Genomic DNA, 45,033 nt, shown 5'->3' on the forward strand with positions numbered 1-45,033 from the left:
TTTTAGTAACCTATGTTATTGCAAAGGTCTCAGTTTGCCTAAGCTTTAAAACCATAAACAAAGGCCGTCTGAAAATCTTTCAGACGGCCTTTGATTCTTTAAATATTAAAATTTGCTTTTAATATCATTAATTAAGCTTTCAGCTTTTTCTTTGGCTTCATCAACCAAATGCCCGGCTTCTTCTTTGCCTTTTTGCAAAACATCGCCGACTTTTTCTTCAATGTCGCCGACCACTTCTTTTACTTTGCCAACGCCTTGTTGAACCAAGCCCTCAGCTTCAAGTTTGGTATTGTCGGATACATCTCCTGCCACTTCTTTTACTTTACCGCTGATTTTATCTAATTCGCCGCTCATGGTCATACTCCTGGATTAAATGTTGATAAGATTAGTGCTGCATTAGTCTATATCGGGGGCTTCGCTTTACCTTTAAAGGCCGTCTGAAAGCTAAAACATGACAAAACGAGTTAAGTCAGGTTAATCCATCTGTTTCAATATCGCCTCTGCTACTGCCTTGCCTATCATCTTACTGCCGAACTCATTGAAATGAAGCCCGTCGCATAGCATCACATCAGTCAAGTCCTGCTCAAACATCAAACTGTATAAATCATTGACGGCAAAACCATATTGCCTTGCCAAATCCTCCGCCACACGGTTATAGGCCTTCAAGTCAGCCAGATAACGACGCGAGGGTTTGACGATATTGTGTACGCTTTCCAAAAAGGGCGTGCTGCTCGCCCAAATAATTTTTGCACCCGTCCGTTTCAGATAATCGAAAATTCGGGTCAGGTTGTTGCGGTAGGTTTCTATATCGGCCACCGGCTCATTACAGCCTTGATTGTGGCGGATGTCGTGCAAACCGCAGTTGATGTGGATAATGTCTCCCACTGTCGCGCCCTCTGTCCATTGCTCGATATGTTCTAACACATCATGCGACGAACGGCAGTTTTCCGATGGAGAAACAATATCCGCCTCAGGCAAAGCGGCGCGTGTGTAAGGCTCCGATGCAAGCCGAACGGAATCGCCGATTAAGTAAACGGTCATTTTTGTTCCCCTCCCTTTATTTGAACAAACAGCAAGGCCGTCTGAAATATCACTTATATTATTATAAGAGTGCTATTTCAGACGGCCTTAACTTCAGTCAAGTTCTATTGTGAAATCATAAATTAATGCTGACTGTTTTTATAAAAATCAATTAATTGCTTGGCCTGCAACATGGGCAGCCCAAAACGGTCGCTCACAACTTTCAAATCCTTCCACTCCTGACCGGTCAGATTTTGCCCAACCCATTTGAGGTTTTCCGGGTTGCTTTTGATTTTCTCAAAATACGCCTGCTTGCGTTTCCAGTTGCGCGACCACACCAGCAACATGGTAAAAATACATAAAACAATCAATACAATATTGGTAAACAACATCATGTCCATACGACATACTCCCGCTTGGGTCTCAAAATCAGAAAAGATATGGATTAAAGGCCGTCTGAAAAAAAGTCTTCAGACGGCCTCCGCGTGACGCTCAACGTTGCATTTCCAGCATCAATGCCTGACAAGCAGCTTCGTTTTCCAAAGCACAAGATTCGCTCAGTTGGTTTAACCGGTTGTCGCGGGCTGATGTATTGCCTTGCGCCATCTCTGCTTTAGTGTCTTCAAGATTGGTACAGGCATTTTCATAACCACCTTTACAGGCTCGTTCGTAGAGCTTGACCGCGGCGGCATAATCCATGCCCAAACCGCTGGACGGATTAAGATACAGATTACCCAAAACATTGCAGCCGCGTATATTGCCGCCATCGCAGGCTTTTTTCAGAAACGGATAAGCATTAGCAGGCGCTTCAAGATAGTCGCGCGTCCAAATGGCCGCAGTGACGCAACTTTCCAGATTGTTCCGATTGCATTCCCGTATCAGCTTATCGTGCTGCTTCTCGCTGTAATCCTCAGCCTGCACGCTAAACGCAGTGGTAACCAATGCCAAGCCAAACAATAAACGAAGTGTTTTCATCTGATTATTCCTTCAAAAATACTTGATGACAGGCCGTCTGAAAAAACAATGTTTCAGACGGCCTTTATATTATCACTCAATATTCACCCGTTTCAGGCGCAAGGCATTGCTCAACACGGAAACCGAGCTTGCCGCCATTGCCGCACCTGCGATAACGGGATTTAAAAAGCCGAGTGCGGCGAGCGGAATACCCAAGATATTGTAGAAGAAGGCGAAAAACAGGTTTTGCTTGATGTTTTTCAAAGTTGCCTGAGATACCAGCAGGGCATCGGCGAGTTGGTTGACCGAATGCTGCATCAGTGTGGCAGATGCGGTGTGTTCGGCAACGTCCGCACCGCCTTTCATGGCGAAGCTGACGTTGGCGGCGGCGAGCGCGGGTGCGTCGTTGATACCGTCGCCGACCATCGCCACGGTTTTGCCGGCGGCTTTGAGTTTCTGCACTTCGGTGGCTTTGTCTCGCGGACTCATGTTGCCGAAGGCGTGTGTGATGCCCAACTGTTTGGCGACATATTCGACCGTGCCTTGATTGTCGCCGCTCATGATGTAAACATCGATATTGTGTTTTTTCAGACGGCCTATGGCTTCGGCGGTATCGGCTTTCAGCGCGTCGGCGAGTGCGAATGCGCCGATAGGTTTGTTATCGACTGAGACTGCAACAATGCTTGCAATGTCCCAAACGCCGTCTGAAAACTTCGGCAAGGTCAGTTCGGCAAATTCGGCTTTGCCCGCTTTCACCAAACCCACGCCTTCCACTTCGGCGGTAATGCCTGCGCCGACAACGGTTTGGGCGTTTTGTGCGGCATGAATCTCCAAACCGCGCGCTTGGGCGGCGGAGACGATTGCTCGGGCAAGCGGATGAGCGGCGTTTTGTTCGACAGCGGCGGCGATGCGGTACAAAGCGTCTTCGTCAAAGCCGCTGTCGGGTACGCAATAGACGGCGGCAACCTGCGGCCTGCCTTCGGTCAGCGTGCCGGTTTTGTCCAACACGACGGCATCGACGTGGGCAGCTTCTTCCATTGCCGCCGCGTCTTTAAACCAAATGCCGTGTTTCACCGCCTTGCCCATGCCGACCATAATCGCGGCAGGGGTTGCCAAACCGAGTGCGCACGGACAAGCAATCACCAAAACAGCAACGGCGTGCATCAGTGCAACCGTCCAATCGCTTTTAATCAGCCAAGTAACGATAAAAGTCAAAAGCGCGATGCCCACGACAGTTGGCACAAACACCGCCGCCGCTTTATCGGCCACGCGCGCAATCGGTGCCTTGCTGCCCTGCGCTTCGGACAGCGCATTCATCATGTCGCCGAGCAGGGTTTGGCTGCCGAGCTGCGTGGCGCGGTACACCACGCTGCCTTCGGTTATCAGTGCGCCCGCCAACACTTTGCCGCCCGCTTTTTTCTCTTCAGGATTGGATTCGCCGGTGAGATGGCTCTCGTCTGCCCAACCGCTGCCGCTTTCGATAATGCCGTCGGCGGCAATTCGTTCGCCGTGATTGGCGCGGATAAGGTCGCCGATTTGCACTTGGTCGATAGGCAGTTGTTTCCATTCGCCATCGCGTTGCACGTTGACTTGGGTCGGCGTGAGTTTGAGCAGCAGGCCCAAGCTGTTTAGGCTGGATTTTTTGGTGCGGTGTTCCAAAAATTTGCCCAGCGACACAAAACCAATCACCATCACGCCCACTTCAAAATACACATGATAATACACATGCTCCATACCGTGCGCCGCGTGCGGGCTGAAAAAAAACGTATAAATGGGATAAAACAGCATATAAACGGAATACAAATAAACCGACACCGTACCGATGGTAACGAGTACGTCCATATTCGCCAGTCCGCCCTTTATACTCGCCCACGCGCTTTTGTAAAACGGTACTGCCAGCCAAAGCTGTACCACGCTTGCCAGCACAAACTGCCACAACGGCGGAATCATCCAATCGTGCCGCCCGATCATCATGCCTGCCATGCCAATTAAAAACGGAATATTGATGGCCAACAAAAGCCACAGCCTCCAGCCAATATGATGTTCTGCTTCAGGTTGCGGCAATGTATCTTCCGTCTTTTCCTTCGCGCCGTAACCGGTTTTCTCAATGATTTTGGCAATGTCGGCTGCGGAGGTTTTGCTGTCGTCAAACGTAACCTGCGCTTCCTCGCTGGCAAAGTTCACCCCTGCCGATTCGACAAAATCTTTTTTGTTCAACACTTTTTCAATACGCGAAGCACAGGCCTGACAAGTCATGCCTTCGATTTGGAAACGGACTTTTTGTTGCACGGCAAAGCCTCCTATTGATTGTTTGGCGGATGTTTTTCGTGTTTATATATTATCAAACGAAAACAACATAATGGCAAAAAGTAAGTGATCAAGAGACAAAGGCCGTCTGAAGCGTTTCAGACGGCCTTTTCATATTCGGATCAATAGAAATGAATATTTTATTACGATTTTTCTATATAAAACAAAAACTACCGTTTCCACCAACCTCAAACGGCAGGCGGTTTTAATTCAATTTGATTTTTCGAGTCCCCACCAATTTCGTTATCTATAAAATCATTGAATTGTTGGCGGAACTCCATTGGTCGGGCGATATAAGGAATCGGAGCATGACTGCCGCCCGTTCCTCTGACCACTATGGAGCCATAATTGAAAATCCTGCCCCAAAAACCTTGATTTACCGAAATACTTTCGATACGGTTGATATTTATCTCAATTGTTTGTCGGCGGATAAAGCCAAACTTAGCGATAACCCTTTTGTTGGTTAACGCAAGCTCAGTTGTCATTACATTCAATACCGCAAACACTATAAATACGATACCGATTACCCACATCAACAGCAGAATACCGAAAAAAATCCTCCAGAATTGAGAAAACCACGATACTTGCGCTTTATAAACAATACGTTCACCTCGCCCTAAAGAGCTTTCAATATAACTTGCCATTTGACGTTCTCCACATTAATATTTTCCAAAAAAAACGGATTATAATCCGTGGATAAATAAGTGTCAAAATTGGATATTTTGAGATTTGTGAAGACAAATCTCATGAGTAAAATCAGTATATTGATAGGTATAAAAATCCGAGAAATCCGCAAACAGTCCAATATCAACCAAGAAAACTTAGCCTTACTTGCCGATATAGACAGAAGCTATATGGGTAGAGTAGAAAGGGGGGAAGTCAACATAACTGTCGATAAACTGTATCAACTGTCTTCTGCTTTAAACTGTTCTATACACGACTTACTGCCAGATGATTCAGAAATTAAGAATACCTGAACCGTTAAAGTGATCTGCCAAAATCACCAATCCTCTAAAAAAAGGTCGTCTGAAACCCCAAAACCTAAGGTTTCAGACGACCTTTGCTATAATACCGCTCATCTGGTTTCCGATACGGGCCAGTCATGCCCGCATCCCACCTCGCCATCGCCTCGGTTACAAAGCCACGTCGTAGCCGCCGTCTTCTACGGCATCAATCAGCGCGTCGGCATCTGTTTTGCCCTCATCGAAAGTAATCACTGCATTTTTGTTTTCCAAGCTGACTTCTGCTTTTTCCACGCCTTCTACGCCTTCCAAAAGACGGGTTACGCTTTTCACGCAGCCGCCGCAGGTCATGCCGTCGATGTTGAGGGTAACAGTTTGCATTTGTATTTCCTTTCATTCAAACAAATATGGTTGCCAAATACTTTACTCCTTACACAAACAGCTTGCAAATTCTTCATTAAAGGCCGTCTGAAAAATGCAGATAGGCGTACAATAACGCCCTTTGCTTCATCAAACGGACATAATAATGACTTCAACATTCAAACAATGGGTTAGCGTATGCGCGCTGGCGGTGGGAGCGTTTATTTTCAATACCACCGAATACATTCCGATTGCGCTTTTGAGCGACATCGGTCAGAGCTTTGGCAAACCGGCAACGGAAGTGGGCATGATGATTACGGTGTATGCGTGGATTGTTGCGCTCCTATCGCTGCCGTTGATGCTGATGACGAAAAACATCGAACGGCGCAAATTATTGCTGATGCTGTTCGCACTGTTTGCGCTGTTTCACGCGCTGTCGTTCTTTTCTTGGAACTTCAACATCCTCTTAGTCAGCCGTATCGGGATTGCGCTGACACACGCGGTCTTTTGGTCGATTACGGCTTCTTTGGCGGTACGGCTTGCGCCCACCGGCAAAACCAATCAGGCTTTGGGCTTGCTCAGTACGGGTACGGTTTTGGCGATGGTTTTGGGCATTCCGCTGGGGCGCGTGGTCGGGCAATACTTCGGTTGGCAGCTCAGCTTCCTGCTGATCGGGGTCTGCGCTGCCGGCGTAATGCTGGTGTTGGCTAAAAATCTGCCTGCTTTACCCAGCCAAAATACCGGCTCTTTAAGCAGCCTGCCGAGTTTGTTTAAACGCCGCAACCTGATGCTGCTTTATGCCATGACGGTGTTGATTATTACGGCACATTTCACGGCATACAGCTATATCGAGCCTTTTGTGTTACAAGTTGGCGGATTTAAGGCTGAACAAGTTACCATCGTTTTGAGCCTGTACGGTTTGGCAGGCTTCGCCGCTTCTTATCTGTTTGGCAAATGGTTTGCCAAATCGCAACGCCTGTTTATGCTTGGCGCGGTGGTGGTCATCCTGCTCTCCGCCCTGCTGCTTCTGCCGTTTGCCTCTTTCCCTTATGCGGTGTACGCGCTGGTGTTTATTTGGGGCGTGGCCATCGTCATCGTCAGCTTGGGCATGGTGTCGAAAGTCTTGGCATTTGCCTCGGATGCAACAGATGTGGCCAACTCGATTTATTCAGGTTTGTACAATGTCGGCATCGGCGGCGGTGCGCTTTTGGGGCATTATGTAACCGTTTGGTTCGGCCTTTCCAATATCGGCATTGCCGGAGCCTTGCTGGCAGCGGCAGGTCTGGCCGTTTGCGGTTTGTTGTTTAAGGAACAAGACAATCTGGCGCAAAACGTTTAAATCCATATAAATCAGGATGGTATGACTGACTCGGCCGTAATTTTGGCAGTTTTACCGATTCGTCCTGATTCTTATTAACTCACGATGGGTCTTTATTCCGCCGGATAAGCAGTTTTCTTGCTGCTTATCCGGCTTTCATTTCATTTTTAAAAAATAATTTACAATTTGTTTACACTACATTAAATTACAAATATACTGTCGTCTATTAGGCCGTCTGAACGTACGGCTGAAAAGAAAAACCGATCATGTTTCAGAGGAATACATCATGGACTTAAACGCCAAGGATAAGACTCAGCATCCTGAGAACGTCGAGCTTCTCAGTGCGCAGAAGCCGATTACCGACTTTAAAGGACTGCTGACGACCATTATCTCTGCTGTTGTCTGCTTCGGCATTTATTACATTCTTCCCTACAGTACCGATGCCAACAAAGGTATCGCGCTGTTGCTTTTCGTTGCGGCACTTTGGTTTACCGAAGCCGTACACATTACCGTTACCGCGCTGATGATCCCTATCCTTGCCGTTGTACTCGGCTTCCCGGATATGGACATCAAAAAAGCAATGGCCGGTTTCTCCGACCCGACGATTTATATCTTCTTCGGCGGCTTTGCGCTTGCAACCGCCCTGCACATGCAGCGTCTCGACCGTAAAATCGCCGTCAGCCTGTTGCGCCTGTCTCGCGGCAATATGAAAGTTGCCGTGTTGATGCTGTTTGCCGTTACCGCCTTCCTGTCTATGTGGATCAGTAACACTGCGACTGCCGCGATGATGCTGCCTTTGGCAATGGGTATGATGAGCCACCTCGATCAAGAAAAAGAACGCAAAACCTACGTTTTCGTCCTGCTCGGTATCGCCTACTGCGCCAGTATCGGCGGCTTGGGTACCGTGGTCGGTTCTCCGCCGAACATGATTGCCGCCAAAGCGCTGAACTTGGACTTCGTCGGCTGGATGAAGCTCGGCTTGCCGATGATGCTTTTGATTCTGCCGCTGATGCTGTTCTCCATGTACGTCATCCTCAAACCTAATTTGAACGAGCGCGTGGAAGTTAAAGCCGAATCTATCCCTTGGACTTTGCACCGCGTTATCGCGCTGTTGATTTTCTTGGCAGCTGCCGTTGCTTGGGTATTCAGCTCCAAAATCAAAGCTGCATTCGGTATTTCCAACCCTGATACCGTTATCGCCCTGATTGCCGCCGTTGCCGTCGTCGTATTCGGCGTGGCACAATGGAAAGAAGTTGCCCGCAATACCGACTGGGGTGTATTGATGCTCTTCGGTGGCGGTATCAGCTTGAGCGCGTTGCTGCAATCCTCCGGCGCATCTGAAGCATTGGGTCAGCAAGTTGCTTCCACGTTCTCCCATTCTCCTGCATTGCTGGTGATTTTCGTGGTTGCCACCTTCATCATCTTCCTGACCGAGTTCACCAGTAACACGGCTTCCGCCGCCCTGCTTGTGCCTATTTTCGCCAGCATCGCCGCGCAAATGGGTCTGCCCGAACAAGTCTTGGTATTCGTCATCGGTGTCGGCGCATCTTGTGCCTTCATGTTGCCGGTTGCCACACCGCCTAACGCGATTGTGTTCGGTACAGGCTTGATTAAGCAACGCGAAATGATGAATGTCGGCTTATTGCTGAACATCCTCTGCGTAGTACTGGTTGCTCTGTGGGCTTATGCTGTACTGATGTAAACCATCGACCTAAACAACAAGGCCGAGACCTTTGCAAAAATAGTCTGTTAACGAAATTTGACGCATAAAAATGCGCCAAAAAATTTTCAATTGACTAAAACCCTCCTAATATTGAGCAAAAAGTAGGAAAAATCAGAAAGGTTTTGCATTTTGAAAATGAGATTGAGCATAAAATTTTAGTAACCTATGTTATTGCAAAGGTCTCAGGCCGTCTGAAAGAATATTTTTCAGACGGCCTTGAAGTTTGTCGTTCAGACACAATTTAACGAATGATTCAAAACCGGATTCTAACGAAAGGAAACCCATGATTATCCTGCACACCAACAAAGGCGACATCAAAATCGAACTGGATTTCGACAAAGCCCCCGTTACTGCTAAAAACTTCGAGCAATACGTTAAAGACGGCTTCTACGACGGCGTAATCTTCCACCGCGTCATCAAAGGCTTCATGATTCAAGGCGGCGGCATGGATGAAAACATGAACGAAAAAGAAACCCGCGATCCGATTCAAAACGAAGCGTCCAACGGTTTGCCTAACGAAAAATACACCATCGCCATGGCGCGTACTTCCGATCCTCATTCTGCCAGCGCGCAATTCTTCATCAACACTGCCGACAACGCCTTCCTGAACTTCCGTTCTAAAGAGCTGTACGGCAAAACCGTAGTCCAAGACTGGGGCTATGCCGTATTCGGTAAAGTCGTTGACGGTTTTGACGTTGTCGATGCCATCGAAGGCGTTTCTACCAAACGTCACGGCTACCACGACGACGTACCGAGCGAACCTGTCATCATCACTAAAGCCGAAGTGGTTTAATTGATTTGATTTCCCATAAAAACAGCCTGTCCGAATTAAAACCGGACAGGCTGTTTTTCAATAATGACACATACCGTCACACATCATAAGTACCGACCACGCATGCCGAATCCAACACATGGCCCTGCATGGCAAAATGTAGCTCATTAAAGCGGAAACCGCGCGGCAAATCCAAAACAGTGTCCAGCGCGTACACAATCAATTCATAACGATGGCGGTTGTTCGGTGGCGCCATGCCGCCGTAAAACGAGGCCTCTTCGATTTCAAATTTACCCAACGCGCTCGCCCAAGTATTCGCGCCCTGTGTGAAATCTGTTGCAGAAATACTCTCATTTTCTGCCACGGAAGTGCGTTTCAAATCCGAAATCAACCAATGCGTCCATACAAAACCCGATGCTGAAATAGCATCTTTGTCTTCCAACACCACGGCAAACGATTTTGTTCCTTCAGGCGCATCTTCAATCTCAAAAGGAATCGAATAAGAAGGCATACCGCTCGGGCTGAACTGGCTGCCGCGCTTGCCGTATTTGTCTTCAAATTCGCCGTTGACAATAGCTTTACTGCTGACTTTCATCTTATATCTCCCAATAGTAGGTTTGTTCATTCTAACAAACACCAAGGCCGTCTGAAAGATACTGCCGTTTTCACTTTCCCGATGCTGCATTTTCAGGCGGCCTCAAGCAATATTCACAATTCGATCAAACACATTTGACATTCCATAGTATAATCCGCCGCATGAAAACTACACAGGATACACATTATGGATTGGAAAGGCCGTGAACAAAGCCAAAACGTCGAAGATCGCCGCGGAAGCCGTGGCGGCGGTGGCGGCAAAACGCCGGGCATACTCGGCATTATCGTGGTTTTGGTCGGCGCATATTACGGCGTGGATTTGAGCGGTTTGGTTGGCGGCTCATCTTCGATGGGCATTCCTACCCAACAAGCTTCCCGACTCGACAGCCAACAAGAAGCCGAGTTGAACGAGCTGTCCCGCGTCGTCCTTGCCGAGACGGAAAAAGCATGGAGTAAATATTTCCAGCAACACGGCCAACACTACACACCGACAACCATGGTGTTGTATGAAGGCAGTACGTCCACCGCCTGCGGTACGGGCCAATCTGCCATGGGCCCGTTTTACTGTCCGGGCGACCAAAGAGTTTATTTGGATTTGAGTTTCTACGAAGACATGCGCACCAAGCTCGAATCCGCCAGCGATGCCGCGTTTGCCTACGTTATTGCCCATGAAGTCGGCCATCACGTTCAAAACCTGCTCGGCATTCTGCCTAAAGTCCACAAAATGCAACAGCAAGTCGGCAAAAAAGAGGCCAATGCCCTTTCCGTCAAACTCGAATTGCAGGCCGACTGTTTCGCCGGCATTTGGGGACACTACGCCGTCAACAAAAATATCTTCAAAACAGAAGACATTCAAAAAGCGATGCTTGCCGCCGAATCTGTCGGCGATGACCGCTTGCAGAAACAGGCACAGGGCTATGTCGTTCCCGACAGCTTTACCCACGGCTCGTCCGAAGAACGCATGACTTGGCTCAAGCGCGGCTTGGAAAGCGGCGATATCAACCAATGCAACACTTTCAACAATTGATTCGTCCAAACAACACTGTTCTTTGATGTAATGATAAAAGGCCGTCTGAATTCTTCAGACGGCCTTTTAGCCGTGTTAGAATAACGCCTATTATTTTCCCTTAAATTCAAAGGAAATCCACATGGCAAATATCGCCCGCGACATTTTCAAAGCCTACGACATCCGAGGCATCGTCGGTAAAACCCTGACCGACGAAGCTGCCTACTTAATCGGTAAAGCTATTGCTACCAAAGCCTCCGAAAAAGGCATTACCCGCATCGCACTCGGTCGAGACGGCCGTTTGAGCGGCCCCGGCCTGATGGCGCAGATTCAACGCGGTTTTACAGACAGCGGCATCAACGTCCTCAACGTCGGCATGGTTGCCACCCCTATGCTCTACTTCGCAGCCATCAATGAATGTGGCGGCAGCGGCGTAATGATTACCGGCAGCCACAATCCGCCCGATTACAACGGTTTCAAAATGATGCTCGGCGGCGACACGCTCGCAGGCGAAGCCATTCAAGAACTTTTAGCTATTGTTGAAAAAGATGGTTTTGTTGCTGCCGACAAACAAGGCAGCGTAACCGAAAAAGACATCTCCGGCGAATACCACAACAACATCGTCGGCCACATCAAGCTCAAACGCCCGATGAAAATCGCCATCGACGCGGGCAACGGTGTCGGCGGCGCATTTGCAGGCAAACTCTACAAAGGTTTGGGCAATGAAGTTACCGAACTTTTCTGCGAAGTGGACGGCAATTTCCCTAATCACCACCCTGATCCTTCCAAACCGAAAAACCTGCAAGACCTCATCGTCGAGCTTAAAAACAGCGATGCCGAAATCGGCTTGGCATTTGACGGCGATGCCGACCGCTTGGGCGTAGTCACCAAAGACGGTAACATCATCTATCCAGACCGCCAACTGATGCTTTTCGCGCAAGACGTGTTGAGCCGCAATCCTAAAGCCAAAGTGATTTTCGACGTCAAATCCACCCGTCTGCTCGCGCCTTGGATTAAAGAACACGGCGGTGAACCTGTGATGGAAAAAACTGGCCACAGCTTCATCAAATCCACCATGAAAAAAAACGGCGCACTGGTTGCCGGCGAAATGAGCGGTCACGTTTTCTTTAAAGAACGCTGGTACGGCTTCGACGACGGTATGTATGCCGGCGCACGCCTCTTGGAAATCCTGTCTGCCTTCGACAATCCGTCCGAAGTGTTGAACAAGCTGCCGCAAAGCATTTCCACTCCGGAACTCAACATCGACCTGCCGGAAGGCAGCAACGGCCACAAAGTGATTGAAGAGCTGGCTGCCAATGCCAAGTTTGAAGGTGCGACCGAAATCATCACCATCGACGGCTTGCGCGTTGAATTCCCTGACGGCTTCGGACTGATGCGTGCGTCCAATACCACGCCGATTTTGGTATTGCGTTTTGAAGCGGATACGCAAGAAGCGATTGAGCGTATTCAAAACCAATTCAAAGCAGTCATTGAAAGCAATCCAGCATTGAAATGGCCGCTGTAAGGGTTTAGGCTAAAACAAAAGGCCGTCTGAAAATCATTTCAGACGGCCTTTAATATTAAACATTGATTATTTAAAGTTTTAAAACCAAGAATATCCCGGCTTAATTATCCAACTTGCGCCAACTGTTGACGCATTTCATCGATAACGGCTTTGTAATCCGGTTTGCCAAAAATCGCCGAACCGGCCACAAACGTATCCGCACCTGCCGCCGCAATTTCAGCAATATTGTCTGTCTTCACGCCGCCATCGACTTCCAATGCGATATGGCGGCCGCTTTGCCGTTCATACTCGTCCAACATCTCGCGCACTTTGCGGATTTTCACCAGCGTATTCGGGATAAAGCTTTGTCCGCCAAAGCCCGGGTTGACCGACATCAGCAACACCATATCCAGTTTGTCCAAAACGTTTTCCAGAATATTGACCGGCGTAGCAGGATTCAATACCAAACCTGCCTGACAGCCGTATTCTTTAATCAAACCCAAGCTGCGATCGACATGGCGGCTGGCTTCGGGATGGAAAGTAATGATATTGGCACCAGCTTTGGCAAACGCATGAATCAAATCGTCCACCGGCTCAACCATCAAATGTACATCGACCGGCACGGTTGCATACGGTTTCAAAGCCGCGCAAACCATAGGGCCGAAAGTCAGATTCGGCACATAATGATTGTCCATCACGTCAAAATGAATCAAATCCGCACCAGCGCGGATAACTTCAGCAACCTCTTCGCCCAAACGGGCAAAATCGGCAGACAAAATACTGGGTGCAATACGGTAGTCGGTCATGTTTATTCTCCTAAAGTGTGTTCCTTTGTCATTATCGCATTTTTAACCCTATGTTGTATGCTGCCGACAACATCTCTGCCGTCATTTTTATGAATTTACATTTCATATACATTAATGAAACTTATAATCACATAGTAAGGCTTTGAAAATAAATTATTAGATTACATACATCTGCAAAAAAATCTAACATCATTAACAAAAGTTAACTGCATTGATACTGCCTTTCACACGCTTATCGGTTATATTTCCAAACCTGATGAAACATTAGGAAAACACCGTGTCTGTTGCACTTTCCCGCTATCCGACTTTTATTTTCTTAGCACTCGCCCTACTCTGTTCCAGTCTGCCTGCACATGCCGGTCCGTTTCTGGCCACTTTGGACGACTTCCACCCGAATTGCGACATTCGACAGCTCAATTTATCCGCCGACCAACACGCCGCCCTGCGCCGCCTGCGTACCGACTTCAAACAAATCAACGATAAAGCCTACCGTAAAACCGTACGCTCCGACCGCAACCGCCGCCAAACCATCATCAAAATCCTCTCCGGCGACTCATTCGACTCAAACGCCGCCCGCGATTATGTTGAAAACCGCTACCTCTCCAGCATGGACTATGCGGTGGATGAAATGGAAATCCAATACCGCTTCTATCATCTGCTCAATCCGCGCCAACGCCAGCAATGGTTGTCTTCATGCTTGCGCTGATGAATCAATAAAAATACAAAAAGGCCGTCTGAAACCATATTCAGACGGCCTTTGCTTTTTCTGCCTTAATCCAGCACTCTTTCTTCCGGCAACCGTCCTGCCCAGTCACAGGCAAACTGCCATGCCGAGCGGCCTGAACGGCTGCCGCGCATTTGCGCCCATTGCAACGCGGCTTGTCGCGCCGTATCGTCAAAAGGCACATTGAAATCGTCCAACCAGTTGGCAACAGCGGTCAGATAATCGTTTTGATCGAAAGGATAAAAACTCAGCCATAAGCCGAAGCGGTCGGAAAGGGAGATTTTTTCCTCGACGGCCTCTTTCTGATGGATTTCACCGCGAATGCCCGTAGTACCGCCGTTTTCATCCATGTATTCAGGAATTAAATGACGGCGGTTGGAAGTGGCATAAACCAAAACATTGGTGCAACGTTGCGACAGTCCGCCGTCTAAAGCCGTTTTCAAGGCTTTATAGGTTTCATCGCCGGTTTCAAACGACAAATCATCGCAGAAAACGATAAATTTCTCAGGGCGCTCGGACAACAACGTCAACAAAGCCGGCAGACTGATCAAATCGCTTTTGTCCACTTCAATCAGTCGCAGGCCACGCTCGGCGTATTCGTGCAACAACGCTTTAACCAAGGAGGATTTCCCCGTACCGCGCGCGCCGGTCATCAAGACATTATTTGCCGGACGGCCTGCCAAAAATTGCTCTGTATTGCGTTTCAGCCTGTCGGTTTGCGAACCGACAGCCGCCAATCTGCTCAAAGGAAACGTATGCGGACGCGGCAGGCTTTCCAAAATACCTTTTTTGCCCACGCTGTGCCAACGGTAGGCCAAAGCGCGCCAGTCGGTTTTACCGGCTTCATCAGGCAGGATTAAATCCAGACGGTTTAAAACGGAATTAGCTTTTTTCAAAAAATTGGATAATTTCATTTCGGCTTTCTTTTTTTTCAGACGGCCTTTTGTGCCAATACTCGCATCACGGTATCGACAACGGCTTGGGTTTGCGGATCGATTTCAATATTGATGAGGTCGCCTTCTTTGCGGCTGCCAAACAGGGTACGCTCCAAAGTCTCCGGAATCAGGTGTACGCAAAATTCGCTATCGCTGACTTCGCCTATGGTCAGGCTGCAACCATCCAAACCGACAAAGCCTTTGGTCAGGATGTAGGGCTTGAGGTTTTCCGGCAGCTCAAACCAAACGGTACGGTTGAACTCGCTGGATTCGATACGGGAAATTCGGGTAACCGCCATCACATGGCCGCTCATCACATGGCCGCCGATTTCGTCGCCAAACCGCGCCGCGCGTTCCAAATTGACACTGTCGCCGACTTTCAAGCTGCCGAGATTGGTTTTGCGTAAGGTTTCGTCCATCAAATCAAAGCTGACTTTGTTGCCGTCGATTCGGGTGATGGTCAGGCAGCAGCCATTGTTGGCGACAGAGGCGCCGATTTGCAGATTGTCGGCGATTTCGGGGGGCAGCTCGACAGTGTGGGTACGAAAGTCGGGCGAAGGTTGGGCGATGTCTGTAATTTTGCCCATGCCTTGTACGATGCCTGTAAACATGATGTCTTCTTTCCGATGGTACGATAAGGCGGATATTGTAGCATTTTCCAGGCACAAAGGCCGTCTGAAAGCAGTGATGGCGATGGTTTGGGGTATAATCGGATTTTTATTTCCGCAGCCCGATCATGCTCAGCTACCGCCACGCCTTCCATGCCGGCAATCATGCCGATATGCTCAAGCACTTTACCCTCTTCCTCGTCCTCGAATATTTCAACCGCAAAGACAAACCTTATTGGTATATCGATACGCACAGCGGTGCCGGTTTGTATGATTTGAGCGGCGATGAAGCGCAAAAAGTCGGCGAATACAAACAAGGCATTGCGCTCTTGGAACAAGCTGACAAGCTGCCTGTCGAATTGGCCGAATTTGTAGGCCGTCTGAAACAAATACTGCCGCAAGACAACCTTTACTGCGGCTCACCTTGGCTGGCACAGGCGCTCACGCGCGACAGCGACAAAATGCGCCTCTTTGAGCTGCACCCTGCCGATTTTGTCCATTTGCAAAACAATATGCGCGAAATCCGTCCTACGCGTAAAGCACAGGTCAGCCAAGCGGACGGGTATCAGGGCCTGATTTCACTCTTGCCTCCTCCGCCCCGCCGCGCCGCGGTCTTGATTGATCCGCCCTACGAAGAAAAACAAGACTACCGCCGTGTCGTCCAAGCTTTGAAAGATGCCTTGAAACGCTTTGAAACCGGCTGCTACATGGTTTGGTATCCCTGCCTGAGCCGTGAAGAAAGCCGCAAACTACCGGACGAACTCAAAAAAATCGCTCCCGACAATTATCTGCACGCCGAGCTTCATGTCCATACGCCGCGCAGCGACGGCTTCGGTATGCACGGCAGCGGTATGTTCATCATCAACCCGCCCTATATGCTTGCCGAACAGTTGCAAAACAATCTGCCCGAACTTGCCAAAATTTTGGCGCAAGATGTCGGCGCGCATTATGTATTGGAAAGCAAAACGAAATAAACACTGCCGTCTGAACGTATACCCAAACGCTTTGATTTTGCCGCCATACCTGTTCAGACGGCCTTAACCCTTTATACTTAAGCCTTTTTCCACTACAATTCACAACATAACAATTAACGACCGTCCCTCATGAATATACGCACACCCCTAGCCTGCACGCTCCTGCTTTGCGCGTGCAGCGAATCTGTAAAAAACGAATTTAAAGAAGAATTTACCCAAAGTTTCCGCACCGAATTTGTCCGCTCGGCAACCGAAGCCTGCGTAGAAAAAGCTTCCGGAAAAAGCCCGTTTGATTCCGTGACTACTGAAAAAATCTGCCACTGCATCGGCGAAAAAACAGTCGATCAAATCAATCCTGAAGAAGCGACATCGCTTTTGGGCGGCAGCGACTCCATGAGTGACGAGCTGAAAAAACGCATCAAAGACACCAGCATCGCCTGCACTAAAGAAGTTTTAGGCATGGCCGACAGCAAAACCAAATGAACACGCCGTTTTTAGACGGCCTGAAATTGAAAAATATTCGATTCAAACTTAGGAAAAGAGTGAAACCATGAAGACACTGAACCAATTCTTAGCCCAACACCTGCCCGAACACAAACTGCCGCAAGAGCTGGCCAGCGTATTGGAATCCGTAGTCGCCGCCTGTTTGGATATCAACGCCAAAGTCCGCCTTGGCGCGCTTTCCGGCGTTTTGGGCATGGCAGGTACCGGCAACATCCAAGGCGAAGACCAAAAGAAACTTGACGTCATCGCCAACAATATCATGATTGATGTTTTAAAAGCCAATGCCAACATCGCAGGCCTTGCCAGCGAAGAAGAAGACACCTATGTCGCCACACACGAAAACGGCGGCTATTTGGTATTGTTTGACCCGCTGGACGGCTCTTCCAATATCGACGTCAACATCTCCGTCGGCACCATTTTCTCCATTTTGGCGAAACCTGAAGGCGCATTGACTACCGAGTCTTTCCTGCAAAAAGGCCGCGACCAAGTGGCCGCAGGTTATGTTTTATACGGTCCGCAAACCCAACTGGTCCTGACTGTCGGTCACGGCGTGTTCGTCTTCACTCTGGACGATGCCAACCAATTCCTACTGACCAAAGAAAATCCGCGCGTTCCCGAATCTACTAAAGAATTCGCCATCAATATGTCCAACCAAAGACATTGGTTCGCCCCTGTTCAACAATACATTGACGAATTGCTGGCAGGCGAAACCGGCGTACGCGGCAAAAACTACAATATGCGCTGGGTAGCCAGCATGGTTGCCGAAATCCACCGCATCCTGATGCGCGGCGGCGTATTCATGTATCCGCAAGACAAACGCGACCCATCCAAACCGGGCAAACTGCGCCTGATGTACGAAGCCAACCCGATGAGCCTGCTTATGGAACAAGCCGGCGGCGCATCAAACAACGCCATCGAAGCCATGCTCGACATCCAACCTACCGGCCTGCACCAACGTGTTGCCGTATTCATGGGCAGCCGCGAAGAAGTCGAATACGTTTACAATCTGCATCAAAAATAATCAGATGTATTGATTTAAAACCAAAAAAAGGCCGTCTGAAATATGATTTTCAGACGGCCTTTTGTTAAAAAATAAAAGAAACGAAAAATCAAAAGGGTAGATTCAAATCCGCCCTTTGCTGTTTTTCATCTAATCTTTATTGGATTACGCCGAACGAGCCAGCTCTTCCGCCGCTTTTTGCACAATATCCGGCGTCAGTTTGTTCAAACAATCCGTATGCCCCAACGGGCATTCGCGTTTGAAACAAGGCGAGCAATCCAAATTCAAGCTGACGATTTTTGCCTTTTGGCTTAGAGGCGGCGTATGGTCAGGGCTGGATGAGCCGTAAACCGCAACCAATTTCCGATCAAGCGCGGCCGCAAGGTGCATCAGACCGCTGTCGTTGCACACGACCGTATCGGCGCAAGACAACAGATCAATCGCCTCCGGAAGATTGGTTTTACCGCAAAGATTGGTACACAGGCCGTCTGAAAGCCGGTTGATTTCATCTGCAATATCAAAATCTTTTTGCGAACCAAACAGCCAAACCTGCCAACCTTCAGCCAAATATCGGCGGCCGAGTTCGGCAAAATGACGCGCAGGCCAACGCTTGGCCGGACCATATTCCGCACCGGGACAAAATGCCAAAATCGGTTTATCCGTCGCCAAACCATGTTTTGCCAAAGCGGCTTGACGGCTTTCGGGATCAATCGTGAAACACGGATTATCAGAATGCCCGTTAAAATCCGCTTGGGTCGGATGCGCCAGCGCAGTATAGCGGTCGACCATCAACGGCAACGCGGCCTTGTCCAACTTGCGGATATCGTTCAGCAAAAAATAGCGCGACTCGCCAACGTAGCCCGTACGCTGTTTAATGCCCGTAGCCAAGGCAATGATGGCGGATTTGAGCGAACCGGGCAAAACAATCACTTGATCATAGCCTTCTTTTCCCAATTCACGCCCGATACGCCAGCGTTTTTTCAATTCCAACGCACCATGTCCAAACGGATTTTCCATCACACGGTTGATTTCAGGCATACGCTCAAATACGGCCATCGACCATTTGGGTGCAAAAGCATCAATGGTGCAGCCGGGATACAGCTCATGCAAACGGCGATAAAGCGGTTGGGTCATGACGCAGTCCCCAATCCAGCTTGGGGTAATAATCAGGATTTTTTTGGACATAATGGAATGTGTTTTTAATTTTGGCTTATTGTAATACGATTTTTAAAAGGCCGTCTGAAACTCGGTTTAATCGCTCAGTTCAAAACGTACTGGTTGATACATATCATTTCAGCGCGTGAAGCGTTTGTCTTCCCAATTTATCCGGCAAGTTCTGAAAATACCCAACCTGAAACACCAGACCAAACAGCGGTAAGCAATATTCTCTTCATTTTTAAAACCTTATAAAAACAGAAAGGCCGTCTGAAATATTTTCAGACGACCTTTTTATAGTGGTTTAACGATGGTAGTTAGGCGCTTCTTTGGTGATTTGTACGTCGTGAACGTGAGATTCGCTCATACCGGCAGAAGTGATTTCCACAAATTCTGCTTTCTCGTGCATTTCAGCAATATTGGCGCAACCCAAATAACCCATGCTGGAGCGCAGACCGCCGGTCAGCTGGTGGATGATGTTCACAATCGGGCCTTTGTAAGGAACGCGGCCTTCGATGCCTTCAGGAACATATTTGTCTGTGCTGTCGGTTTTGTCTTGGAAGTAGCGGTCGGCAGAGCCTTGGCTCATCGCACCCAACGAACCCATGCCGCGGTAAGACTTGTAAGAGCGGCCTTGGTAAAGTTCGATTTCGCCCGGTGCTTCTTCCGTACCGGCAAACATACCGCCGAGCATGACGCTGTATGCACCTGCTGCCAGAGCTTTGGCAATATCGCCGGAGAAGCGGATACCGCCGTCGGCAATCAGGGGAACGCCTGTACCTTTTAGGGCTTCGGAAACATTGTGAATCGCAGTCAGTTGAGGCACGCCCACGCCGGCCACGATACGGGTCGTACAAATCGAGCCCGGGCCGATACCGACTTTAACGGCATCCGCACCGGCAGCCACCAAATCCAAAGCGGCTTTGGCAGTCGCGATGTTGCCGCCGATGACTTGAATGTGCGGATAAGTTTCTTTGACCCAGCGCACACGATCGATAACGCCTTGGCTATGGCCGTGGGCAGTATCGACCACAATCACGTCCACGCCTGCTTCTACCAATGCTTTGACGCGCTCTTCGGTATCGCCGCCGGTACCTACCGCGGCACCGACGCGCAGGCGGCCTTCGGCATCTTTGTTGGCATTAGGGAATTCGGTTGTTTTCAGAATATCTTTAACTGTAATCAGACCTTTGAGTTCGTCTTGGTCGTTCAATACCAAAACGCGCTCAACTTTGTGCGCATGCATGATTTCACGGGCTTCGTCGATGCTGGTACCTTCAGGAACGGTAACCAAACGGTCGCGGGGGGTCATGATAGCAGAAACCGGCAGATCGACACGGTTTTCAAAACGCAGGTCGCGGTTGGTCACGATACCGACCACTTTTCCGTTTTCAACAACAGGCAGACCGGACATTTTGCGTTTGCGTTGTGCGCGCATTTCCAAGACTTCGCGGATCAATGCGGTCGGCGCAACAGTAACGGGATCTTTCACCACGCCGCTCTCATGGCGCTTCACTTTGGAAACGGCACGCGCTTGCAACTCCGGCGTCATGTTTTTATGGATAATGCCGATGCCGCCTTCTTGAGCCATTGAGATGGCCAGACGCGCTTCGGTAACGGTATCCATTGCAGCAGAAAGTAGAGGGAGGTTGAGCGTGATATCGCGGGTGAGTTTGGTTTGAAGTTTGACATCTCGAGGCAGCACGTTTGAGTGCGCTGGAACCAACAAAACGTCGTCGAAAGTATAGGCTTTTTCTACAATACGCATGATGCTCGGTCTTTCAGTTTGTGCAAGATGCACGGCATTATATCACACCGGCTTGATGCTAACATTGGCAATACATGTTTTAACGTTATTTTTTTACATGATTTGATCTGCAGTACAAAAATATGCCAACGCATTGCAGTTTCAAGTAAAATAGGTTGGATGAGAACATCATTTACATAAGGGAAACCCATGAAATCTTCCGTACTCAAAACCTGTCTGACAGCAGCCCTTCTCTCTTCCACCGCTCTGACCGGCGCGGCCGAGGTTTACACTTGGAAAGGCACGTCGGGCAACAGCTATTCCGATACGCCAAACCGTCTGCAACCGAAACGTTCCGGCGTGGTCAACATCCGCACGCACAACGTCAAACCTGCCGTTGCGCCTGCTGTTGCGGCATCTGAGCCGGTTGCCGAGCAGCCCAACGAACAGGTTGCGGAACAAAACAAACAAATCGAAGAGCGCAATAAAAAAATCGAAGAGCAAAACCGCCAAAACAAACTGGAAAACTGCAAAATCGCCAAAATCAACCGCCAAGTTGCCGAAAGCGCACGCTTGGCCAATCGCGACAGCCTGATTAAGCAATACCAAAACGACGTCAACAAATACTGCAATTAAGCTCTCAAATAACAATATCAAAAAGGCCGTCTGAAATTTAATTTCAGACGGCCTTCATTTTTCAGTCCATCAATAATACACCTGAACCAACAATAAGCCGATGGCCAAGCTGAATGCCATGCTCAACAAGCCCGGAATCATGAAGCTGTGGTTGAAGATGAATTTGCCGATTTTGGTCGAGCCGGTTGTATCGAAGTCAATAGCGGCAATAATCGGACCGTAGTTTGGTATAAAGAAATAGCCGTTTACCGCAACGAATGTGCCGATAATGATGGGCGCTGGAATCCCCAGTTTGATGGCGATTGGGAACAGCGTCGCCACTGTCGCGCCTTGACTATTAACCAATACCGACAAGACAAACAGGGCAAAGGCAAAAGTCCATGGTGCAGATTCAACCAAATGGCTGACGGTCGATTCCACTTCTGTTAAGTGGCCACTCATCAAGGTATCGCCCAACCAAGCCACGCCAAATACCGCAATTACGGCACGCATCCCGGCATGGAATACCGAACCTCGGGTAATCGCATCGCCATTGGGTTTACACGCCAAAATAATCAGCGCAGAAGCAGACAACATCACGATTTCAATCGTATGCGCCATGCCCATAGGCTTGACCGCGCCATCGTGTTCAAAAGCCGGACGCAGCTCAGGCAACGCCCCCATTACTACCACCAGCAATGCCGCAGTCAAGAAAATACCGACCGACAATTTGGCTTTCGGAGAAATAGTGACGTCGGTTTTTTGCTCCTCCACATCGATGTATTCTTTCACATAGTTCGGGTCTTTCAGCAAAGCCTGATAATGCGGATCGTCTTTCAACTCTTTGCCCAGTTTGTTTACGAACACGCAAGCCAAACCGATACCCAAAATCGTGGAGGGAACGGTAACTTTCAACACATCCGCCATTGTAATGTGTTGCGGCTCAAGCATGGTGACGCAGGCAACAACGGCTGCAGCAATCGGGCTGGCGACAATCGCAAATTGGGAAGCGATAACCGCCATCGTCAGCGGACGGGAAGGACGGATGCCATTGCGACGGCTGACTTCGGCAATCACGGGCAAGACCGAGTAAGCCACATGGCCTGTACCTGCCAAGACGGTGAAGGTGTAAGTTACCGCCGGCGCGATAAAGGTGATGTATTTCGGATTGCGGTGCAACACACGCGTGGCAATCTTAATCATATAGTCCAAACCGCCGCTGGCCTGCATGGCCGCTGCCGCAGACACTACTGCCATAATCATCAGCATCACATCAATCGGCGGGCTGGTCGGTTGAAGATGGAAACCAAAAGACAATACGGCCAAGCCAATACCGCCGAGCACGCCCAAACCAATACCGCCAACCTGCGCACCAATCAGGATACACAGCAGCACAATGGCAAACTGGATAAAAAACATAGTTGACATCACAACTCCCAAAATCCGGCCTTAACCGAAATAAAATTACAAACGCTCGAATTATAGAGCAAACCCTCTTTCCTAACCATACTTTACCGAACTATACATACTGATTTACATCAAATAAATAATATTCTCATTTAACTGCCAAGTTTTTAAAAATACAAAAAAGGCCGTCTGAAGATTTTCAGACGGCCTCTATGATTTAAAAAGATGATAAGGCTATTTTCCGGCTACTTCTTCATCTTTTATAAAATCCGATACGCCATGAACACAGCGGATTTTGCGTTCCGACAAAGTTGCCTCCAACAAGGCATCATTTTGCGGCAAGGAGTCGCGTTCTGCCTCATTGTGCCAAAGGTGGTACGCAATGCCGGCAAATTTCAAATTATGGCGTTTCATCCCGTTATGATAGCAACGGGCGACAAATTCGCTGTCTTCCCTGCCCCAACCGACAAAGCTATTGTCAAACCCATTGACGGCAAGCGCATCGCTGCGGAAAAAGCCCATATTGCAAGTTTTGATGCCTTTATGTTTACGGTTGCCTTTTCGGCCTGCCAATTTGGCCAAACAACGGCAGCGCAGGGCGGAAAGCCGCTTTTCTATTCCCGAACTGAACATGGACAAAGCAGGCAAATCTCCCTCGTCTAAAATATCCTGCGTTTTATCCTCAGTCAAAATCACGCGGGAACCCTGTATCAGACGGCCTTTGCGGGCAATCTTCAAATGATCGGCGATAAAAGACGGATCCAAAACCATATCGCCGTCAATCAACACAATATAATCGCTTTGCGCCTGCGCCAACGCACGGTTGCGCGATTCGGCGGCACGAAAGCCCCTATCCGGCTGCCATGAATGCTTAACAGGAATGCTTGTCCTGCGGCGGATAAAATCAACCACTTCGGCGGTTTCCTGCCTTGAGCCGTCATCCGCGACAATAATCTCATCCGGCAGACGGGTTTGCGATAAAGCCGATTTCAACACCAGCTCCAAAGCATCGGGGCGGTTGTAGGTGGTGATGATGAGGGAGACGGTTATCGTGCGGTTGCGCTCGTAGAGTTTGACATATTTGTAATACGAACCTTGCGCGTTGGATACCGAAATCGTCAGCCCGTCCGCCCCATAGGCAAAACCGCGCTTGAGCAGGTAATTTTTCACAAACGATACGCCGCCATGCAGCAAAGCCTTAAATGGCGAACTGTCTTTCTTAAAGCGGTTTTCTTCCGCATACAGCGAGCTGTACTGCTGCATTTTCTGAATCAGCCCTTCGGCGTTTTCAAAAGAATAATGTTTCAGACGGCCATCAAGTTGTTTAACCTTGGCTTCCTGCGGCAACACCAAAGACTCATGCACCTGACGGTCGGAAAAACGGGTAAATCTGCGATGATAAAGGCGCGGAATAATATCCGGATACCAGCCGCAGCCTTTAATCAGTCTGCCGTGGTAATGGTTCAGACGGGAAAGCGAAAAAATATGTTCCTTCTCATTTTCCAAAACGGCCGCACGAATGGATTCGATTAAAGCCTCATCCGCTACTTCATCGCTGTCTATGCTGAAAATCCAATCGTTTTGCGCCAGTCTGGCTGCCAGATTTTTCATCGGGCCAAACCCGATAAAGTCATGTTTGTAATAGCTGACATTCGGAAAGCCCTTGGCAATTTCAAAAGTACGGTCGGTCGAGCCGTTGTCCAACAACAGAACCTCGTCAAAGTCTTTCAGCGCATTCAAAACTTCTGAAAGATAACGTTCTGAATTTTTTACCAACATGGCGGCGGTTGCCGGAATTGTGTGCATCATAAAAAGGCCGTCTGAAAAAGGAAGCTGTATTTTAACCGATATACCGCTACAATATGTCCTCCTTTTTTCAGACGGCCTGACTCATGCAGCTTATTCTTGCCCCCATGCAGGGGCTGGTGGACGATGTGATGCGCGACCTGTTGACGCGTATCGGCGGATTTGACGAATGCGTCAGCGAATTTGTCCGCATTACGCACACGGTCCACTCGCGCGCCACTTGGCTTAAATATGTTCCCGAAATCGCCCATGCCAACCGCACGCCGGCCGGCACGCCCTGTACTGTCCAGCTTTTGGGCAGCGATGCGGAAAACATGGCCGTCAATGCTTTGGAAGCCGTACGTTTCGGTGCGGACAAAATCGACCTCAACTTCGGCTGCCCCGCACCGACGGTCAATAAACACAAAGGCGGTGCGGTCTTGCTCAAAGAGCCGGACTTGATTTACCACATCGTCCACACCCTGCGCCAACGCCTGCCGCAACACATTCCGTTGACTGCCAAGATGCGGCTCGGTTATGAAGACAAAAATCTGGCATTGGAATGCGCCTCCGCGATTGAAAACGGCGGCGCATGCGCGTTGACCGTCCATGCACGCACCAAAGTTGAAGGCTACGAACCGCCGGCACATTGGGAATGGGTGCGCAAAATCCGCGATGCAGTCAGTATTCCCGTTACCGCCAACGGCGATGTGTTCAGCCTTCAAGACTATCTCGACATTAAAACCGTCAGCGGCTGCGACAGCGTGATGCTCGGGCGCGGCGCAGTTATCCGCCCCGACTTGGCGCGGCAAATCAAGCAATATGAAAACGGCGAAACAGTAAAAGACACCGACTTTGCCGAAGTTTCCTCATGGATAGTCCAATTCTTCGACTTGTGCCTTGCCAAAGAAGCCAACAACAAATATCCGGTTGCCCGTTTGAAACAATGGCTGGGCATGATGAAAAAAGAGTTTGAACAGGCGCAGGTATTGTTCGACCGCATCCGCGCCGTCAAAGAAGCGGATGAAGTGAAACAGATTCTGCTGTCGTTTGAACAAGAGATGCATTCATGATTCAAAAAGGCCGTCTGAATTTCAGACGGCCTTTGATTTCATCACCTACATACATAATCAGCCAACAATCTGCCTTTTTCCGCACTGGCTGCATTAGCCATATTTACCTGTCTGGTCTCAGGGCCATTCTTAGATTTCAGGGCTTCGCCATATTTTCTGGCAAATTCTTTATTGGCACTGGTCACCCTTGACTCGGTAGAATCCAATATAAAGCCGTCTTGCTCATATTTGCCTTGCGCAGTAATAATCAAGATATTTTCAGGCGAAGGATAATCCGGAAAATCAATATAGTTGGTAACCAGCTTGTAGGAAACGCCTTTGCCGTGTTTCATATCCTGACAGATGCCGTTAGGCGCGGTAAAGACAGCATGACCGATCCGGCTACGTCCGAAATCGTAAAAATCGATTCTCTTAGCAGCAGCCAACAGTTTTCTATCGTTGCCGTCATTGATATTTAATGACTTGCCGTTTACCAAAAACAGGGTTGGCAACAAGGGGGTGCCATGATAGGCTTCCAAATTATATGCTTCGCCCAACAGCTTGCCCTGACGATACACCGTCAAGACAGGCTTTTTCAGACCATTTTCCGGATTACCGGTTTTCTTAAAAGAAATCTCCTGAAGTACATTGCCAAATTCATAATAAGGCCGCGACTGCACGCCTGTTTTCGCATCCTGCAGGGCGCTCCAGTCACCGCCCGTCGTTTGGGCGCACGCAGTCACAGCAGCAAACAGAATACCCGATAGTAAAACTTTAGAATGTTTCATTCATAAACTCCTTCTTAAGTAAACAAAAGAACGGATGTGTGCCTTTACTGCCTAATTTTATTTCTTTATTAAAATTTTAGAACTATTGTACTAACTTAGCAAGGGATTAAAGAACAGGCCGTCTGAACATTCAGACGGCCTTGATTAAGCTCAAATTTTAAGAAGCCAAAACGCGGGGGAAGAAAATTTCATTTTCCAAGTGGATATGATCTTTCAAATCGTCCACCATCTCTTTGGCCAATGTGTACAAACGGGTCCAGCTGCCGCAAGCGCCTTCAGGAAGCTCAAAATTGTTGGTTAACTCTTCCAGACGCGCGATGGCTTGATCGTGTTCTTCATGCTCGTGCATCATCACGCTGATTGGCATTGCCGCGCCGCGGCCCACGCCCTGATTAATCATTGGGAACAACATGCGCTCCTCTTTCATCATGTGCATCAACAGCTCATTTTGCATATAGGCCAACAAATCGGCCACTTCGGCAGGGAAAGTGTCGGCATGAACCTGCGCCACTTTTTGCGCCAGCGGAACCAACTCTTCAAACTGGGCGCGGTGAACATTGTGATAACGTTGCAGGATATGGTCAATCGTAGAATTGAAAGGCGCGGTTTCCCAAAGGGTAAAGTCGGTCATGGCTGTGTTCCTTTAAAGATTTATATTGAATGAATGTTAGGCGTAAGGATACACGCAGCAATCAGCTTTGTATAGTTTTTTAATTGTTTAATTAATTGATAATAAAAGTTATTTTCAACTTTAAAATAACAAACAGGCCGTCTGAAACATAAGGCTAAAGTTTCAGACGGCCTGCCCTTTTCTTAAATAATCCAACGATATAACGCAATCATTACCGGCATAGTTACCACACAAAGCAAGGTTGTCAACCCATAAATCGCGCTGGCTTTTTGGGCATTTTTACCGTAAACAACCGCCATTTGGGTAACTGTCGAGGCGGCAGGCGAAGTTGTTGCCAAAAAGCTGATTAAAACAACCGTATCCGCATGCGCATCATGATGGGCAAAACCGCAGACTTTAACGGCAAAAAGCAATAATACTGGAATCAAAATCAGCCTTAAAAAAGCAACAAGATAAAGCCTCGGCGTCCACATAATCGAGCGTAGCGGCAAAGAAGCCAAAAGCATGCCCGCCACCAACATGGCAACCGGGCCAATCATGCTGCCTACCGTCGCCAAAGTATTATCAATAATATGTGGCAGCTTGATTTGAAAGGTAAACATCAGCAGCCCGACCAGCATGGATAAAATGTTGATATTAGTAAAAATGGTTTTCCAAGCCACATTGCCGCGGCCGCAAATCAACAGGCGCAGATGCGTCCAAAATAAAAACGTCTGCACCATAATAAAACCGCTGGTGTAAATCACCCATTCCGCACCAAAGACCGACATCACCAAAGGGATAATCAGGTTGCCCGAATTGCTGTACACCGTCGCCGCGTGTTCGAGCGCATCGAGTTTGAACAAGTGTTTAAACAACCTGCCCAAAACAATCAACACTACATGGAAAAACACCGCCAGCATGACGGAAAGCTTCAGCCCTTCGATAATCTGCGGCGTATTGTCCATCTGAAAGGCGTGAATCATGACGGACGGGCTGATCAGGTAAAGCGCGATAACGGAGAGCGTGTAGCTGTTTTCCGATTTCAACAGCCCTGCCTTAACCAAGGCCACGCCCATCAAAACAATCAACGTCAGCTCGGTAATTTTTCCGGCAAGCAGAAAAGAGGTTTCCATAATAAAAAAAGCGGCAAAAACGTTGATTTTACGCTTCTACCGCTTGGCATGCCAAATTCAGACGGCCTGAAGCCTTTTTCCAACAACCCGACATAATTTGCCCTACCGCAAAGCAAATCAATATAAATCTGTCCGTATATCCGCTATAATCAGCCATTTTCTTCAAACAGGAAACATCATGTCCCCCAGCCGTTTCAATCAAACGGGCCCCAAAATCGGCCTGAGCGTACGCCTTGCAGAAACCCAAGCTGAAATCGAAGCCGCCCAAAGATTGCGCTATCAGGTTTTTGCCCAAGAATTGGGTGCGGAAATCGAAAGCGATGACGGCCGCGATGTCGATCCTTATGATGAGCATTGCCACCACCTGCTCGCCTTCGACGATGCAACCGGCGAAGTTATCGGCTGCTACCGCCTGATTACCGAAGAAACCGCAAAAAAAGTCGGTGGCTGGTACAGCGAGCATGAATTTGACCTTGAACCTTTGAAAGACATCCTACCGCAAACCGTCGAACTCGGCCGCGCCTGTACCCACCCGGACTACCGCAACGGCGGCTTGGTCATGCTGTTGTGGACCGGTTTGGTCAAATTCATGAAAGACGAAAACCTGCGCTTTATGATTGGCTGCGGCAGTATTGAAATGCGCGACGGCGGCAACGATGCGGCGGGCTTGTATCATGCTTTGAAAGACAAATACCTCGCTCCGGCACAATGGCGCGTCAAACCGCTCAACCCGCTCAAATGGGACAGCATCACGCCGTCTGAAAATCCGCCTGTACCCGCACTGATCAAAGGCTATCTCAAAGCAGGCGCGTGGTTCTGCGGCGAGCCTTGCGTCGATGAAGCATTCAACTGCGCGGATGTGCTGATCATGATGGACATCAGCCACCTTTCCGACCGCTACTTGCAGCGTTTTGCCCCTAAAACCGATTCATAATAAAAGGCCGTCTGAAACTTCAGACGGCCTGCCTAATCTTTATAAAAAAACACACACAATGACCGCCAAAATCCGTTTTATCTTCCGTCTCCTCTGCATTGCCGGCTGCCTTTTGTACGGCATGGCCGAAATGTTTTTTCTGTTTCCCTTTTACAGCAGCAAACGCAAACTGCGCGCGATTCAATTATGGTCGCTGCGCGTGCTTGCTTCCTGCGGCATGAAACTGCAAACCTTCGGCACGCCGCCGCAAGAAGATCGCGGTCAGCTGATTATCAGCAACCATATTTCATGGTTGGACATTATGGCGGTCAACGGCGCATTTCCCGGCCGTTTTGTAGCTAAAGACGATGTGGCCAAATGGCCGGTGGTCGGTTATCTCGCCACACAGGCGCAAACAGTTTACGTCTCGCGCAACCGCGGCATCAAAGGTAACACCGCCAAAATTGCAGGCGTGACCAAAGCACTGAAAACTGGCGATACCGTCACCATTTTCCCCGAAGGCACCAGTACCGAAGGCCGTGAAATCCTGCCGTTCAAACCCAGCTTTTTTCAGACGGCCTATGATGCAGGCGTACCGATTATTCCAGCACTCTGCCGCTACCCGAATCCGGACGGCAGCAGCCCCAATCCGCACACTGCCTACTACGGCGACATCAGCCTCTGGCAATCCATCTGCATGGTCATCAGCCAGCCTTCCAGCACGGTCGAGCTGCATTTCCTCGATCCGATTGAAGCGGGAGAAGACCGCTATGCTACCGCGCTTCACGTACACGCCCTGTTGAGCGAAAAGCAAAAACAGTTGGGATGATCAAAAAAGGCCGTCTGAATGTTCAGACGGCCTTTTTCATTATCTCATGTCTTAAGATGAATATTGAACCGAATCGCTACCGCTTTTCTTTTGAATAAATTCAATTTTGTAGCCGTCCGGATCTTCGACAAACGCAATCACAGTCGTGCCGTGTTTCATCGGACCGGCTTCGCGTACCACTTTACCGCCCATTTCTTTGACACGTTCGCACGCGGCGTAAGCATCATCGACTTCAATCGCGATATGGCCGTAAGCCTCGCCCAAGTCGTAAGACTCGGTATCCCAGTTGTGGGTCAGTTCCAAAACAGTATGGTCCGCCTCATCGCCATAACCGACAAAAGCCAAAGTAAAACGGCCTTCAGGATAATCGCGGCGGCGCAGCAGTTGCATATTCAATACGTTTTGATAGAAATCCAAAGAGCGTTCGAGATTGCCGACACGCAGCATAGTATGAAGTAAGCGCATGATTTTGTTCCTTTCTGAATTATGTTTGGTCATGGATTATAACACATCGGGCATTTACCCTCCTCAACTTAGAAAATGCCGATACTTAAACCGTATAGAAATGAAGCGTATCCCTATCGCCAGTTGAATTTAATTTATTAACAAGCACACCGACTGACTAAATTGCTATAATCGCCACACTTACAACACAACACTTCAAACCGTCATGAAAACCTTTGTTCTTCCAGATACCCGCCCTTATCCGCAGAGCCCTATCAAAAACTACCTTCTGCTCAATGCCTATCAGCTGGCACACAACTCCTCCTCCGCATCACGCAAACTTTCGGCCGGCCAACTGCAAACCGAAATCCGCACCATGCTCAGCCAAAACCATTACATCAACCTTTCATTGGCGATGACCATGGCACCCGATGTCGGCACTTACACCAGCCTGATTCAAAGCGTAGGCGAAGTCCTGAAGGCAGAAAACGATAACGAAGCCCAATGGTTTGCCCTGCCTGTCGTTTTGGTCGCCGGTTGCAAAAAAGAACAAACCCTGCCGCTCACTCTGCCTACCGAAGCCCTCTTCGCCTGCCTGCAAAACTACCCGAACCTGCGCACCCTCACGCAAAACACGCAATGGCTGCCTTACCTCGTCCAATCTACCGACTTGAGCAGCGTTACCCCGGGCGAGTGGTTCCAAGCCAAGCAAAACGATGAAGCGGCAGGCGCATTCCTGCAAAAATTCGAATACAAACCATTGACGCTACCCGAAGGTCAATCCGTCCATGTTGTTTACGCACTGGGCTACGGCAATAAAGACATTCAGACGGCCTTGGGTCTCAACCTGCAACAGGCAGGCCTGCCATTGATGCAGGTTTGGCAAGAACATCTCGCCCTTGAAGGCGTTACCCTCTTTACCAACCCACTCTCGCCCAATACGCCGCTTGACGCGCTTACCGACGGCAGCCATACCCGCCAACGCATGGCCATGGATGTTTTTGCCACCAACGCCATCCGCGCCATTCGTATGCAAAGCCCGCGCGTCGGCGTTGTCGCCGCAGCGAAAGCGGACGGCAAGCTCCAGTTCAGCTTCAACGCGACAGACAGCGCGTTTGAAATCGTTCCGCAGACCTTCACATGGGAGCTGGCTTCAACCGACAATATCGCCATCGTTCAGCAAAACTTCCTCGACCTGATGGCAGAATGCCGAATCGAACACCTCTACCTGCTGCACAACCCACTGGGCGAAAACGAGAACATTCCTACTTATGCCCAAGCGTTGAAACTGGAAGGCCATAATCCTTTCTTCAGCAATGTAAACTAAATTGAAAATGCAACACGCCAAGGCCGTCTGAAAACGGTTTAGCGTGTTGCATTTATTTTCAAACCTTACCGCTCATTTTCACGCATATGAAAACCCACAAAATCCTTTTCGTCTGCCTCGGCAACATCTGCCGCTCCCCCATGGCCGAATACGTCCTGCGCCACCGCGCCCACGAAGCAGGCATGGGCAATGCCGTCATTACAGCCAGCGCAGGCACATCAGGCTGGCACGACGGGGAAGACATGCACGAAGGCACGCGCCGCGCGCTCAAGCAACACGGCATCGACCCGTCAGGCTTTACCAGCAGCAAAATCAAACCCAGCGATGCCGAACATTTCGACTACATCATCGTGATGGACGACAACAACCTCAGAGAAACCGAAAAGCAGCTCGGTTTCCATCCCGGCAAAATCTTCAAACTGACCGACCTTATTCCCGATTCAGGTTACAACCACGTTCCCGATCCGTGGTACACAGGCGACTTTGACGAAACCTACCGTCTGGTCGATGCCGGCAGTTTGGCCTTATTGGAAAAATTGAAACAGGCTTAAACCGGCTTTAACAAAAAAGGCCGTCTGAACAGATATCCGCAAAGCCATGCTTTCGTGATTACCTGTTCAGACGGCCTTTATCTATGACCGCAATCAACCTACGCGATAAAACGCCAGACTGCCCAATAAATTCGGCAGATGTTTGACCTGTCGGTTACCCGTCATGACCGCACGCTCAAGCACGCGGATTTTGTTTTTGGCGCACAATAAATCGAAGTCTTTGAGGGTACACCAATGGATATTGGGCGTATCGTACCAATGATACGGCATCCTCTCGGAAACCGGCATATGGCCGCCGATGGCGATTTGAAAGCGATTGCGCCAGTAGCCGAAGTTAGGGAAGCTGACGATGGCCTGCTTGGCCACGCGCATCAGGCAGCGTAGGATTTTTTCCGTGTTCTGCATCGCCTGAATGGTTTGGCTCAAGACAATCACATCAAAACTTTGATCGCCAAAAGCCACCAAACCTTCTTCCAAATCGGCTTGAATGACGTTCACGCCCCGGGATATGGCGGCAATCACGCTGTCGGTATCGATTTCAACGCCGTAACCGGCGCAGTTTTTATGCGCCACCAGCGCAGCCAGCAGTTCGCCGTCGCCGCAGCCTAAATCGAGTACGCGGCTGCCTTCGGGTATCCAATCGTAAATGAGTTGCAAATCATCGCGCAGATTCATTTTTGGCAGTCCTTGTAAACGTTGTTCATATAAGCGGCAACCGCGCGGATATAGGCTTCGTCCTCCATCAAAAAGGCATCGTGGCCGTGATTGGATTTGACTTCAATGTATTGCACGGATTTTTGCGCGGCGATTAAAGCCTTGACCAATTCATGCGAACGTTGCGGCGAGAAGCGCCAGTCGGTACTGAAGCTGGCAACAAAAAACTTGGCCTGCACATTCTCCACGGCGCGCGTGAGGTTGTGGCCGTAATCGGCTGCCGGGTCGAAGTAGTCAAGTGCCTTGGTCATCAGCAGATAAGTATTGGCATCAAAGCGGCCGACAAACTTGTCGCCTTGATAGCGTAGATAAGATTCCACTTCAAATTCAACGCCATAGCCGTATTGATAACCATCTGATTTTAAATCGCGGCCGAATTTTTTACCCAAGCCGTCTTCGGCAAGATAGGTAATGTGCCCCATCATGCGCGCGATACGCAAACCGCGTGAAGGAACGGTATGATGGCTGCGGTAATTGCCTTCATGGAAATCGGGATCGGTCAAAATGGCCTGACGGGCCACATCGTTAAACGCGATGTTTTGAGTGGAAAGTTTAGGCGCAGAAGCGATGACGAGCGCGTGGGCAACGCGTTCAGGCAAAGAAATCGTCCATTGCAATGCCTGCATACCGCCCAAGCTGCCGCCGACAATGGCCGCCCACTTTTGAATACCGAGATAATCGGCAAGCATGGCTTGGGACTTCACCCAGTCTTTGACGGTTACAACCGGAAAATCCGCGCCATATTCGTGGCCGGTTTCAGGATTTTCGGACAAAGGGCCGGTACTACCGTCGCAGCCGCCCAAGTTGTTCAAACCGACAACGAAAAAGCGTTCGGTATCGATGGGTTTACCGGGGCCGACCATATTGTCCCACCAGCCGGCGTATTTATCCTCCGCACTGTGCTTGCCGGCAACATGATGATTGCCTGACAGGGCGTGGCAGATAAGGACGGCATTGCTTTTGTCGGTATTGAGTGTACCGTAGGTTTCAATCATCAGGTCGAAACGAGGTAAGGTTTTGCCGTTTTCCAGAGCAAGCGGTGTGTCAAACGGGATTTTCTGGGGCGTTACAATGCCCACTGAGGCATTTGTTGTCATTTGTAATTTCCAAGTGAAGCGGCAAAAGGAGTATTATAACGTTTCGTTTTTGTTTTGTGCATGAGGCTTCAGACAGCCTGCCCTGATTAAAGGCAATATTTTTGGGAGAATGTGGAATGATAGGCAGGCTTTTGCGATTTTTTTTCTTTTGCGCCATAGCGGCATTGATTGTGAACCGTTTGTTCAGCCGCAAACAAAAGCGCACCATTCGGGAAATCGCCAAAATCAGTGCGTGGGTATTGCTGGGCGCGGCGACCGCTACGCTATTTTGGTATCTGATGATGCTGTTTTTCAAGCATATTCCTAATTCTTATTGAAATAAAATGTAAAAGGCCGTCTGAAAACCTTAATCCAGCGTTTTCAGACGGCATTTTGATGTTCAAACTTAAAATAATTCTTCCGGAATCTTGCAAACCGGAATCGGATTGACTTTGTGCTGCATGGCTTTGTGCAATCGGGTATAGATTGCCAGAACTTCGCGCTGTCTGCCCTCAAAATCTTCAGGCTTGTGGCTGTCGTACACGCTCATCGCCCATTCGAGTTCGGGATAAGATGCGCCCATTTGCTCTTCATCGGTACGCTCGGTATCCCAAAGTCCGTCCGTCGGTACGGCTTTTTGAATGTCTTCCGACACGTCCAGCTCGGCTGCCAACGCGTACACTTGAGTTTTGGTCAAATCGGCAATCGGGCTGATGTCCACGCCGCCGTCGCCGTATTTGGTAAAGAAACCGACGCCAAAATCTTCAATTTTGTTGCCCGTCCCTGCCACCAGCAAACCATGCAGCTGGCCGTAATAATAAAGCGTCGTCATGCGCAGGCGGCTGCGTGCATTGGCAAGTGCCAGCTGTTTGTTGGGAAATTCGGTTTCGCTGACGTCAACGGTATCAGCGAAAGTATCGAACGTTTGGGTCAAGTCGATGCTTTGCGCTTTCACATTGGGATAACGCTGTTTCAGACGGCCCATGTGTTCTTGCGCGCGGTTGACTTGGTCGGATTTCTGACGAATCGGCATTTCCAACAACAAAACCGACAAACCGGTTTGCGCTGCAAGGGTGGAAACCACGGCAGAATCGATGCCGCCGGATACGCCGACGACAAAACCTTTGGCACGCGCCTGCTCGGCATAATCTTTGAGCCATTGAACAATATGGCGGATGATGGCTTGGGTTTGCATAGGGATAAATGTTCGCTTCAAATAAAACGAATGATAGCCTGATTTGCACTTGTCTGAAAGACGACAGGGTATAATGCCCCTTTTATTTCTTGCACGCACACCATGTCCAAACCCATCCTTCTGCGCTGGCTCGTTGTCTGCCTGATTCCGCTCGCCACCCTCTTGTGGTTTGCCCTCAACCCGCCCGAAGACAAAACGCAATACCTCATCAACGGCATCATCCTTGCCTGCGAAGCTACGTTCCTATTTAAATTTGTCCTCTTTGACGTCATCAAACACCACCTCAAACAAGAGCCTGAATTGAAACGGCAAAGCATTTTGATGCTTATCCCGATTGTTTTGCTGATTGTCTATTTATTCCACTATTTCGGCGCATTCTGATGTTTTCAGACGGCCTTGGGCATATTTTTCCATGAACACCACCCCACCTTATACTTGCTGGATTTTCTGCAACGTCATCGACAACTTCGGCGACATTGGCGTCTCATGGCGGCTGGCGCGTGTTTTGCAACGCGAACTCGGCTGGCAAGTGCATTTGTGGACAGACGACTTCCCATCCCTTCAGGCACTCTGCCCTGACTTAGCCTCGATTCCCAATATCCATCAAGGCATCGGCATTCACGCTTGGCAAGCCGACTACGCCGAAGAGACCGATACGGTCCCTACCCCAGACATCGTCATCGAAACCTTCGCCTGCGAACTGCCCGACAACGTTCAAACCATCATCCGCCGACACCAACCACTTTGGCTCAACTGGGAATACCTCAGCGCGGAAGACAGCAACGAAAGGCTGCACTTAATGCCCTCGCCCCAGGCCGGCGGCATACAAAAATATTTTTGGTTTATGGGTTTCAGCGAAAAAAGCGGCGGCCTGCTGCGCGAACGCGATTACGCCGAATCTGCCCGCTTTGATACGGAAGCCTTACGCCGACAACTCAAACTTCCCGAAAAAAATGCGCCCGAATGGCTGCTTTTCGGCTATCAAAGCGATATTTGGGCAAAATGGCTGACCATGTGGCAACAGGCCGGCCAACCCATTACTCTGCTGTTGGCAGGTACACAAATCATTGTCAGCCTGAAAAACAGCGGCCTAATACCGCAAAACGCCCTGCTTGAAGACGGCGATGTGTATCAGAGCGAACACGTTACCCTGATCAAAATCCCTTTTGTCCCCCAGCAGGATTTCGATAAACTGCTCAACCTTGCCGACGGTGCCGTCATACGCGGCGAAGACAGCTTTGTTCGCGCCCAGTTCGCCGGAAAGCCTTTCTTTTGGCACATCTATCCGCAAGAAGAAAATATCCATCTCGACAAACTGCACGCCTTTTGGGACAAAGCGCATCAGGTTTATCCAGATGTTGTTGCCACGGTACACCGCCGCCTTTCCAACGAACTCAACAACGGAGAAGCACTCAGCGACAGCCAACGCCTGCAGGCATGGCAAACCCTGACGGCACACCAAAACGAATGGCAGCAAAGCGCGGCAAAATGGCGGGACAGACTTTTTGCCCAAAAAAGTGCTGTTGAAAAACTTGCCGCCTTTATTTCAAAGCACAAAAAAATACGCTAAAATAGCGCGTTTTATTACAACCGATTTGATTGGAAAACTACAATGAAAACAGCACAAGAACTGCGCGCCGGCAACGTATTTATGGTTGGCAACGACCCTATGGTTGTTCAAAAAACCGAATACATCAAAGGCGGTCGCTCTTCCGCCAAAGTCAGCATGAAACTGAAAAACCTGCTGACCGGTGCCGCTTCTGAAACCATTTACAAAGCCGACGACAAATTCGACGTCGTGATTTTGGCCCGCAAAAACTGTACTTACAGCTACTTTGCCGACCCAATGTACGTCTTCATGGACGAAGAATTCAACCAATACGAAATCGAAGCCGACAACATCGGCGACGCGTTGAAATTCATCGTTGACGGCATGGAAGACGTATGCGAAGTCACTTTCTACGAAGGCAACCCAATCTCCGTAGAATTGCCTACCATCATCGTTCGCGAAGTTGAATACACCGAGCCTGCCGTTAAAGGCGATACCTCAGGTAAAGTGATGAAAACCGCGCGTCTGGTCGGCGGCACTGAAATCCAAGTGATGTCTTACATCGAAAACGGCGACAAAGTCGAAATCGATACCCGTACCGGCGAATTCCGCAAACGTGCTTAATCAGCCCGTAACACAAAAAGGCCGTCTGAATATTCAGACGGCCTTTTTCTTAATCTGCCTTATTGTTTCTTCAAGCCCTTGGCTTCGACAGTCGCAATCGTACCGTCAATGCCTTTGCTTTTAATCAGCTCGCCAAATTGATTTCGGTATACCGTTACCAAGCTGGTACCGTCCACGCGGATGTTGTAAATCTTATACGTACCGCCGCTTTGGTAAAGCTGGTAGGCCACTTCATACTTGGTGCCTTTTTTGGTCTGAATTTCCGAGAAAACGTCAAACTTATTGCCGTTTGCCGTCATCTTCGGCAACAGGCGCACATTTGCATCCGCCGCACCAATCAGTGCAGAATGCGAGTACATCGCAATCACCATATCTTTGAATGCACGGATAAAATCAGTTTTTTGTTTGGCAGAAAATTCACGCCATGGCGCGCCGACAGCCAAAGCCGAAATACGTTCATAGTCCAAGTAACGGTTGGCATACTGCTCAACCTGTTTCACACGTTGCGCTTCTGTCAAAGACGTATTGCGTGCAATTTTCAACACGGTATCAATGTTCTGCTGCATCTGCTTTTGCGCAGGATGCGTTTCCGCCGCCACATAAGGCGCGGCAATCACCATCGGTGCGGCCACAATCAAAGTCTGAAGAAAACGGTTCATGACGATATCCATTCAAAATAAAACCGCATTGTAAAAACAATCTATTCCAAAAAACTTAATTCTTTGTAAAAGCAGTCATGAGCAATGAAAAATCCTGCAATTAAATTTCAGACGGCCTGATAAAAATAAGATAACATATGAACGCTATTTTAAAAGGAAACAGCCATGCCTTACGTCAACATCAAAGTAACCGGCGGCAGCGAAGCCCCGAATGCAGAGCAAAAAGCCGAATTAATCCGCGGCGTAACCGAATTACTCTCACGCATTCTCAACAAAAACCCTGAGACAACCGTCGTCGTCATTGACGAAATCGATATGGACAACTGGGGCATAGGCGGCAAAAGCGTGACAGTTCGCCGTGCCGAAGCGCGCAATAAGTAAGCTTTGGCCGTCTGAAACGCTTTTAATTTACCCGCAAAAAGAGTACATTTACCCCCATTGTTAACAATTTTACGGAACACACATCATGGAGAAATTCCCCAAATCGTCCAAGCTGGATCACGTTTGCTACGACATCCGCGGCCCGGTTCATAAAAAAGCCCTGCAACTGGAAGAAGAAGGCAACAAAATCCTCAAGCTCAATATTGGCAACCCTGCCCCGTTCGGCTTTGAAGCGCCTGATGAAATTTTGGTTGACGTGATCCGCAACCTGCCGACCGCGCAGGGCTATTGCGACTCCAAAGGCCTTTATTCCGCACGCAAAGCCATCGTTCATTACTATCAAACCAAAGGCTTGCTCGACGTTACCGTCAACGACGTTTACATCGGCAACGGCGTCTCCGAGCTGATTACCATGTCCATGCAGGCATTGCTCAACGACGGCGATGAAATCCTGATTCCTGCGCCTGACTATCCACTGTGGACCGCCGCCGCAACACTGGCCGGCGGCAATGTGCGTCATTATTTGTGTGACGAAGAAAACGACTGGTTCCCGAATCTGGCCGATATAGAAGCCAAAATTACACCCAAAACCAAAGCCATCGTCATCATCAACCCCAACAACCCTACCGGCGCGGTGTACAGCAAAGAAATCCTGCTGGAAATCGCCGAATTAGCGCGTAAACACGGTCTGATTATTTTTGCTGACGAAATTTACGACAAAATTCTCTATGATGGTGCCGTACATCATCACATTGCCGCCCTCGCCCCTGACTTGCTGACCATTACCTTTAACGGCCTCTCCAAAGCCTACCGCGTGGCCGGTTTCCGCCAAGGCTGGATGGTGCTCAACGGCCCGAAACATCATGCCAAGGGCTATATCGAAGGTCTCGATATGCTCTCCTCTATGCGTCTGTGTGCCAATACGCCGATGCAACATGCCATTCAGACGGCCTTGGGCGGCTATCAAAGCATCAACGAGTTTATCCTGCCCGGCGGCCGCCTGCTGGAACAACGCAATAAGGCATGGGAACTGATCAACCAAATTCCCGGAGTTTCCTGCGTCAAACCAATGGGCGCGATGTATATGTTCCCAAAAATCGATACCGAAATGTACGGCATTCATGACGACATGAAATTCGTCTACGACTTGCTCGTGCGTGAAAAAGTCTTGTTCGTCCAAGGCACAGGCTTCAACTGGATACGCCCCGACCACTTCCGTATCGTTACCCTGCCGCCCGTTCATCAAATCGAAGAAGCCATGGACAAACTCAAACACTTCTTGCAAAACTACCATCAATAAACCTAAGCCAAACAGGCCGTCTGAAAAAGCAAACTGCTGTTCAGACGGCCTTTTCAATCAATCGGCAGCTTGGCAAAGCACGCTGATATGCGTATAATTGACTCTTCCTATCTGGGGGCGATCTTGGTTTCGACGGGGGTTGCAAAGCAGATGCGGGCATACCGGGGTCTCAGATTCCCCGTAAAACACTGAATTTAAATAGTCGCAAACGACGAAACTTACGCACTGGCCGCTTAAGGCCTGCCGTTGCAGCAGTTGGTCAATGGGCTGTGTAGCGCAAGCTACCGCAACGTCATTCTACATTGACTGGTTTTCTGTCGGGTTACTTGGCAGGAAACGAGATTTAAGGTAACTGGTTCTCTGAAGGCCTGTTGGTCGGCATGATGGGGACGAGATTTTAAATAGACACAACTAAGTATGTAGAACGCTCTGTAGAGGACCTTCGGACGGGGGTTCGATTCCCCCCGCCTCCACCATACCCTATTTTCAGCAGTATCCTGTAATACGCATAAAGCCTTGAGCCATAACGGTTTCAAGGCTTTTTTATTACCTTGAATATGCTGGCGTATGCTTGAGTTTTCGCAATTTATAGGGTAACTTTTGGGGTAACTTTTCAGGAATTACCCAAAAAACAAGCCCGAAAAGTGGGCAAATTAGCCCTATTTTTTTAAACAAGTTACCCAAAAAATCCATAAAACCAATTATTAACAATGGCTTAATGAGTTTTTAAAAGTTACCCCAAACTGGATTAAAAATGCCTAAACAGACGCTGCCACTTACAGATAGCCAATGCAAAAAACTACAACCGCCGAATCAATTATCAGACGGCGGGGGGTTATATCTTCAAGCAAGGGGAAACGGCAAATACTGGCGTTTTCGTTACTACCGACCAAGCGACAACAAACGCGATGAAATGCGACTTGGTGTCTATCCTGAAATCAGCTTGAAAGAAGCAAGAGAAAAACGCGAAGAATTACGCGGGCTGATAGCAAAAGGGATAGACCCTAAGCTACACCAGCAAGACAAAGCACAGAGGCAGGCAGAGCAGCTAAAAAACACATTTGAGGCTATTGCGCGCAAATGGCACAGCGACCAAGTAGCAAAGCCGAATAAATGGAAGCCCGACCATGCACAAAGAGTTATCCGCAGCCTTGAGCTTCATATTTTCCCTGAGCTTGCAACACGCAAAATAGACGAAATCATGCCGCTTGAGGTTTTAGGACTGTTGCAGAGGCTGGAATCGGCGGGGAAATATGACACAGCACAGAAAGTTTATGACGTGGTAAACCAAGTTTTCAAATATGCCGTGAAACTTCGCTTGAGCCTGTTCAATCCGGCCGCCGAATTGCGGGGAGAGCTGGCAAAGGTGGAGCAGAAACATTACCGCTTCATTAAAGACCCGCAAAGGATAGGCGAAGTGTTACGGGCTTTTGATGGTTACACAGGTTTTCCGCAAACACGCGCCCTATTGCAGCTTTCCCCCTATGTGTTTGCCCGCCCTGCTGAATTGCGTTTATTGCGCTGGTGTGAAATTGATTGGGAGGGGCAGCAATACTATAAAGACGGCGTAAACATGAAAAACAAGATAGACCATATCGTCCCCTTGAGCCGCCAAGCCTTAGCAATACTGGACGGCTTGAAACCAGTAACGGGGCATTATGAATATGTATTTTGTAACACCAGCAAAAAACAGCCCTTGAGCGAGGGGGCGATACGGAAAGCATTAGACCGTCTGGGATTCTTGGAAGAAACCACACAGCACGGCTTTAGGCATACAGCCAGCACGATACTGAATGAGATGGGCTATAACGCCGATTGGGTAGAGCGACAACTAGCCCACAAAGACCCCAACACGACAAGGGCAGCCTACAACCATGCGGAATATTTAGAACAGCGCGCCGATATGGTTCAAAAATGGGCTGATTATCTTGATGAATTGAAAGCACATTCAGGCGTATTGCAGGAAACGGCAGAATAAACTATCATCTTAAGCATTACGAAAGAAAACCATGCGGATATTTAGAAACCAGTGGATAACGAAATTTGCCAAGAAACACAAAATCAGCGATTCCGAGCTAATAGAAGCGGTAGAGCGGGCAGGTAAAGGAGTGATAGACGCAGATTTAGGCGGCGGTGTTATTAAGCAGCGCATAGCAAGGCAAGGACAAGGCAGAAGCGGCGGTTATCGTAGCCTGATATTTTTCAGGCATGGAGAACGGGCGTTTTTCATGACCGCCTTTGCCAAGAACGACCGCGAAAATATCACGGACAAAGAACTTGCAGAATTAAAGAAAGCCGCCGCCATCATCTTGGCAATGACGGAAACCGACATAGAACAAGCCAAATCAAACGGCACTTTCACGGAGATACAGCCATGAAATACAAAAGCGAGATTTTCGCAGCAATACATGAAACCATGCAGGGATTGCACGACAGCGGCGTCATCGACAAAAAAACAATGCGCGATTTTGACAAATCATGCCTGACCGAAATCAAACCATTGAGCGGCGAAGACATTAAGGCAATCAGAGAGCGTGAAGCATTATCTCAAGCAGCTTTTGCCATGTATCTAAACATCGGTAAAAACCAAGTTTCCGAATGGGAGCGGGGTATTAAAAAGCCGAGCGGCGCGGCTTTGAAGCTGCTTACTATCGTCAAAAACAAGGGGATTGAGGCGATTGCCTGATACTGGAAACAGAAAAGGAGCGGATATATTTCCGCCGCGAAGTACCACACAATGCCCACCCTGTTGATTTTTGGGATAGGGCTACTCAATCCGTTTTATGCCGAAGGGCAACCTATAACCATGCGGAATATTTAGAACAACGCGCCGATATGGTTCAAAAATGGGCTGATTATCTCGATGAATTGAAAGCACATTCAGGCATAGCAGGATAAACAACCGCGCCCCTAAAAATTATTTATGGATAGCGGCATTAGATAGCCTTGCTGGTGTGTATTTATATTTATGCAGGAGAACGCAAAATGGCATGGCGCGCATATTACACCTTGAAAGATGCAGCTAATGAATTAAGTAAACAGCTTAATGATAGCTTTGAAGTTAATGATATTATCCATTATGGGGCTATCGGATTAACTGAATTTTGCATACAAGCATCTACAATGAGATTTTTTAAAAGGAGCTTGGCAGAACGTTATTTCCCAAATATTGATAAGCCCTTAATTATTGAATATTATTTATTTAAAGGTTATTTCGCACCAATTCACAGCACCACAATGCAAGAAATTGAAATTAAAAAATCAGCTAAAGCTAGCGTATGTCCATATCTATTAGACATTAATGGGGAGCATATTGAGGCAGCCCCAGAGGGTTTACAGCATCTTGGCATTAATCCAGCTTTTGAAAACTATACTGTAAGAATCCCCAAACTAGCTTCTGAAACAAAACTGATAGAATGTAAAACACCACAGGAAGTAATTGATGTAGAAAATGAAAATTACGGACAAATAGCAGGGTTACCATACATTACAGACTTGAAAACTGAGGGCTGGTTTTTTCAATACATTCCAAATGAGGCATTAGCCGATTTTGCTAAAGTAGGAGACTATCGGTTTCAACCTAGATACCCAGATAGAGATTTTTTAGAGAGTAATAAATGGAGTATAACGGTTACTACTGATACCTTACGCCTTACAAGTAAGAGTTTTAATGAGCTAAAAGAAGTATTGAGCGAAAAAATGAAGATACAAAAATCTATCAGCAAACGCACTGAAAATAAACAAGCTGAAATTATTGCGGCACTTTCCGCTATCTATACAAAAACTGATTGTAGTAAACCATACGAGACAGCAGAAACTATTATCCAAGAGTGGGAAAGACAAGCTGATAAACTAGGCAAGCCCCCCACTGGAGACACATTAGCAAAATATATTAAGCAAGGTATCGACCGTCTTTCACAATAACCTAATTAGGTTTTATGCAATCCTATATAGGACAAGCCGCCCATTGAGGCGGCTATATTTATGCCTATCGAAACGCCAGCAACCCGCAGGCGTGATTAACCAAACGGAGGCAATAAATGCACATTATCAACATCGACAGCTTACCTGATACCGCGCAATTAACTATTGCAGAACTTGAGACCAGCCAAGCGAAAGGACGGCGCGGAATCACTCGCTTGAGCAGCAGCCAAATTAGACGACTGGAGGCAGCAGGACAATTCCCGCAATCACGCCAAATCACAGGCACGCGCAGCCGCTTTTATGTAGCAGGAGAAGTGAAGAAATGGCTTACAGAACAGGCAAGCTAATGAAAGGAGAATAGGAGTTTTCGGACCAATACGCGCCCGCGCGCGCGATGATAACTCAAGACCTGATTTTTAAAAAATAAAACCGCCTGAACGGACATTCAGACGGCAGAAAGAAGAGTAGATTATGAAATTTGATTGTATCAATAACAAGCCCAAAACGCCAAGCCAAAGAGAGCGCGTTTTAAACCGATTGAGAAAAGGGAGCGTTACTTCATGGGAGCTTTCCCAAATGGGCATACTTGGCTATAACTCACGCATTATGGAGCTTCGCAGAGCAGGGCATGAAATCATAACCGTGATGGAAGAAGTGCAAAACCAATTCGGGGAGACCGTGAAACGCGGGCGGTTTTCTTTGCTGGTGTCGGAAAAGAGTAAGTCATAACGCCGTCTAACCCCGTAAAAAACATTTGACAGATTGAGCTTTGAGAAGCAGAATTAAGTTTCTCTCTCAAATACAGTTAGCCCAAATCAGCAGGGTAACGCTGATTTTTTATCGCCATTTCCCCCTATGGCGTTTGAAGCCTATTCACAGGCTTTGGACGGCGTATCAAAGTTATGGCGGTGTGTGGTAACGGCAACGTCCACGCCTGACTAACTGCAGGAGAGAGCACCGCCCCCTATTTTGGGCATTTCTCAAATCTCAAACAGTTAGGAGCATTTCAAATGCAATCTTGCACTTCTACCCAAATCCAAACCATTCAAAATCAAACCCAAACGGTAACCATCCCCTTAGAGCTGGCAAACCGCATTATGGACGCGCTGTACTACGGCGGCGAATTTATCGCCAATACGGGCGTAATCATCGACACCATTTGCGACAACATGGCCGCCCAT

Annotated in this window: 51 protein-coding genes and 1 other RNA gene; 29 read left to right on the forward strand and 23 right to left on the reverse strand. The window is 48.7% G+C overall.

Annotated elements, in window-relative coordinates; all coding sequences use genetic code 11:
* Window positions 1-105: 105 nt before the first annotated feature.
* From HMPREF2700_RS02595 to HMPREF2700_RS02620, 6 genes are all read right to left on the reverse strand, one after another.
* Window positions 106-354, reverse strand: coding sequence for a CsbD family protein (locus HMPREF2700_RS02595; RefSeq protein ID WP_070589798.1), 249 nt, complete (start codon window positions 352-354; stop codon window positions 106-108).
* Between the two features lie 120 nt (window positions 355-474).
* On the reverse strand, window positions 475-1,041 hold the full coding sequence (locus HMPREF2700_RS02600; RefSeq protein WP_070589800.1) for an SGNH/GDSL hydrolase family protein: 567 nt from the start codon (window positions 1,039-1,041) through the stop codon (window positions 475-477).
* A 122-nt stretch (window positions 1,042-1,163) separates the two neighbouring features.
* Window positions 1,164-1,421, reverse strand: a complete 258-nt coding sequence (locus HMPREF2700_RS02605; protein WP_070589803.1) for a hypothetical protein — start codon at window positions 1,419-1,421, stop codon at window positions 1,164-1,166.
* 91 nt (window positions 1,422-1,512) lie between these two features.
* Complete coding sequence (locus HMPREF2700_RS02610) at window positions 1,513-1,995, reverse strand: SEL1-like repeat protein (RefSeq protein ID WP_070589805.1); 483 nt, start codon at window positions 1,993-1,995, stop codon at window positions 1,513-1,515.
* 72 nt (window positions 1,996-2,067) lie between these two features.
* On the reverse strand, window positions 2,068-4,263 hold the full coding sequence (locus HMPREF2700_RS02615; protein ID WP_070589808.1) for a heavy metal translocating P-type ATPase: 2,196 nt from the start codon (window positions 4,261-4,263) through the stop codon (window positions 2,068-2,070).
* A 206-nt stretch (window positions 4,264-4,469) separates the two neighbouring features.
* Window positions 4,470-4,925: a PH domain-containing protein gene (locus HMPREF2700_RS02620; protein WP_070589812.1), complete on the reverse strand. Its 456-nt coding sequence runs from the start codon at window positions 4,923-4,925 to the stop codon at window positions 4,470-4,472.
* Window positions 4,926-5,027: 102 nt separating this feature from the next.
* Here HMPREF2700_RS02620 and HMPREF2700_RS02625 point away from each other — a divergent pair, with 102 nt between their 5' ends.
* The gene (locus HMPREF2700_RS02625; RefSeq protein WP_070589908.1) at window positions 5,028-5,258 is read left to right on the forward strand and encodes a helix-turn-helix domain-containing protein; all 231 of its coding nucleotides are present in this window, start codon (window positions 5,028-5,030) and stop codon (window positions 5,256-5,258) included.
* 156 nt (window positions 5,259-5,414) lie between these two features.
* Here HMPREF2700_RS02625 and HMPREF2700_RS02630 read toward each other — a convergent pair whose 3' ends face one another.
* Window positions 5,415-5,624, reverse strand: coding sequence for a heavy-metal-associated domain-containing protein (locus HMPREF2700_RS02630; RefSeq protein WP_070589814.1), 210 nt, complete (start codon window positions 5,622-5,624; stop codon window positions 5,415-5,417).
* A 145-nt stretch (window positions 5,625-5,769) separates the two neighbouring features.
* Here HMPREF2700_RS02630 and HMPREF2700_RS02635 point away from each other — a divergent pair, with 145 nt between their 5' ends.
* The 3 genes from HMPREF2700_RS02635 to HMPREF2700_RS02645 all read left to right on the forward strand — a co-directional run bounded on the left by HMPREF2700_RS02635 (window position 5,770) and on the right by HMPREF2700_RS02645 (window position 9,437).
* Entirely contained in the window at window positions 5,770-6,942 is a 1,173-nt protein-coding gene (locus HMPREF2700_RS02635; RefSeq protein ID WP_070589817.1) for a sugar transporter, read from the forward strand.
* 265 nt (window positions 6,943-7,207) lie between these two features.
* On the forward strand, window positions 7,208-8,623 hold the full coding sequence (locus HMPREF2700_RS02640) for an SLC13 family permease (RefSeq protein WP_070589820.1): 1,416 nt from the start codon (window positions 7,208-7,210) through the stop codon (window positions 8,621-8,623).
* A gap of 304 nt (window positions 8,624-8,927) precedes the next feature.
* Window positions 8,928-9,437, forward strand: a complete 510-nt coding sequence (locus HMPREF2700_RS02645; protein WP_004519830.1) for a peptidylprolyl isomerase — start codon at window positions 8,928-8,930, stop codon at window positions 9,435-9,437.
* Window positions 9,438-9,513: 76 nt separating this feature from the next.
* Here HMPREF2700_RS02645 and HMPREF2700_RS02650 read toward each other — a convergent pair whose 3' ends face one another.
* Window positions 9,514-10,011 carry a YbhB/YbcL family Raf kinase inhibitor-like protein gene (locus HMPREF2700_RS02650; protein ID WP_002232090.1) on the reverse strand — a complete coding sequence of 166 codons (498 nt, stop codon included), beginning with the start codon at window positions 10,009-10,011 and terminating at the stop codon, window positions 9,514-9,516.
* A gap of 186 nt (window positions 10,012-10,197) precedes the next feature.
* Here HMPREF2700_RS02650 and HMPREF2700_RS02655 point away from each other — a divergent pair, with 186 nt between their 5' ends.
* A complete protein-coding gene (locus HMPREF2700_RS02655) occupies window positions 10,198-11,037 on the forward strand; it encodes a KPN_02809 family neutral zinc metallopeptidase (protein ID WP_070589822.1) in 840 nt (279 codons plus the stop codon).
* A 121-nt stretch (window positions 11,038-11,158) separates the two neighbouring features.
* Window positions 11,159-12,541: a phosphomannomutase/phosphoglucomutase gene (locus HMPREF2700_RS02660; protein WP_070589825.1), complete on the forward strand. Its 1,383-nt coding sequence runs from the start codon at window positions 11,159-11,161 to the stop codon at window positions 12,539-12,541.
* A gap of 104 nt (window positions 12,542-12,645) precedes the next feature.
* Here the strand turns inward: HMPREF2700_RS02660 and rpe are convergent, their stop codons facing one another.
* On the reverse strand, window positions 12,646-13,326 hold the full coding sequence (gene rpe / locus HMPREF2700_RS02665; protein ID WP_003678905.1) for a ribulose-phosphate 3-epimerase: 681 nt from the start codon (window positions 13,324-13,326) through the stop codon (window positions 12,646-12,648).
* Window positions 13,327-13,603: 277 nt separating this feature from the next.
* Here rpe and HMPREF2700_RS02670 point away from each other — a divergent pair, with 277 nt between their 5' ends.
* Entirely contained in the window at window positions 13,604-14,032 is a 429-nt protein-coding gene (locus tag HMPREF2700_RS02670) for a Spy/CpxP family protein refolding chaperone (protein ID WP_003683375.1), read from the forward strand.
* 65 nt (window positions 14,033-14,097) lie between these two features.
* Here the strand turns inward: HMPREF2700_RS02670 and HMPREF2700_RS02675 are convergent, their stop codons facing one another.
* Window positions 14,098-14,964, reverse strand: coding sequence for an ATP-binding protein (locus tag HMPREF2700_RS02675; protein ID WP_049329674.1), 867 nt, complete (start codon window positions 14,962-14,964; stop codon window positions 14,098-14,100).
* A gap of 17 nt (window positions 14,965-14,981) precedes the next feature.
* Window positions 14,982-15,596 carry a riboflavin synthase gene (locus HMPREF2700_RS02680; protein ID WP_070589828.1) on the reverse strand — a complete coding sequence of 205 codons (615 nt, stop codon included), beginning with the start codon at window positions 15,594-15,596 and terminating at the stop codon, window positions 14,982-14,984.
* A 125-nt stretch (window positions 15,597-15,721) separates the two neighbouring features.
* Between HMPREF2700_RS02680 and rlmJ the strand changes: the two genes are divergently transcribed.
* The 3 genes from rlmJ (at window position 15,722) to HMPREF2700_RS02695 (ending at window position 18,092) form a co-directional block, all read left to right on the forward strand.
* A complete protein-coding gene (gene rlmJ / locus HMPREF2700_RS02685; protein WP_070589830.1) occupies window positions 15,722-16,567 on the forward strand; it encodes a 23S rRNA (adenine(2030)-N(6))-methyltransferase RlmJ in 846 nt (281 codons plus the stop codon).
* Window positions 16,568-16,696: 129 nt separating this feature from the next.
* The gene (locus HMPREF2700_RS02690; RefSeq protein WP_070589831.1) at window positions 16,697-17,050 is read left to right on the forward strand and encodes a hypothetical protein; all 354 of its coding nucleotides are present in this window, start codon (window positions 16,697-16,699) and stop codon (window positions 17,048-17,050) included.
* Between the two features lie 67 nt (window positions 17,051-17,117).
* Window positions 17,118-18,092, forward strand: coding sequence for a class 1 fructose-bisphosphatase (locus HMPREF2700_RS02695; RefSeq protein ID WP_070589834.1), 975 nt, complete (start codon window positions 17,118-17,120; stop codon window positions 18,090-18,092).
* Between the two features lie 144 nt (window positions 18,093-18,236).
* Here the strand turns inward: HMPREF2700_RS02695 and waaF are convergent, their stop codons facing one another.
* Window positions 18,237-19,256 carry a lipopolysaccharide heptosyltransferase II gene (gene waaF / locus HMPREF2700_RS02700; RefSeq protein ID WP_070589837.1) on the reverse strand — a complete coding sequence of 340 codons (1,020 nt, stop codon included), beginning with the start codon at window positions 19,254-19,256 and terminating at the stop codon, window positions 18,237-18,239.
* A 274-nt stretch (window positions 19,257-19,530) separates the two neighbouring features.
* Complete coding sequence (guaB, locus tag HMPREF2700_RS02705) at window positions 19,531-20,994, reverse strand: IMP dehydrogenase (RefSeq protein WP_003678893.1); 1,464 nt, start codon at window positions 20,992-20,994, stop codon at window positions 19,531-19,533.
* 189 nt (window positions 20,995-21,183) lie between these two features.
* Here guaB and HMPREF2700_RS02710 point away from each other — a divergent pair, with 189 nt between their 5' ends.
* Window positions 21,184-21,609: a DUF4124 domain-containing protein gene (locus HMPREF2700_RS02710; protein WP_070589840.1), complete on the forward strand. Its 426-nt coding sequence runs from the start codon at window positions 21,184-21,186 to the stop codon at window positions 21,607-21,609.
* A gap of 69 nt (window positions 21,610-21,678) precedes the next feature.
* Here HMPREF2700_RS02710 and HMPREF2700_RS02715 read toward each other — a convergent pair whose 3' ends face one another.
* Window positions 21,679-23,007 (reverse strand): anaerobic C4-dicarboxylate transporter family protein, encoded by a 1,329-nt coding sequence (locus tag HMPREF2700_RS02715; protein WP_070589843.1) that lies wholly within the window; start codon window positions 23,005-23,007, stop codon window positions 21,679-21,681.
* Window positions 23,008-23,229: 222 nt separating this feature from the next.
* A complete protein-coding gene (locus HMPREF2700_RS02720) occupies window positions 23,230-24,804 on the reverse strand; it encodes a glycosyltransferase family 2 protein (protein ID WP_070589846.1) in 1,575 nt (524 codons plus the stop codon).
* An 83-nt stretch (window positions 24,805-24,887) separates the two neighbouring features.
* Between HMPREF2700_RS02720 and HMPREF2700_RS02725 the strand changes: the two genes are divergently transcribed.
* Complete coding sequence (locus tag HMPREF2700_RS02725) at window positions 24,888-25,853, forward strand: tRNA dihydrouridine synthase (RefSeq protein ID WP_070589850.1); 966 nt, start codon at window positions 24,888-24,890, stop codon at window positions 25,851-25,853.
* 41 nt (window positions 25,854-25,894) lie between these two features.
* Here the strand turns inward: HMPREF2700_RS02725 and HMPREF2700_RS02730 are convergent, their stop codons facing one another.
* The 3 genes from HMPREF2700_RS02730 to HMPREF2700_RS02740 form a co-directional block, all read right to left on the reverse strand.
* Window positions 25,895-26,620: a DUF8095 domain-containing protein gene (locus tag HMPREF2700_RS02730; RefSeq protein WP_070589853.1), complete on the reverse strand. Its 726-nt coding sequence runs from the start codon at window positions 26,618-26,620 to the stop codon at window positions 25,895-25,897.
* Between the two features lie 157 nt (window positions 26,621-26,777).
* Window positions 26,778-27,251, reverse strand: a complete 474-nt coding sequence (dnrN, locus tag HMPREF2700_RS02735; RefSeq protein ID WP_003681045.1) for an iron-sulfur cluster repair protein DnrN — start codon at window positions 27,249-27,251, stop codon at window positions 26,778-26,780.
* 182 nt (window positions 27,252-27,433) lie between these two features.
* Window positions 27,434-28,366, reverse strand: coding sequence for an AEC family transporter (locus tag HMPREF2700_RS02740; protein ID WP_070589855.1), 933 nt, complete (start codon window positions 28,364-28,366; stop codon window positions 27,434-27,436).
* 178 nt (window positions 28,367-28,544) lie between these two features.
* On the opposite strand from HMPREF2700_RS02740, the gene HMPREF2700_RS02745 reads away from it, so the two are divergent.
* The gene (locus HMPREF2700_RS02745; RefSeq protein WP_070589859.1) at window positions 28,545-29,300 is read left to right on the forward strand and encodes a GNAT family N-acetyltransferase; all 756 of its coding nucleotides are present in this window, start codon (window positions 28,545-28,547) and stop codon (window positions 29,298-29,300) included.
* Between the two features lie 58 nt (window positions 29,301-29,358).
* The gene (locus HMPREF2700_RS02750; protein WP_070589861.1) at window positions 29,359-30,108 is read left to right on the forward strand and encodes a lysophospholipid acyltransferase family protein; all 750 of its coding nucleotides are present in this window, start codon (window positions 29,359-29,361) and stop codon (window positions 30,106-30,108) included.
* A gap of 51 nt (window positions 30,109-30,159) precedes the next feature.
* Here the strand turns inward: HMPREF2700_RS02750 and gloA are convergent, their stop codons facing one another.
* Window positions 30,160-30,573, reverse strand: a complete 414-nt coding sequence (gene gloA, locus HMPREF2700_RS02755; protein ID WP_070589865.1) for a lactoylglutathione lyase — start codon at window positions 30,571-30,573, stop codon at window positions 30,160-30,162.
* A gap of 205 nt (window positions 30,574-30,778) precedes the next feature.
* Between gloA and HMPREF2700_RS02760 the strand changes: the two genes are divergently transcribed.
* Together HMPREF2700_RS02760 and HMPREF2700_RS02765 are read left to right on the forward strand one after the other, a co-directional pair.
* The gene (locus HMPREF2700_RS02760) at window positions 30,779-31,879 is read left to right on the forward strand and encodes a conjugal transfer protein (RefSeq protein ID WP_070589868.1); all 1,101 of its coding nucleotides are present in this window, start codon (window positions 30,779-30,781) and stop codon (window positions 31,877-31,879) included.
* A gap of 86 nt (window positions 31,880-31,965) precedes the next feature.
* Window positions 31,966-32,430, forward strand: a complete 465-nt coding sequence (locus HMPREF2700_RS02765; RefSeq protein WP_070589871.1) for a low molecular weight protein-tyrosine-phosphatase — start codon at window positions 31,966-31,968, stop codon at window positions 32,428-32,430.
* Between the two features lie 93 nt (window positions 32,431-32,523).
* Here HMPREF2700_RS02765 and metW read toward each other — a convergent pair whose 3' ends face one another.
* Together metW and HMPREF2700_RS02775 are read right to left on the reverse strand one after the other, a co-directional pair.
* Window positions 32,524-33,105: a methionine biosynthesis protein MetW gene (gene metW, locus HMPREF2700_RS02770; protein ID WP_070589874.1), complete on the reverse strand. Its 582-nt coding sequence runs from the start codon at window positions 33,103-33,105 to the stop codon at window positions 32,524-32,526.
* On the reverse strand, window positions 33,102-34,241 hold the full coding sequence (locus HMPREF2700_RS02775) for a homoserine O-succinyltransferase MetX (RefSeq protein ID WP_070589877.1): 1,140 nt from the start codon (window positions 34,239-34,241) through the stop codon (window positions 33,102-33,104). Before HMPREF2700_RS02775 ends, metW begins: the two co-directional genes overlap by 4 nt.
* Window positions 34,242-34,357: 116 nt before the next feature.
* Here HMPREF2700_RS02775 and HMPREF2700_RS02780 point away from each other — a divergent pair, with 116 nt between their 5' ends.
* Window positions 34,358-34,558: a protein MIGRI gene (locus HMPREF2700_RS02780; RefSeq protein WP_070587794.1), complete on the forward strand. Its 201-nt coding sequence runs from the start codon at window positions 34,358-34,360 to the stop codon at window positions 34,556-34,558.
* Window positions 34,559-34,626: 68 nt separating this feature from the next.
* On the opposite strand, the gene nadE is transcribed toward HMPREF2700_RS02780, so the two are convergent.
* On the reverse strand, window positions 34,627-35,415 hold the full coding sequence (gene nadE / locus HMPREF2700_RS02785) for an NAD(+) synthase (protein WP_070589879.1): 789 nt from the start codon (window positions 35,413-35,415) through the stop codon (window positions 34,627-34,629).
* 102 nt (window positions 35,416-35,517) lie between these two features.
* On the opposite strand from nadE, the gene HMPREF2700_RS02790 reads away from it, so the two are divergent.
* The 3 genes from HMPREF2700_RS02790 to efp are packed head-to-tail and all read left to right on the forward strand — an operon-like array spanning window position 35,518 to window position 37,588.
* Window positions 35,518-35,796 carry a hypothetical protein gene (locus HMPREF2700_RS02790; protein ID WP_070589882.1) on the forward strand — a complete coding sequence of 93 codons (279 nt, stop codon included), beginning with the start codon at window positions 35,518-35,520 and terminating at the stop codon, window positions 35,794-35,796.
* Window positions 35,797-35,827: 31 nt separating this feature from the next.
* Window positions 35,828-36,985 carry an elongation factor P maturation arginine rhamnosyltransferase EarP gene (earP, locus tag HMPREF2700_RS02795; protein WP_070589884.1) on the forward strand — a complete coding sequence of 386 codons (1,158 nt, stop codon included), beginning with the start codon at window positions 35,828-35,830 and terminating at the stop codon, window positions 36,983-36,985.
* 42 nt (window positions 36,986-37,027) lie between these two features.
* Complete coding sequence (gene efp / locus HMPREF2700_RS02800; protein ID WP_049351376.1) at window positions 37,028-37,588, forward strand: elongation factor P; 561 nt, start codon at window positions 37,028-37,030, stop codon at window positions 37,586-37,588.
* 59 nt (window positions 37,589-37,647) lie between these two features.
* Here the strand turns inward: efp and HMPREF2700_RS02805 are convergent, their stop codons facing one another.
* Entirely contained in the window at window positions 37,648-38,247 is a 600-nt protein-coding gene (locus HMPREF2700_RS02805; RefSeq protein WP_070589888.1) for an MlaC/ttg2D family ABC transporter substrate-binding protein, read from the reverse strand.
* Between the two features lie 165 nt (window positions 38,248-38,412).
* Here HMPREF2700_RS02805 and HMPREF2700_RS02810 point away from each other — a divergent pair, with 165 nt between their 5' ends.
* From HMPREF2700_RS02810 to HMPREF2700_RS02850, 9 genes are all read left to right on the forward strand, one after another.
* A complete protein-coding gene (locus tag HMPREF2700_RS02810) occupies window positions 38,413-38,628 on the forward strand; it encodes a tautomerase family protein (protein WP_070589890.1) in 216 nt (71 codons plus the stop codon).
* Between the two features lie 85 nt (window positions 38,629-38,713).
* Window positions 38,714-39,928: a pyridoxal phosphate-dependent aminotransferase gene (locus HMPREF2700_RS02815; protein ID WP_070589892.1), complete on the forward strand. Its 1,215-nt coding sequence runs from the start codon at window positions 38,714-38,716 to the stop codon at window positions 39,926-39,928.
* Window positions 39,929-40,041: 113 nt separating this feature from the next.
* Window positions 40,042-40,404, forward strand: a transfer-messenger RNA (tmRNA) gene (gene ssrA, locus HMPREF2700_RS02820).
* A 278-nt stretch (window positions 40,405-40,682) separates the two neighbouring features.
* On the forward strand, window positions 40,683-41,906 hold the full coding sequence (locus tag HMPREF2700_RS02825; RefSeq protein ID WP_070589895.1) for a tyrosine-type recombinase/integrase: 1,224 nt from the start codon (window positions 40,683-40,685) through the stop codon (window positions 41,904-41,906).
* A 31-nt stretch (window positions 41,907-41,937) separates the two neighbouring features.
* A complete protein-coding gene (locus HMPREF2700_RS02830; protein WP_070589898.1) occupies window positions 41,938-42,306 on the forward strand; it encodes a type II toxin-antitoxin system RelE/ParE family toxin in 369 nt (122 codons plus the stop codon).
* Entirely contained in the window at window positions 42,303-42,614 is a 312-nt protein-coding gene (locus HMPREF2700_RS02835) for a helix-turn-helix domain-containing protein (RefSeq protein ID WP_049344706.1), read from the forward strand. The genes HMPREF2700_RS02830 and HMPREF2700_RS02835 overlap by 4 nt, the downstream gene beginning before the upstream one ends.
* 299 nt (window positions 42,615-42,913) lie before the next feature.
* Complete coding sequence (locus HMPREF2700_RS02840; protein WP_070589901.1) at window positions 42,914-43,852, forward strand: hypothetical protein; 939 nt, start codon at window positions 42,914-42,916, stop codon at window positions 43,850-43,852.
* Window positions 43,853-43,968: 116 nt separating this feature from the next.
* The gene (locus HMPREF2700_RS02845) at window positions 43,969-44,199 is read left to right on the forward strand and encodes a helix-turn-helix transcriptional regulator (protein ID WP_049344708.1); all 231 of its coding nucleotides are present in this window, start codon (window positions 43,969-43,971) and stop codon (window positions 44,197-44,199) included.
* Window positions 44,200-44,323: 124 nt separating this feature from the next.
* Window positions 44,324-44,581, forward strand: a complete 258-nt coding sequence (locus tag HMPREF2700_RS02850) for a helix-turn-helix domain-containing protein (RefSeq protein WP_049348671.1) — start codon at window positions 44,324-44,326, stop codon at window positions 44,579-44,581.
* Window positions 44,582-45,033 lie beyond the last annotated feature (452 nt).

The sequence above is a fragment of the Neisseria sp. HMSC068C04 genome (assembly GCF_001810105.1).
GTDB lineage: Bacteria > Pseudomonadota > Gammaproteobacteria > Burkholderiales > Neisseriaceae > Neisseria > Neisseria flavescens_B.

Coding starts and splice junctions, on each gene's coding strand:
- HMPREF2700_RS02805 (WP_070589888.1), bottom strand. CDS start 38,247: ATGAACCGTTTTCTTCAGACTTTGATTGTGGCCGCACCGATGGTGATT.
- HMPREF2700_RS02710 (WP_070589840.1), top strand. CDS start 21,184: ATGAAATCTTCCGTACTCAAAACCTGTCTGACAGCAGCCCTTCTCTCT.
- guaB (WP_003678893.1), bottom strand. CDS start 20,994: ATGCGTATTGTAGAAAAAGCCTATACTTTCGACGACGTTTTGTTGGTT.
- HMPREF2700_RS02825 (WP_070589895.1), top strand. CDS start 40,683: ATGCCTAAACAGACGCTGCCACTTACAGATAGCCAATGCAAAAAACTA.
- HMPREF2700_RS02765 (WP_070589871.1), top strand. CDS start 31,966: ATGAAAACCCACAAAATCCTTTTCGTCTGCCTCGGCAACATCTGCCGC.
- HMPREF2700_RS02605 (WP_070589803.1), bottom strand. CDS start 1,421: ATGGACATGATGTTGTTTACCAATATTGTATTGATTGTTTTATGTATT.
- HMPREF2700_RS02600 (WP_070589800.1), bottom strand. CDS start 1,041: ATGACCGTTTACTTAATCGGCGATTCCGTTCGGCTTGCATCGGAGCCT.
- HMPREF2700_RS02640 (WP_070589820.1), top strand. CDS start 7,208: ATGGACTTAAACGCCAAGGATAAGACTCAGCATCCTGAGAACGTCGAG.
- HMPREF2700_RS02610 (WP_070589805.1), bottom strand. CDS start 1,995: ATGAAAACACTTCGTTTATTGTTTGGCTTGGCATTGGTTACCACTGCG.
- HMPREF2700_RS02815 (WP_070589892.1), top strand. CDS start 38,714: ATGGAGAAATTCCCCAAATCGTCCAAGCTGGATCACGTTTGCTACGAC.
- HMPREF2700_RS02620 (WP_070589812.1), bottom strand. CDS start 4,925: ATGGCAAGTTATATTGAAAGCTCTTTAGGGCGAGGTGAACGTATTGTT.
- HMPREF2700_RS02635 (WP_070589817.1), top strand. CDS start 5,770: ATGACTTCAACATTCAAACAATGGGTTAGCGTATGCGCGCTGGCGGTG.
- dnrN (WP_003681045.1), bottom strand. CDS start 27,251: ATGACCGACTTTACCCTTTGGGAAACCGCGCCTTTCAATTCTACGATT.
- HMPREF2700_RS02595 (WP_070589798.1), bottom strand. CDS start 354: ATGAGCGGCGAATTAGATAAAATCAGCGGTAAAGTAAAAGAAGTGGCA.
- HMPREF2700_RS02780 (WP_070587794.1), top strand. CDS start 34,358: ATGATAGGCAGGCTTTTGCGATTTTTTTTCTTTTGCGCCATAGCGGCA.
- waaF (WP_070589837.1), bottom strand. CDS start 19,256: ATGTCCAAAAAAATCCTGATTATTACCCCAAGCTGGATTGGGGACTGC.
- HMPREF2700_RS02630 (WP_070589814.1), bottom strand. CDS start 5,624: ATGCAAACTGTTACCCTCAACATCGACGGCATGACCTGCGGCGGCTGC.
- earP (WP_070589884.1), top strand. CDS start 35,828: ATGAACACCACCCCACCTTATACTTGCTGGATTTTCTGCAACGTCATC.
- HMPREF2700_RS02740 (WP_070589855.1), bottom strand. CDS start 28,366: ATGGAAACCTCTTTTCTGCTTGCCGGAAAAATTACCGAGCTGACGTTG.
- HMPREF2700_RS02845 (WP_049344708.1), top strand. CDS start 43,969: ATGCACATTATCAACATCGACAGCTTACCTGATACCGCGCAATTAACT.
- HMPREF2700_RS02690 (WP_070589831.1), top strand. CDS start 16,697: ATGAATATACGCACACCCCTAGCCTGCACGCTCCTGCTTTGCGCGTGC.
- rpe (WP_003678905.1), bottom strand. CDS start 13,326: ATGACCGACTACCGTATTGCACCCAGTATTTTGTCTGCCGATTTTGCC.
- efp (WP_049351376.1), top strand. CDS start 37,028: ATGAAAACAGCACAAGAACTGCGCGCCGGCAACGTATTTATGGTTGGC.
- HMPREF2700_RS02745 (WP_070589859.1), top strand. CDS start 28,545: ATGTCCCCCAGCCGTTTCAATCAAACGGGCCCCAAAATCGGCCTGAGC.
- HMPREF2700_RS02715 (WP_070589843.1), bottom strand. CDS start 23,007: ATGTTTTTTATCCAGTTTGCCATTGTGCTGCTGTGTATCCTGATTGGT.
- HMPREF2700_RS02720 (WP_070589846.1), bottom strand. CDS start 24,804: ATGATGCACACAATTCCGGCAACCGCCGCCATGTTGGTAAAAAATTCA.
- metW (WP_070589874.1), bottom strand. CDS start 33,105: ATGAATCTGCGCGATGATTTGCAACTCATTTACGATTGGATACCCGAA.
- HMPREF2700_RS02750 (WP_070589861.1), top strand. CDS start 29,359: ATGACCGCCAAAATCCGTTTTATCTTCCGTCTCCTCTGCATTGCCGGC.
- HMPREF2700_RS02645 (WP_004519830.1), top strand. CDS start 8,928: ATGATTATCCTGCACACCAACAAAGGCGACATCAAAATCGAACTGGAT.
- HMPREF2700_RS02625 (WP_070589908.1), top strand. CDS start 5,028: ATGAGTAAAATCAGTATATTGATAGGTATAAAAATCCGAGAAATCCGC.
- HMPREF2700_RS02840 (WP_070589901.1), top strand. CDS start 42,914: ATGGCATGGCGCGCATATTACACCTTGAAAGATGCAGCTAATGAATTA.
- nadE (WP_070589879.1), bottom strand. CDS start 35,415: ATGCAAACCCAAGCCATCATCCGCCATATTGTTCAATGGCTCAAAGAT.
- HMPREF2700_RS02835 (WP_049344706.1), top strand. CDS start 42,303: ATGAAATACAAAAGCGAGATTTTCGCAGCAATACATGAAACCATGCAG.
- HMPREF2700_RS02655 (WP_070589822.1), top strand. CDS start 10,198: ATGGATTGGAAAGGCCGTGAACAAAGCCAAAACGTCGAAGATCGCCGC.
- HMPREF2700_RS02725 (WP_070589850.1), top strand. CDS start 24,888: ATGCAGCTTATTCTTGCCCCCATGCAGGGGCTGGTGGACGATGTGATG.
- HMPREF2700_RS02810 (WP_070589890.1), top strand. CDS start 38,413: ATGCCTTACGTCAACATCAAAGTAACCGGCGGCAGCGAAGCCCCGAAT.
- rlmJ (WP_070589830.1), top strand. CDS start 15,722: ATGCTCAGCTACCGCCACGCCTTCCATGCCGGCAATCATGCCGATATG.
- HMPREF2700_RS02850 (WP_049348671.1), top strand. CDS start 44,324: ATGAAATTTGATTGTATCAATAACAAGCCCAAAACGCCAAGCCAAAGA.
- HMPREF2700_RS02650 (WP_002232090.1), bottom strand. CDS start 10,011: ATGAAAGTCAGCAGTAAAGCTATTGTCAACGGCGAATTTGAAGACAAA.
- HMPREF2700_RS02760 (WP_070589868.1), top strand. CDS start 30,779: ATGAAAACCTTTGTTCTTCCAGATACCCGCCCTTATCCGCAGAGCCCT.
- gloA (WP_070589865.1), bottom strand. CDS start 30,573: ATGCGCTTACTTCATACTATGCTGCGTGTCGGCAATCTCGAACGCTCT.
- HMPREF2700_RS02695 (WP_070589834.1), top strand. CDS start 17,118: ATGAAGACACTGAACCAATTCTTAGCCCAACACCTGCCCGAACACAAA.
- HMPREF2700_RS02830 (WP_070589898.1), top strand. CDS start 41,938: ATGCGGATATTTAGAAACCAGTGGATAACGAAATTTGCCAAGAAACAC.
- HMPREF2700_RS02775 (WP_070589877.1), bottom strand. CDS start 34,241: ATGACAACAAATGCCTCAGTGGGCATTGTAACGCCCCAGAAAATCCCG.
- HMPREF2700_RS02790 (WP_070589882.1), top strand. CDS start 35,518: ATGTCCAAACCCATCCTTCTGCGCTGGCTCGTTGTCTGCCTGATTCCG.
- HMPREF2700_RS02675 (WP_049329674.1), bottom strand. CDS start 14,964: ATGAAATTATCCAATTTTTTGAAAAAAGCTAATTCCGTTTTAAACCGT.
- HMPREF2700_RS02730 (WP_070589853.1), bottom strand. CDS start 26,620: ATGAAACATTCTAAAGTTTTACTATCGGGTATTCTGTTTGCTGCTGTG.
- HMPREF2700_RS02680 (WP_070589828.1), bottom strand. CDS start 15,596: ATGTTTACAGGCATCGTACAAGGCATGGGCAAAATTACAGACATCGCC.
- HMPREF2700_RS02660 (WP_070589825.1), top strand. CDS start 11,159: ATGGCAAATATCGCCCGCGACATTTTCAAAGCCTACGACATCCGAGGC.